Source organism: Chelatococcus sp. KU-N122, from assembly GCF_055391085.1.
Genome location: NZ_AP043981.1, coordinates 8,362,955 through 8,420,299, shown reverse-complemented (window position 1 = coordinate 8,420,299; position 57,345 = coordinate 8,362,955). Strand labels below are relative to the sequence as shown.

46 protein-coding genes and 1 tRNA gene (1 of these 47 running past the window's edge) are annotated in these 57,345 nt (G+C 68.5%); 30 read left to right on the top strand and 17 right to left on the bottom strand.

The genetic code is table 11. The features are described from left to right. Both ACZ5PO_RS37940 and arsC read left to right on the top strand, forming a co-directional pair. A protein-coding gene (locus ACZ5PO_RS37940; RefSeq protein WP_464188295.1) for a DsbA family protein crosses the window boundary here: on the top strand, positions 1-649 show its 3' portion. It extends 53 nt beyond the left edge of the window; 649 of the gene's 702 nt are visible here — the last part of the coding sequence; its start codon lies off the left edge, out of view; it ends in the stop codon at positions 647-649. A 50-nt stretch (positions 650-699) separates the two neighbouring features. Next, positions 700-1,125 carry an arsenate reductase (glutaredoxin) gene (gene arsC, locus ACZ5PO_RS37935; RefSeq protein WP_464188293.1) on the top strand — a complete coding sequence of 142 codons (426 nt, stop codon included), beginning with the start codon at positions 700-702 and terminating at the stop codon, positions 1,123-1,125. A gap of 13 nt (positions 1,126-1,138) precedes the next feature. Here the strand turns inward: arsC and ACZ5PO_RS37930 are convergent, their stop codons facing one another. After that, entirely contained in the window at positions 1,139-5,143 is a 4,005-nt protein-coding gene (locus tag ACZ5PO_RS37930) for an AAA family ATPase (protein ID WP_464188291.1), read from the bottom strand. Positions 5,144-5,613: 470 nt separating this feature from the next. On the opposite strand from ACZ5PO_RS37930, the gene ACZ5PO_RS37925 reads away from it, so the two are divergent. Further along, positions 5,614-11,358, top strand: a complete 5,745-nt coding sequence (locus ACZ5PO_RS37925; RefSeq protein ID WP_464197208.1) for an alpha/beta fold hydrolase — start codon at positions 5,614-5,616, stop codon at positions 11,356-11,358. A 90-nt stretch (positions 11,359-11,448) separates the two neighbouring features. Next, positions 11,449-12,726, top strand: coding sequence for a phosphoribosylamine--glycine ligase (purD, locus tag ACZ5PO_RS37920; RefSeq protein ID WP_464188289.1), 1,278 nt, complete (start codon positions 11,449-11,451; stop codon positions 12,724-12,726). 27 nt (positions 12,727-12,753) lie between these two features. On the opposite strand, the gene ACZ5PO_RS37915 is transcribed toward purD, so the two are convergent. The 3 genes from ACZ5PO_RS37915 to ACZ5PO_RS37905 form a co-directional block, all read right to left on the bottom strand. Beyond that, the gene (locus ACZ5PO_RS37915) at positions 12,754-13,638 is read right to left on the bottom strand and encodes a DUF937 domain-containing protein (protein ID WP_464188287.1); all 885 of its coding nucleotides are present in this window, start codon (positions 13,636-13,638) and stop codon (positions 12,754-12,756) included. A gap of 144 nt (positions 13,639-13,782) precedes the next feature. Next, the gene (locus tag ACZ5PO_RS37910; RefSeq protein WP_464188285.1) at positions 13,783-15,153 is read right to left on the bottom strand and encodes an MATE family efflux transporter; all 1,371 of its coding nucleotides are present in this window, start codon (positions 15,151-15,153) and stop codon (positions 13,783-13,785) included. After that, complete coding sequence (locus ACZ5PO_RS37905; RefSeq protein ID WP_464188283.1) at positions 15,150-17,006, bottom strand: monovalent cation:proton antiporter-2 (CPA2) family protein; 1,857 nt, start codon at positions 17,004-17,006, stop codon at positions 15,150-15,152. Before ACZ5PO_RS37905 ends, ACZ5PO_RS37910 begins: the two co-directional genes overlap by 4 nt. A gap of 180 nt (positions 17,007-17,186) precedes the next feature. Between ACZ5PO_RS37905 and ispH the strand changes: the two genes are divergently transcribed. Genes ispH through ACZ5PO_RS37885 form a run of 4 tightly spaced genes read left to right on the top strand, consistent with a single transcriptional unit; the run spans position 17,187 to position 20,289 of the window. Further along, on the top strand, positions 17,187-18,149 hold the full coding sequence (ispH, locus tag ACZ5PO_RS37900) for a 4-hydroxy-3-methylbut-2-enyl diphosphate reductase (protein ID WP_464188281.1): 963 nt from the start codon (positions 17,187-17,189) through the stop codon (positions 18,147-18,149). Between the two features lie 2 nt (positions 18,150-18,151). After that, positions 18,152-19,117: a homoserine kinase gene (locus tag ACZ5PO_RS37895; protein WP_464188279.1), complete on the top strand. Its 966-nt coding sequence runs from the start codon at positions 18,152-18,154 to the stop codon at positions 19,115-19,117. Continuing rightward, entirely contained in the window at positions 19,114-19,572 is a 459-nt protein-coding gene (gene rnhA / locus ACZ5PO_RS37890) for a ribonuclease HI (protein ID WP_464188277.1), read from the top strand. Before ACZ5PO_RS37895 ends, rnhA begins: the two co-directional genes overlap by 4 nt. A gap of 9 nt (positions 19,573-19,581) precedes the next feature. After that, positions 19,582-20,289, top strand: a complete 708-nt coding sequence (locus ACZ5PO_RS37885; RefSeq protein WP_464197206.1) for a class I SAM-dependent methyltransferase — start codon at positions 19,582-19,584, stop codon at positions 20,287-20,289. A gap of 34 nt (positions 20,290-20,323) precedes the next feature. Here the strand turns inward: ACZ5PO_RS37885 and ACZ5PO_RS37880 are convergent, their stop codons facing one another. Beyond that, entirely contained in the window at positions 20,324-20,836 is a 513-nt protein-coding gene (locus ACZ5PO_RS37880) for a hypothetical protein (protein ID WP_464188275.1), read from the bottom strand. Between the two features lie 159 nt (positions 20,837-20,995). Here ACZ5PO_RS37880 and ACZ5PO_RS37875 point away from each other — a divergent pair, with 159 nt between their 5' ends. Next, positions 20,996-21,466 carry a hypothetical protein gene (locus ACZ5PO_RS37875; protein ID WP_464188273.1) on the top strand — a complete coding sequence of 157 codons (471 nt, stop codon included), beginning with the start codon at positions 20,996-20,998 and terminating at the stop codon, positions 21,464-21,466. Between the two features lie 188 nt (positions 21,467-21,654). Continuing rightward, positions 21,655-22,455, top strand: a complete 801-nt coding sequence (locus ACZ5PO_RS37870) for an aldolase (protein ID WP_464188271.1) — start codon at positions 21,655-21,657, stop codon at positions 22,453-22,455. Between the two features lie 98 nt (positions 22,456-22,553). Here the strand turns inward: ACZ5PO_RS37870 and serB are convergent, their stop codons facing one another. Continuing rightward, positions 22,554-23,459 (bottom strand): phosphoserine phosphatase SerB, encoded by a 906-nt coding sequence (serB, locus tag ACZ5PO_RS37865; protein WP_464188269.1) that lies wholly within the window; start codon positions 23,457-23,459, stop codon positions 22,554-22,556. Between serB and miaA the strand changes: the two genes are divergently transcribed. Then, positions 23,447-24,436, top strand: coding sequence for a tRNA (adenosine(37)-N6)-dimethylallyltransferase MiaA (gene miaA / locus ACZ5PO_RS37860; protein WP_464188267.1), 990 nt, complete (start codon positions 23,447-23,449; stop codon positions 24,434-24,436). The genes serB and miaA overlap by 13 nt on opposite strands. A gap of 38 nt (positions 24,437-24,474) precedes the next feature. Here the strand turns inward: miaA and ACZ5PO_RS37855 are convergent, their stop codons facing one another. Together ACZ5PO_RS37855 and ACZ5PO_RS37850 are read right to left on the bottom strand one after the other, a co-directional pair. After that, positions 24,475-24,927, bottom strand: coding sequence for a PaaI family thioesterase (locus ACZ5PO_RS37855; protein ID WP_464188265.1), 453 nt, complete (start codon positions 24,925-24,927; stop codon positions 24,475-24,477). Further along, positions 24,924-25,724 carry an RMD1 family protein gene (locus ACZ5PO_RS37850; RefSeq protein ID WP_464188263.1) on the bottom strand — a complete coding sequence of 267 codons (801 nt, stop codon included), beginning with the start codon at positions 25,722-25,724 and terminating at the stop codon, positions 24,924-24,926. Before ACZ5PO_RS37850 ends, ACZ5PO_RS37855 begins: the two co-directional genes overlap by 4 nt. 421 nt (positions 25,725-26,145) lie before the next feature. Between ACZ5PO_RS37850 and ACZ5PO_RS37845 the strand changes: the two genes are divergently transcribed. From ACZ5PO_RS37845 to ACZ5PO_RS37825, 5 genes are all read left to right on the top strand, one after another. Continuing rightward, entirely contained in the window at positions 26,146-27,912 is a 1,767-nt protein-coding gene (locus tag ACZ5PO_RS37845) for an acetolactate synthase 3 large subunit (RefSeq protein ID WP_464188261.1), read from the top strand. Positions 27,913-27,966: 54 nt separating this feature from the next. Next, complete coding sequence (locus tag ACZ5PO_RS37840) at positions 27,967-28,431, top strand: hypothetical protein (protein WP_464188259.1); 465 nt, start codon at positions 27,967-27,969, stop codon at positions 28,429-28,431. Positions 28,432-28,434: 3 nt separating this feature from the next. Next, positions 28,435-29,127, top strand: a complete 693-nt coding sequence (locus ACZ5PO_RS37835; protein ID WP_464188257.1) for a glutathione S-transferase family protein — start codon at positions 28,435-28,437, stop codon at positions 29,125-29,127. Between the two features lie 111 nt (positions 29,128-29,238). Further along, positions 29,239-29,772, top strand: a complete 534-nt coding sequence (gene ilvN, locus ACZ5PO_RS37830) for an acetolactate synthase small subunit (protein WP_464188255.1) — start codon at positions 29,239-29,241, stop codon at positions 29,770-29,772. Between the two features lie 2 nt (positions 29,773-29,774). Next, on the top strand, positions 29,775-30,377 hold the full coding sequence (locus ACZ5PO_RS37825) for a LysE family translocator (protein ID WP_464197204.1): 603 nt from the start codon (positions 29,775-29,777) through the stop codon (positions 30,375-30,377). A 31-nt stretch (positions 30,378-30,408) separates the two neighbouring features. Here the strand turns inward: ACZ5PO_RS37825 and ACZ5PO_RS37820 are convergent, their stop codons facing one another. Both ACZ5PO_RS37820 and ACZ5PO_RS37815 read right to left on the bottom strand, forming a co-directional pair. After that, positions 30,409-30,969, bottom strand: a complete 561-nt coding sequence (locus ACZ5PO_RS37820; RefSeq protein WP_464188253.1) for a DUF924 family protein — start codon at positions 30,967-30,969, stop codon at positions 30,409-30,411. A 72-nt stretch (positions 30,970-31,041) separates the two neighbouring features. Then, positions 31,042-32,754 carry a mechanosensitive ion channel family protein gene (locus ACZ5PO_RS37815; protein WP_464188251.1) on the bottom strand — a complete coding sequence of 571 codons (1,713 nt, stop codon included), beginning with the start codon at positions 32,752-32,754 and terminating at the stop codon, positions 31,042-31,044. Positions 32,755-33,311: 557 nt separating this feature from the next. Between ACZ5PO_RS37815 and ilvC the strand changes: the two genes are divergently transcribed. After that, positions 33,312-34,331: a ketol-acid reductoisomerase gene (gene ilvC / locus ACZ5PO_RS37810; RefSeq protein WP_464188249.1), complete on the top strand. Its 1,020-nt coding sequence runs from the start codon at positions 33,312-33,314 to the stop codon at positions 34,329-34,331. A 262-nt stretch (positions 34,332-34,593) separates the two neighbouring features. Here ilvC and ACZ5PO_RS37805 read toward each other — a convergent pair whose 3' ends face one another. Continuing rightward, positions 34,594-34,884: a hypothetical protein gene (locus tag ACZ5PO_RS37805; RefSeq protein WP_464188247.1), complete on the bottom strand. Its 291-nt coding sequence runs from the start codon at positions 34,882-34,884 to the stop codon at positions 34,594-34,596. Positions 34,885-34,965: 81 nt separating this feature from the next. Then, positions 34,966-35,622, bottom strand: a complete 657-nt coding sequence (locus ACZ5PO_RS37800) for a DedA family protein (protein WP_464188245.1) — start codon at positions 35,620-35,622, stop codon at positions 34,966-34,968. Between the two features lie 72 nt (positions 35,623-35,694). Here ACZ5PO_RS37800 and pdxY point away from each other — a divergent pair, with 72 nt between their 5' ends. Together pdxY and ACZ5PO_RS37790 are read left to right on the top strand one after the other, a co-directional pair. Then, positions 35,695-36,543, top strand: coding sequence for a pyridoxal kinase PdxY (gene pdxY / locus ACZ5PO_RS37795; RefSeq protein ID WP_464188242.1), 849 nt, complete (start codon positions 35,695-35,697; stop codon positions 36,541-36,543). Continuing rightward, on the top strand, positions 36,540-37,268 hold the full coding sequence (locus ACZ5PO_RS37790) for an NUDIX hydrolase (protein ID WP_464188240.1): 729 nt from the start codon (positions 36,540-36,542) through the stop codon (positions 37,266-37,268). The genes pdxY and ACZ5PO_RS37790 overlap by 4 nt, the downstream gene beginning before the upstream one ends. A 12-nt stretch (positions 37,269-37,280) precedes the next feature. Here the strand turns inward: ACZ5PO_RS37790 and ACZ5PO_RS37785 are convergent, their stop codons facing one another. Beyond that, complete coding sequence (locus ACZ5PO_RS37785; protein WP_464188237.1) at positions 37,281-37,607, bottom strand: hypothetical protein; 327 nt, start codon at positions 37,605-37,607, stop codon at positions 37,281-37,283. Positions 37,608-38,114: 507 nt separating this feature from the next. Here ACZ5PO_RS37785 and ACZ5PO_RS37780 point away from each other — a divergent pair. Then, a complete protein-coding gene (locus tag ACZ5PO_RS37780; protein ID WP_464188235.1) occupies positions 38,115-39,659 on the top strand; it encodes a 2-isopropylmalate synthase in 1,545 nt (514 codons plus the stop codon). A gap of 36 nt (positions 39,660-39,695) precedes the next feature. Here ACZ5PO_RS37780 and ACZ5PO_RS37775 read toward each other — a convergent pair whose 3' ends face one another. Together ACZ5PO_RS37775 and ACZ5PO_RS37770 are read right to left on the bottom strand one after the other, a co-directional pair. Further along, entirely contained in the window at positions 39,696-39,923 is a 228-nt protein-coding gene (locus ACZ5PO_RS37775) for a hypothetical protein (RefSeq protein WP_464188233.1), read from the bottom strand. 170 nt (positions 39,924-40,093) lie between these two features. Then, the gene (locus ACZ5PO_RS37770; protein WP_464188230.1) at positions 40,094-41,140 is read right to left on the bottom strand and encodes a cation diffusion facilitator family transporter; all 1,047 of its coding nucleotides are present in this window, start codon (positions 41,138-41,140) and stop codon (positions 40,094-40,096) included. Between the two features lie 241 nt (positions 41,141-41,381). On the opposite strand from ACZ5PO_RS37770, the gene ACZ5PO_RS37765 reads away from it, so the two are divergent. Further along, positions 41,382-41,457 (top strand) — tRNA-Lys (locus tag ACZ5PO_RS37765). 232 nt (positions 41,458-41,689) lie between these two features. Here the strand turns inward: ACZ5PO_RS37765 and ACZ5PO_RS37760 are convergent. Next, the gene (locus ACZ5PO_RS37760; protein WP_464188228.1) at positions 41,690-42,640 is read right to left on the bottom strand and encodes a helix-turn-helix domain-containing protein; all 951 of its coding nucleotides are present in this window, start codon (positions 42,638-42,640) and stop codon (positions 41,690-41,692) included. A 340-nt stretch (positions 42,641-42,980) separates the two neighbouring features. Between ACZ5PO_RS37760 and ACZ5PO_RS37755 the strand changes: the two genes are divergently transcribed. The 6 genes from ACZ5PO_RS37755 to ACZ5PO_RS37730 all read left to right on the top strand — a co-directional run bounded on the left by ACZ5PO_RS37755 (position 42,981) and on the right by ACZ5PO_RS37730 (position 50,920). Then, positions 42,981-43,385 carry a GFA family protein gene (locus ACZ5PO_RS37755; protein WP_464188226.1) on the top strand — a complete coding sequence of 135 codons (405 nt, stop codon included), beginning with the start codon at positions 42,981-42,983 and terminating at the stop codon, positions 43,383-43,385. 349 nt (positions 43,386-43,734) lie between these two features. Then, the gene (locus ACZ5PO_RS37750) at positions 43,735-44,883 is read left to right on the top strand and encodes a helix-turn-helix transcriptional regulator (RefSeq protein ID WP_464188224.1); all 1,149 of its coding nucleotides are present in this window, start codon (positions 43,735-43,737) and stop codon (positions 44,881-44,883) included. Between the two features lie 309 nt (positions 44,884-45,192). Continuing rightward, positions 45,193-46,173, top strand: coding sequence for a glutathione S-transferase family protein (locus ACZ5PO_RS37745; protein ID WP_464188222.1), 981 nt, complete (start codon positions 45,193-45,195; stop codon positions 46,171-46,173). A 203-nt stretch (positions 46,174-46,376) separates the two neighbouring features. After that, complete coding sequence (locus ACZ5PO_RS37740) at positions 46,377-47,474, top strand: hypothetical protein (RefSeq protein WP_464188220.1); 1,098 nt, start codon at positions 46,377-46,379, stop codon at positions 47,472-47,474. 379 nt (positions 47,475-47,853) lie between these two features. Further along, positions 47,854-50,136, top strand: a complete 2,283-nt coding sequence (locus tag ACZ5PO_RS37735) for a penicillin acylase family protein (RefSeq protein WP_464188217.1) — start codon at positions 47,854-47,856, stop codon at positions 50,134-50,136. Between the two features lies 1 nt (position 50,137). Next, the gene (locus ACZ5PO_RS37730; protein WP_464188215.1) at positions 50,138-50,920 is read left to right on the top strand and encodes a GntR family transcriptional regulator; all 783 of its coding nucleotides are present in this window, start codon (positions 50,138-50,140) and stop codon (positions 50,918-50,920) included. 117 nt (positions 50,921-51,037) lie between these two features. Here the strand turns inward: ACZ5PO_RS37730 and ACZ5PO_RS37725 are convergent, their stop codons facing one another. Continuing rightward, a complete protein-coding gene (locus tag ACZ5PO_RS37725; RefSeq protein ID WP_464188213.1) occupies positions 51,038-51,997 on the bottom strand; it encodes an NAD(P)H-dependent flavin oxidoreductase in 960 nt (319 codons plus the stop codon). A 583-nt stretch (positions 51,998-52,580) separates the two neighbouring features. Between ACZ5PO_RS37725 and ACZ5PO_RS37720 the strand changes: the two genes are divergently transcribed. From ACZ5PO_RS37720 to ACZ5PO_RS37710, 3 genes are all read left to right on the top strand, one after another. Continuing rightward, positions 52,581-53,510 carry a LysR family transcriptional regulator gene (locus tag ACZ5PO_RS37720; RefSeq protein WP_464188211.1) on the top strand — a complete coding sequence of 310 codons (930 nt, stop codon included), beginning with the start codon at positions 52,581-52,583 and terminating at the stop codon, positions 53,508-53,510. A gap of 997 nt (positions 53,511-54,507) precedes the next feature. Continuing rightward, complete coding sequence (locus tag ACZ5PO_RS37715) at positions 54,508-56,016, top strand: class I adenylate-forming enzyme family protein (protein ID WP_464188209.1); 1,509 nt, start codon at positions 54,508-54,510, stop codon at positions 56,014-56,016. A 78-nt stretch (positions 56,017-56,094) separates the two neighbouring features. Beyond that, positions 56,095-57,333: an ABC transporter substrate-binding protein gene (locus tag ACZ5PO_RS37710; RefSeq protein WP_464188206.1), complete on the top strand. Its 1,239-nt coding sequence runs from the start codon at positions 56,095-56,097 to the stop codon at positions 57,331-57,333. Positions 57,334-57,345 lie beyond the last annotated feature (12 nt).

Here is a 57,345-nt window from a genome sequence, read left to right as displayed (position 1 = left end):
GGGCGCCGTGCTGCCCGTCACGCGCGGACGGGCTCAGGATTCCGGCCAATGGCTGCCGCTGACCTCGGACGACGGTGCGGCGATACCGAACCTGCGGCTGCCGGTGGAACTCACTTCGCAGCTGGACGAGCTCGTGGGCGTTGTTTGGGTCGGCGCAGCCACGCCCGACGTCACCCTCGTCGAGGCCTACGACTACAACTGCCCCTGGTGCCACAAGGCGGCCGACGACGTCGAGGCGCTGCTGAAGGCCAATCCTGAGCTCAGGATCGGGCTGGTCAACAACCCGATCCTGTCGCCGCAATCGGCGCAGGCGGCCAAGGTGGAGCTCGCCGTGCTGAAGCTGAAGGGGCGGGCGACGGCCTATGCGCTGCACCGGGCCCTGTTCGCCCGCCGCGGGCTCATCGACGGGCAGGCTGCGCTGGAGGCGGCTGCGGCACTGGGCATTCCCCGCGCCACCGTCGAGAAGACGGCGGACAGTGCCCAGGTGCGGGCGGCGCTCGCCGCGCAGATGAAGCTCGTGGCGTCCATGGGGCTCTCGGCGACGCCCTCGTTCGTGCTCGCCGGCATGGGCGTGCTGGGCTATCCCGGCAGCAAATCGCTGGCCCGTATGGTGTCTTCGGTCAGCGCGTGCGATGCCTTAAGCTGCTGACGGGCCGCGCGCGGCCGATCAAGGTTCGCTCATCCCGGCGGGAGGCCGACATGGACGTGATCATCTACCACAACCCCGCCTGCGCCACCTCGCGCAACGTGCTCGCCATGATCCGCAACGCCGGCGTCGAGCCGCACGTGATCGAATACCTGAAGACGCCACCGAGCCGCTTCATGCTGCGCCAGCTGATCGACCGGATGGGCCTCGACGTCCGCACCGTGATCCGCGCCAAGGATTCCGCCTACGCCGACCTCGGCCTCGACAATCCGGCCCTCAGCGACGCAGACCTGATCGACGCCATGGTCGAGAACCCGGTCCTCATCAACCGGCCGATCGTGGTGAGCCCCAAGGGCGTACGGCTGTGCCGGCCCTCCGAGCTGGTGCTCGACCTCCTGCCGGCGTCGCAGGGCGAGTTCGTCAAGGAAGACGGCGAACGGGTGATCGACGAGCACGGCCGGCGCGTCGCCACGGGCTGACGCTGGGGCGGAACTACAGGGCCGCATCCCGATCCAGCCGGCGTCGCATCTCGGCTGCGATGAGCGACTCATCCTTCCGCAGAGCCAACCGGTGAGCGGCGGCGAGCGCCTGCTCCCAGTGCGAGACCGCCTCGTCCCTGCGGCCATCGAGCCAGCGGGAAACGCCTGTCCATAGACCCAGCTGCGCCAGGCCGACCGGGAACACCTTGCAGTAGCGCTTGAGCTCATGCAGCGCCTGCGTCTCCCAGCGGCTCCACAGCTCGTAGTCTTGCGAGAGGCCAGCCTCCCGCCCGCGCAGGAGGACTTCCAGCGCCCCGGCGATGCCGACGATGATGCTGTGCGACGACGGGCGCGGCATGTCCCGGAGCAGGCGCAGTGTCTCGGCCACCGCCTCGACGCTCTCGGCCGGGCGGCCGATCCGGGCGAGCGCGAGGGCGAGCGCCCCGACGGCCGAGATCTGCGCGGCAAAATCGACCGTATGGGGCGCAGCCGATCTGATGAGGCGCAGGAGCTCCACGGCCTCGCGCGGACGATCGGTGTGCAGCAGGCACAAGGCCTTGCAGCGGAGCGCCCAGATCTCCTGCTGGATATTTCCGGTGTTCTGCGCGCGCTCGAGCAGTGCGACGGTGGTCGGCTCCCAGGCCCCCTGATCACCGCGATAGTATTGAGTCCAGAAGCGCATCCCCTGCGCATTGCACCAGCGCAGCTGGTCACCCGCCCTGAGCGACAAGGCCTGGGCCTGATCGATGCGGCGATCGACCATCGGCCACTCGCCCCGCCCCAGCTGCCAGAGCGCATCCAGGGTGCAGACGTGCGCATGCAAGGCGGGATCGCCGATGGTGGTTGCCGCCGCCTCGGCCCGCGCCATGAAATGGGCGCAGGCCTGCCGCCAGCCGAGCATGCCGAGGCCGCAGCCGAGCTGCGACGCTGCCACGGCGGTATCCGCGGAGAGGCCCGTCCGTTCCGCATGCACGGCGGCGCCGATCAGGTTGCACATGCCGCGCGAGAAGCGCAGCTCGAAATAATCCACCATGGCAGCCTGGTTCAGGCAGCGGGCGAGCTCTTCCTCCCAGCGCAGCCGATTGTCGTCGCGAGCCGGATCCGGCCGTGGCGGAAAGGCCTGCTGGAACGTGAGCTGTGCCGCGCGTGCGATGAGGCGCAGGTAGGTGGAGGTGGCCGTAGCGGGAACGGGCCTTCCGACCATGTTGAGGGCGTGCCTGGCGGCGACGGCCTGGGCGCCGATGTCACCGCGATAGTAGTGCGCCTCGGCCAGCTGCCGCCGCCAGCGCACCGACTTGAGCTTCTGCTCGTCGCTCCAAAGCTGACGCTTCGGCTCGTGCTCCAGGCAGATGCCGATGAACGATTCGACCTCACGGAAGGCACCGATCTGCAGTGCATGGGTGGCCGCCACCTCTGCGTATTTGACGGCCTTCTCGTTGTTGCCCGCAGCTTCAAAGTGCTGGACAAGCACTGCCGTCTCGGTACCGAGCACGTCTGCGGGGCTCGCCTCGAGCCAGCGCGCGAGGGCTTCGTGCAAGCGCTTCCGCAGGTCGCTGGGGACCGATCCGTAGATCACGTCCCGGATCTGGTCGTGGCGGAACTCGTACAGCCCGGGCGTTGCGGCGCGCCGGATCAGCTGGGCTTCGATCAACGTTTCGATCGGCGTGTTGATCGGGCTGTCATGGATCGCCTCGACGGCCGCCCCGGAGAAGGACCGTCCGACCACGGCCATCGCCCGGATGACGTCCCGCGTCGCCGCATCAAGACGGTCGACGCGCTCGCGGATAACCCGTTCGACCCCGTCGAAGTGCCGAAGCCCGTCGAGCGGCTGGATCGACCGCCAATGCCCGTCGCGCTCGGTGATCAGTCCTTCGCTCTTCAGGGTCAAGGCGATCTCTTCGGCGAAGAAGGGGTTGCCGCCGGCCAGCTCCGCGACCCGTCCGGCGATATCCTGCTGGGGTGGAGGCCCGCCGAGGGTGCGGGCTATGAGCTCCTGGATCGAGGGCTCACCGAGCTCGCCGAGCTCGACGATGCGCAGGTAGCGCGCCGCGCCGTCCGGCTCGGCGTCGGTCCGCGTCGTGCTGGCCTTCAGCCGCAGGCTTCTCAGCTCCTCGGGAACCTCTTCCGAGCGGACGCAGAGCACGAGCAGCAGCGACGGCAGCGAGCAGAGCACCCACTCGATAAGCCGCCAGGAGGCGGAGTCGAGCCATTGACTGTCTTCGAGGATCAAAGTCAGCGGGCGTGGCGCCAAAGCGCCGATGATCGCCCCCACCAGGCGCATGGTCGCGTCCGCTCGGTGGGCGCTTTCGAGGTGCCGCGTCCCTTCGGTCTGCGGTGTGTCGATAGCAAGCACATCCCCCAGCAGCGGCAGCCGCTCGGCGATGGCCGGAATGTGCCGGACCTGCTGACCGATGTGCGCGAGCGCCTCGTGGCCGGCCGTGTCCGCCGGCAGGCCGGCGAGGGATTTCAGCACGCGCCGCCAGGCGAGCAGGGAGGTGCGCCGATCGTCGCGCTCGGCCCCCGACATGCACACCATCGTGCCGGCCGCCCGCAACTCGGCAGCGAAGGCGTTGACGAGGGTGGTCTTGCCGATGCCGGGCTCGCCGAGCACGACGGCGAGCCGGTTTTCCCCCGCGCGCACGTCGGCAAAAGCGTCTCGCAGGAAATCCAGCTCCGCCTGCCGGCCGATCAAGCGGGTCGGCGCGGGCGGTGGGGGGCGGGCCGCAATCGGGCGAAACACCGGCGCCATGTCGCCCAGCCCGTCGAGCTGAAGCGTGCCCTGCCGCTCGAACGCGAACGTCGCGCGCGCCGCCCGTTCCGTCGGGGCGTCGCACAAGACTCCCTCTCTGGTCGACGTCATCAGCCGCGCCGCTCGATTCATCGATTGGCCGAGGACCATGAACTGTCGGCGCCGGGTGCTGCCCACGACGCGGAAGAGGGCTTCGCCGGTGGCCACGCCGATCGAAAGGTTGAGGCCGATCTGCCGAACGGCGATGCTCACGGCGCGGGCGCTCGCTATGGCGCGCCGGGGATCGTCACGATGGAAGGTGCCGCGGGCGCCGAACGCGGCGACGAAGATCAGTCCCTTGTCGTCGAACAGCAGCTCACCCGGCGGCCCGCCGTGATCGCGCAGGATCTGCTGAAGTGACAGGCACAGGCTCTGGTGGCGTGCCAGCGCATCGGGCGAGGCACAGTCCAGTCCGTCGATGCGAGCCAACAGCGCGGATATGGGGCCAATTTCCGCGAGCGCGTCCAGGCGCGCGCTCACCAGGGCTTCCCGGCCCGCGACGGCCGTGATGTCGCTTGTTCCGTGATCCGCGCGCCGCCCCGCGGCCAGCAGCGCATCCCGCAACTGAGGCGCGAGGAAATCCGCCAGCCACTCGACCGGCGGATCCTCCGGAATGTACGTCTGCGGACACGGGGCCTCGTCCGTCGTCGGGCTTGCCCCGGCGCCTGCGGCGGCCTTGGACTGCACGCATTCCCAACTGCGCGCCCGTGCGACGGCGGCGGCCGCGTCCGCCGCCGCGTCGCCGCCGATCACGAGATTCCAGATCGGCTCCCCTCCGACGGCCGCGGCCCACAGCGTGCCCGCGCCGATGCCGAAGTGCAGGGCAGGCTCGGCCTCCCCCTCCACCAGTTGCGGTCGCGCATAGTGATCATGGCAGATCGCTTGCGCGCATTGCACGGCGCTGCGCGTGGCACGGGGCAGGTCGCCATCGTCGGCCGCCCAATAGGCGAGGAGGGCGTCGCCGGCGAAGTAGGCAACCTCGCCCGAGCAGGCACCGACATGCTCCGCGCACCGCGCATAGGACAGGCTGAGCAGCTTGGGGATCTGCTCCAGGCCGCCTGGGCCGCGGCGGGCCAACTGCTCGACCAGGGCCGTGAAGCGCGAGACGTCGACGAACAGCACCGCTGCCGGAAACTGCACCGCGGCGGGGCGCTCACCTTGCGCGCCGTGGAGACGGCCGAGCAGTCGAAAAGGCAGAAAGCTCTCCAGCAAGTGACTTGTCTGGTCCATGAGCCTTGCCCTGCAGTGACGATTTGGCTTCGCCCGCAACCAGCGCGCGAGCTAAGTTGAGGATAGGCCTACTGCTCCTTGTGCCGGCCAATTCGGCTGGCTGCACTTCGCTCTTCTATACAAGCATTTCGGGCGCCCGTGCCGCTCGCCAGTCTAGCATTCACGACGCATTTGCCCAGCCTTCGGCCGAATATTCCGTAGCGTTTCGACGGCTCATCGCAAGTCCTCGACCGACCCACCGGTAGCATGCCACGAAAGAAATGTTGCCGAAGCTCGCATCGGCGAATCAGCTATACAATGCGGCCGGAAAGAGTATGGTGAAGCTGTCGGTCGCTTTATGCGATGCGGAATAAGGGGATGCGCCATGGCGACGGGCGTGTTCGCGAAGGGGGGCTTTGTGTCGGAAATTCCGACAGCCCGCGCTCTCTTCTGGCGAAATACTTGCAGATTCGGCGGATGGCGGCGTGAAGATGGGCGCCGACCTCGATAATTCCCGGACCGCGTGGGTTTCGCAAGGTTTCGAACGCCTTGTCGACCGCGTGCGCAGCGCGCCGGACACGACGCATGTCGATGTCCTGATCATCGGCAGCGGCTATGGCGGCGCGATCGCCGCAGCGACCTTCGCCGGGCGCCATCAGGGCGGCGCTCCGATCACCGTGGCCGTGTTGGAGCGGGGCAAGGAGTATCTGCCCGGCGCGTTCCCGACCGGCCTCGGCGAGCTGCCGGGTCATATCCGGCAAGACAATCAGAAAGACGGTCTGTTCGACGTCAGGCTGGGCGCCGAGGTCGCGACCGTCGTGGCCAACGGGGTCGGTGGCGGCTCGCTGATCAATGCGGGGGTGATGGAGGTGCCCCTGCCGTCCGTCTTCGCGCAGGGGTGGCCGAGCCAGCTCGCCGACCTGTCCATCCTGCAACCGTTCTTCGACCGCGCCGCCGACATGCTGGGGGCGCGGCGCGCCGGCGCCCCCAACACGATTGCCGACCACCCCGACGGCCTGCCGCAGAAATTCAAGTCCATCAGGGACCTGGCTCCCGCCGGCCACTTCCGGGCAGCGGCGATCACGGTGGCCATGACGCAGTCGACCAGCGCCGGCAACGTCCAGCTCAACAAGTGCGTCCGCTGCGGCGACTGTGCAACGGGCTGCAACTTCGGCGCCAAGCATTCGCTCGACGTCGGCCTGCTGGTGCGCGCCCAACAGAACGGAGCCGAGATCTTCAGCGGCGCGACGGTGCTGAGCATCGAACAGGACCAGGCGACGGCCGGCTGGATCGTCAATGCCGTCTACACCGACGCCAAGTTGCGCAAGCGCGACGGAAAGCCGCTGAGGATTCGAGCCCGCAAGGTCGTGCTCGCGGCCGGCACCCTGGGGTCGAACGAGATCCTGCTGCGGTCGCAGGCCGCCGGGCTGAAGCTGTCGAGGACGCAACTCGGCAGGCGTTGCTCCACCAATGGCGACATGCTGGTCGCCGACTATGCCACCGCTGCGACCGTCAACGCCGTCGCCGACGCCGCGACGCAGCCCTCGCAGCGGGCCATAGGCCCGACGATTACCGGCATCATCGACTTGCGCCAGGCGGCGGGCGTGCTGATCGAGGAACTGGCGGTGCCGGCCGGGCTCCGGCTTGCCTTCACCGAGCTGTTCGCAGCGGTCAACACGCTGCACAGCCTGGACGAATTCGACTGGTCGAGCCACCAGCGCGGCTTTCCGAACGATGACATCTATGCCGCTCCGACCAGCCGCATCGGGCATTCGGCGGTCTATGCGGTCATGGCGGACGATGGGGCCGCCGGCGTGATCACGCTCGACGGCGCGGTGAGCGACGACAACGACGGCATTGCGCGGATGCACTTCGCCGGGCTGCCGCAGCAGCCCGTCTTCGACGGAGAGATCGCCGCCCTTGCCGGTCTCGCCCAGGACACGGGCGGCCGCGTGATCGCCAATCCGCTCTGGAAGCTGCTGCCGTCGGAGCTCACCTGGCTGCTCGCCGACAAGCGCGGCCCGCTGACGACGGTGCATCCGCTCGGTGGCTGCGCCATGGCCGATAGCGGCGCGGCCGGGGTCGTCGATCACCTCGGCCGTGTCTTCTCGACCGGCAGCTCCGATGCGGTCTACGACGGCCTCGTGGTGCTGGACGGGGCGATCATCCCCACCGCGCTCGGGACCAACCCGGCCCTGACCATTGCCGCGGTCGCGCTGCGGGCGACAGAAGCGCTGGCCGCAACTTGGGGGTATGAGGCCGGCCCGCTGGTCGCCCCGGGGGCAACGCTTGTCCGTCCGGTGTTTCGCGCGACGGACCTGGCCGTGCCGCCTCCGCGCACGGAGGTGGAGGTTGTCGAGCGGCTCGTCGGTCCGGTGCGCCTCAGTCCCAAGTACAGGCCGGCGCAGGACTATGTCGTCGAGCTGACGCTGCGCTTCAGCCCCAAGCCGCTCGCCGACCTCGTCCCCGGCCAGGGCGGCGACGCGACGCTCCAGGTGGCGACGGACCAGTCGGACGGGCTGGCGCGCAGCGCGATCCGCATCTTTCCGCGGGCCGACTGGGACGCGCTCGAGCTGACCTGGGATCCGCCCGGGCTGCGGGAGCAGAAGCTCGACGCTATGGCGGTTTTCCGGGCGCCGCTCGCCGGGAGCCTGACGGTGTTCGAGCGCCAGGCCACCTCGGCCTGGGAGCGGATCTGGGCAGCCGGCAGGGCGTGGCTGCTGAACCGCGGGATGCGCGACGTCTATCAGGCCGCGGCCGACGGCGACGACGGCCCGGATCCGCTGAGCCGTGCCAAGTCGGGTCTCGCCCTCGCCAGCCGCGCCGGCGAGGTGCGCGCCTTCGTCTACGATCTGAGCGTCGGCACGCCCGATGCCGGCGCCAGCCTGGCACTCGACGGCGACCGGATCGTCGGCGCCAAGACCTTCACCTACAACCGGCGCGCCAATCCGTGGCGCCAGCTCATGGAGGTGACGCTCGACCAGTTCCCGGGCCTCGATATGGATGCCGCGCCGCTGCTGACGCTCGATGTCGGCTATCTCGCGCGCATCGGCGTGCCGCTGATCCAGCTGACGCGGCAGACCGACGGCGTGAGCGCCTTGGGCGAGCTTGCGGGCTTCCTCGGCTATGCGCTGCGGCTGCTGCTGGGCCTCCACCTCTGGAGCTTCCGATCGCCGGACAAGGACGTGGATCCCGGCAACGACGTCATCGTCTTCCGCCCGCCGCTGCATCTGGCGCTGCCGGGCGGCGACTCGGTGGCGGCCGAGATCATCACCATTCCCCTCGGCAACGAGATGCCGGATCTCGGCACGCACGAGGTGCCGGGGGAGGTGCTCATCACCCGCTATCCGCGGCCGGGCACGTCGAAGCGGCCGGTGGTGATGCTGCACGGCTATAGCGCCGGCGGCACCACCTTCGCCCACCACGCGGTGACTCCCAATCTCGCCAGCCACCTGTGGGCGACCGGACGCGACATCTGGGTGGCCGATCTCAGGACCAGCCCGGCGCACCCGACGGCCAAGGCAGCGTGGAGCTTCGACCAGATCGGCGCGACGGATGTCCGCAGGGTGATCGAGCGGGCCGCGGCCGCCTCGATCGACGGCCAGGTGGACGTGGTGGCCCACTGCATGGGCACGATCGTCTTCAGCATGGCGGTGCTGGGCGGCAAGATCGACGGCCTGGTCGCCCGCGCCGCCTTCACGCAGGTCGGTCCCCTCGTCGTCTTCACGCCGGCCAACATCTTCCGTGCCTTCGTCGTGCGCTATCTGTTGGAGTTCCTGCCGGACGCCTACGAGTTCCATCCGGCCAATCCGACGCTCGCCGACGATCTCTTCGACCGGGTTCTGTCGACCTTGCCCTACAGCGAGGCGGAGTACGACATCGAGAACCCGCTCTGGCCGACGGCGCGCACGCCGTGGACGCGCACGCGCCACCGCATGGATGTCCTCTACGGCCGGGACTTCAACGTCGAGAACATGGAAGCCGAGATGCTGCGGTTCATCGACGAGCACTTCGGGCCGCTCAGCCTGAAGACCGTCGCGACGGCCGTTCATTTCGCGCGCAATGCCCTGATGACCGACTACGAAGGCCAGAACGAGCTGGTTTCGCGCCTTCTGTTCCGGGCGGATTGGCCCTTCCCGACATTCAGCGTGCACGGACAGGCGAACGGCCTGTCGCATGTGTCGACGGTCGACCGGATGAGTAAGATTCTCGACGATTCCGGGCGCGTCTACCTGACGCCGTTCATCAATCCCGGTGCCGGCCATCAGGATGCGCTGATCGGCACCACCCGCTTCGCCACCTTCCAGCAGATCCAGTGGTTTCTCGACGCCGATCTCTACAACCAGCCGAACGTCGGCAACACGACGAAGACGGCCTATCCGCCCTGGATCGGGCCGATCATCACGCTGGACGACGGCGACGCGCCCCTCGTCGCGCGGGTCGGATCGTTGCCCTCGCACCGGCAGGCCGAGGCGGCGGCGATGCTGCGCATCCAGCTCTCCGGCGACGATATCCTGCGTCCCGATGATCCCGGCCAACCCTGGGACTTGCCCTACGTTCTCGCCCACCTGGCCATCTACCCGCTGCCGTCCCCGGCGGGCGATCCGACGCCGGCATCGGGTGGTGGTTCAGGGCCGGCAGGTGGCGGCTGGTACGCCTTCAGGGTGCCGCTGCCGACGGCGATGCCGGGGTACGATCCCGCCCACCCCGGCAACGCGCTGCTGATCCTGCTCATCTATGACGAGGCGGATGCCCTGCTGGCGAGGACCGAAGGCTATTTCCGGGCCGATGCGGGCACCAAGCGAGTGCACTGGTTCGCTCCCGCGGGCGGCGGCGATAAGCCGGGCGATGAGTTTGGCTTCGACCGCTTCGAGCTGATGGCAAATGCGGTCCACCATGCACTGGCGATCCCCGCGCTCCGTCCGGGCGCCGGAGATGGCAGCAAGGCCGGCTCACCCAGGCTCGTCTATCGTGGCCCGCGGCGAATGGAAGGTCGCAGGCTCGAGCTTGCGCCTGGGGGAAGGGTGGTCGGGGCCACCACGACGAGCCTCGCGTTCGACCTGCCGGCCGGCAACGGCGTGCTGGCCAGCCTCGCCGAGATGGATCGGGATCTGCTGGACGGCGTCGTTCCGTATGATCCACCGACGGTGTCTCCGACGGTGCCCGAGGCGGGCGGCACGCGGTTTTCGTTGGCCTCCTGCCAGTATCCCGCAGGTTTCGTCGACGGGCCGGTCGCCTACCGCTCCTATGAGCGCATCGTCGAGCGGCTCCGCGGCGATCCGGGCGTCGCCCCGCGCTTCACGCTGTTCGTCGGCGACCAGGTCTACGTCGACCCCACGGCAGGCCTGTACGATCCGACCGCCAAGGACGGCCGCTACCGGCTGCCCTACGAGGCCTGGCTGCGCCAGGCCAGCGTGCGCAGCGCACTGCGCCGCGTGCCATCCTTCATGCTGCTCGACGATCACGAGATCGACGACAATTGGGAGCCCATCGCAGACCCGGACGATGCGGCCAACAAAGCGATGAAGGACAGCGGCTTCGCCGCCTTCCAGAAGTATCAGCGTGGCCTCAAGGCAGACCTCGAGACCTTTACGTATGACGGGTTTCCCTTCTTCATGCTCGATACGCGCACGCAGCGGACGCATCGCAAGGTCGGGACGCTGGCGAACGCAGCGCTGTTCAGCGCCGACAGAATGACCTGTTTGAAGCGGTGGCTGACGGGCTCGCCGGGGCCCAAGTTCGTCCTGTCGCCCTCCATGCTGTTGCCTCGGCACCGGCGAGCGGTGCAGCGCGACACGCGCCTCGACCCGGCCAACCTGAGCGCGCTGCACTCGGACGGATGGGACGGCTATCCGGGCACGTTGCGCGAGGTGCTCGCCCATATCGCGGCGAACCAGATCCAGCACGTCGTCTTCCTCTCCGGGGACGAGCACCGCAGCTGCGTGGCGACGATCGAGCTCCGCGACGGCGGCGGCAATTTGCTCGCCCGCGTCCACTCGGTGCACACGGCGGCGCTCTATGCCCCGTTTCCCTTCGCCAACAGCCTCGACGAGGACATCGTGCCCAGTGAGACGATCGACTTCGTGCACGGCACCGAAAGCTACAGCTGCGTGGTCACCGCCACGCGGCCGCCCGCGGGCGACGCGGCCACGTTCTTGTTCGTTCGCAAGGTGGCATCGGACTGGCTGCTGGACTGCGAGTTTGCCAACGGCGCCGTCACGACGCTCGCACTTTAAGCTTCATGACCGGCGGCTCGTCCGCGCTGTGACCACGCGCCGTCACACGGCCGTATCCACCTGCGCCGATCGTGCTTATAAGCCGCCGCCATGAACATTCTTCTGATCGGGTCGGGCGGGCGCGAGCATGCGCTGGCCTGGAAACTGGCGGCGAGCCCGCGCTGCGAGCGGCTGTTCATCGCGCCCGGCAATCCGGGCACTGCCGCCATCGGCGAGAACGTGAGGCTCGACGTGGCCGACCACGGCGCCGTCGCGGCCTTCTGCCGCGCCGAGGCCATCGGGCTCGTGTTCGTCGGCCCGGAGGCGCCGCTGGTGGCCGGTCTGGTCGACGATCTCGCGGCTCAGGGCATCAAGGCCTTCGGCCCGACGCGCGCAGCGGCGCAGCTCGAGGGCTCGAAGGCGTTCACCAAGGAGCTCTGCGCCGAGTTCGGCATTCCCACCGCCGGCTTCGCCCGCTTCGACGGGCTGGAGCCGGCCCTCGCCTACGTCCGCGCCCGCGGCGCGCCGATCGTGGTCAAGGCGGACGGGCTCGCCGCCGGCAAGGGGGTCGTCGTCGCCGAGACGGTGGCGCAGGCCGAGGAGGCGCTGGCCATGATGTTCGGCGGCGGCCTCGGCGCCGCCGGCGCCGAGGTGGTGATCGAGGACTGCCTGGTCGGCGAGGAGGCCAGCTTTTTCGCCATCTCGGACGGGACGACGGCCATCCCGTTCGGCACGGCGCAGGACCACAAGCGCGCCTTCGATGGCGACCGCGGCCCCAACACCGGCGGCATGGGCGCCTATTCGCCGGCGCCCGTCGTCACCCCCGAGCTGGAACGGCGCGTCATGGCCGAGATCATCGCGCCGACCGTGGCGGGCCTCGCCCAGCGCGGCACGCCCTACGTCGGCGTGCTCTACGCCGGGCTGATGCTCACCGCCACCGGCCCCCAGCTCATCGAATACAACGTACGCTTCGGCGACCCGGAGTGCCAGGTGCTGATGCCGCGCTTCCAGGGCGACCTCGTCGACGTGGCATTGGCGGCGATCGGCGGCGGCTTGCGCGACGTCGCTGTCGGCTGGTCCACGGAGGTCGCCCTGACGGTGGTCATGGCCACGCAAGGCTATCCGGGCCCGGTGACGACCGGCTCGGAGATCGGCGGCATCGATGCGGCGGAGGCGGCGGATCCGGGGCTGATGGTGTTCCAGGCGGGCACCCGGCGCGAGGGCGAGAGGCTCCTTGCAGCCGGCGGCCGGGTGCTGGCGGTCACGGCGACGGGGGGCACGGTGACCGAGGCGCAGCGGCGCGCCTACGCCGGAGTCGATCGTATCGATTGGCCCGAGGGCTTCTGCCGCCGCGACATCGGCTACCGGGCCATCGCCCGGGAGGGCTGAGGCGTCGGCCGCCTCGGCGCGGCGGCGCTACTCGGAGCCCGTCGGCTTCTCAGCTCCGTTCTTCGGCGCCGGTGCGAAGCTGTCGAAAATGGCGCGCATGGCGGCCAGGTGCTGGTCCTGCACCGTGCGCCCGGTCTCGAACATGCGGTTGAGATGCTCGAAGCCGGCCTTGGCGGCATCGAACGGCTCGTCGCCGACCTCCGGGGGCGCGTCGGGCGGCGGGGCCGTCGCGGCAGCGGCTGCGGGAGGCGGTGGAGGCGCGCTCCCACGCGGCGGCGCCGAGGCGGGCTGCGACGGCGGCGCATCCGGCTTCGACGACGCCGGGAAGACGCTGAACATGGCCTTGAGCGAATTGGCGACCATCTTGCCCACCATGTCGGCGGCGCTGTCGGTCGCGCTCGGCGGCGGCTGAGGCGGCTGTGCCGCCGCGGTGCCGCCGCCGGCCCGCTGCATGAACTCGGCCGACTGGGCGAGCAACTGGCCCATCCCCTGTTCCATGGCGACCTTGAACAGGCCGCCCATGATCATGGAGCCGATCAGCGGCAGCATGCGCAGCAGCACCTCCGGGCTGACGCCGGAGAGCACGGCGGCGTGGGCCGCCACCTGCCGGGTCACCTCGGGCGAGCCGAACACCGTCTCGACGACGCTCGCCCCTTGGGCCGGCGCGTTCGGCGTCCGCGTCGCCGCGGCCTGCTCGAAGAAGGGCGTGAACTGGCCGCTGCCCATCAGCCCCATGGTGTTCAGGAGCCCCTGCTGGCTCTGGGTCGCCCGCTGCAGCCCCAGCGAGAAGGCCGGCAGCATGGCTTCGATCGCCTTGCGGCTCTGTTCGACGGAGAGGCCGAACTGGTTGGCGATGTTGGCGGCGGCCTGTCCCTGCTGGGCCGCCTGCATGATGTCGTAAAGATTGTACATCGGCCCACTCCCCCGCCGTTTCGTCCGGTCGGAAAAGCCGTGGACCAAACCTGCGCAGCGTGTCGATTGCAGGTTAAAGCGCTTTGCGTCGAGATGGAAATCGTCGTCGCAAAAGAAAACGCGTCGACGCCGGCGCCGACGCCGTCAGCGCGCGCTCTGGTTGCCGAGCCGGTCGATCGCCCAATAGGCGAGGACGACGCTGGCGATGCCGAAGGCGATGGCGCCGATGCCCTGCCCGATGAGGGCGCCGGCCGCGCCGCCCATGTGGGCGCCGAGGAGCCCGAACGGAATGGTGCCCAGCGTCGCCTTGCCCCAGTTCAGCACCGTGGTCAGCAGCGGATAGCCGAGGTTGTTGAATGCCGAGTTGGCGAGGAACAAGGCGCCGTGGAAGATCCAGCTGCCGGCCAGGATCGCGCAGAACAGCCGCAGCAGGTCGGCGGTCTCGCCGTGCGCGGCGAAGGCGGCGACGACGAGGTTCTGCGCCAGCGCCAGCACGAGCCAGGCCGCGACGATGTAGAGCGTGCCGCAGATGAGCGCGTCGCTGAAGGTGCGCCTGACGCGCGGCAGCAGGCCGGCGCCGAAGTTCTGGCCGAGGATCGGGCCGATGGCGCCCGACATGGCGAACAGCAGGCCGAAGGCGACCGGCACCAGGCGGGAGATGATGGCGTTGGCGGCGACCGCCTCCTGGCCGTAGCGGGCGAGGATGGAGGTCATGAAGCCGGCGGCGACCGGCGTCGCCACGTTGGCGGCCATGGCCGGGAGGGCGATGGCCAGCATCGGCCTGGCGTCGAGGCCGAGGCCGTGCCAGCTCGGCCGCGCCACCATGCGATGGACGATCGCGGCGCCGTGGAGGCCGACGGCGGCCACCACGATGCGGCTGATCAGCGTGACGATGGCGGCGCCGTCCACCCCGAGGCCGAGCACGAAGATCAGCAGTGGATCGCACACCGCCGTGGTGACGGCGCCGGCCAGCGTCACGTACATGGATCGGCGTGCGTCGCCGACGGCGCGCAGCACCGCGGACAGAGACATGCCGAGCCCCATGAACACGGTGCCGGGCAGGGAGATCAGCAGGAAGCGGTAGGCCGTATCGAGCACCTCGCCGGTGGCACCGAGCACCACCAGCAGAGGATGGGCGGCGATCAGCGTCGCGACGCCGAGCGCGCCCGAGATCGCCGTCGCCATCGTCACCGTGCTGCCGGCGATGCGCCGGGCCGCCAGCACGTCGCGGGCGCCCAGCGAGCGCGAGACCAGCGCGCTGACGGCGATCAGCAGGCCGATCGAGGCCGACACGGTGATGAAGATCAGGATGCCGGCAAAGCCCACCGCCGCCGTCAGGGACGTGTCGCCGAGCCATGACACGTAGAGCAGCGTCAGCAGGTCCACCGCAAAGACCGCCATCAGCCCGACGGCCCCGGTCGACGCCATCACCAGCACGTGCCGCATGGTCGAGCCGGTCGTGAAGACGGCCTCCTGCCGGAGCGGCGGGCCCCGGCGGACCTCGACCTGGTTCAATTGCCGTCTCCATCCATGGCGATCAGATCGCGCGTCTCCGCGGTGAGTGCCTTGGACTTGAACTTGGGGGCGGTGAGCGGCTCGGGCGTGACGGTGGAGCCGTGCAGCAGGTCGGCGCCGTCGAGAAGGCCGCCTTCTCCCTGCAGCACGAGGCGGGCAACGTCGCGCTTGCGCACGTCCTCCTCGACTTCCAGCGCTCGCTCGGCCTCGACGCCCAGCGCCTCGAGCGTGGCGCGGCCGAAGGCCAGCGCCGAGCGGAACGTCTCGCGCAGCTGATAGTCCACCTGCATGTGCATCAGGTCGATCGCGTGGACTCGATCGTAGGCCCGCACGTAGGTCTGCACGCGCGGAAATTCCGCATGCAGCAGCTCGACGATGCGGGTCGCCGTCTCGGCATGGTCGACGCAGACGCAGACGACCTTGGCCCGGCCGGTGCCGGCGGCGTGCAGCACGTCGAGCCGGGTGCCGTCGCCATAATAGACCTGGAAGCCGAAGCGTGTCGCCTGGCGGATGCGGTCGACGTCGAGGTCGATGACCGTGACGTTGACGGCTTCCGCCAGCAGCACCTGGTTGACCACCTGGCCGAAGCGGCCGAAGCCGATGACGATGACGCTCGACTCGTCGCCCGCCGTGCGGCCGCCCTCCACGTCTTCCTCGAGCAGCGGCTGAACGGCGCCACGGCGCATCAGGATGGTGTCCAGCACCTTGGCCGCCAAAGGCGCGACCAGCATCGACAGGGCGGCGACGGCGGTGAACAGCTGGGTATGCTCGGTCGACAGCAGGTGCAGGCTGCCGGCCAGCGGCAGCAGCACGAAAGCGAACTCGCCGGCGGTGGCGAGCAGGGCGCCGGCGCGCAGGGCGTCGGTCCACGAGGAGCCGGAGATGCGGGCCAGCACCGAGACCACGGCGATCTTGCCGAGCACCAGGGCGGCCGTCGCCAGCGCCAGCACCACCGCCTGGTTCAGCACCAGGCGCAGATCGAGCGACATGCCGACGCTCATGAAGAAGAGCCCCAGCAGCAGGCCGCGGAACGGCTCGATGTCCGCCTCCAGCTGGTGGCGGAAGTTCGATTCGGCCAGCAACACGCCGGCGACGAAGGCGCCCATGGCCATGGAGAAGCCCGCCTCCTCCATGAGCAGGGCTGCGCCCAGCACCACCAGCAGGGCTGCCGCCGTCAGCACCTCGCGAGCGCCGCTGCTCGCCAGCACGCGGAAGAACGGGTTCAGCAGGTAGCGGCCGATCAGCACCAGCGCCACGATGCAGCCGATGGCTTCGCCGGCATGGGCGAGCCGTTCGCCCGCTCCGCCCGGCGCCGCCGACACCACGTTGGCCATGAGGGGCACCGCGGCCAGGATCGGCACGATGGACAGGTCCTGGAACAGCAGCACGGCGAACGACCGCTGGCCATACGCGGTCTGCAGCTCGCCGCGCTCGTTCAGGATCTGCAGCGCGATGGCGGTGGCCGACAGCCCGAGCGCCGCACCGGCGACGGCGGCGCCCTTGGCCGGGACGCCCACCGCGATGGCGACGGCCGTTACCAGGATGCCGGTGACCAGGAGTTGCGCCAGCCCCAGGCCGAAGATGTCGCGCCGCATCGACCATAGATGCGACAGCTTGAGCTCCAGGCCGACGATGAACAGGAGCAGCACCACGCCGATCTCGGCCACGCCGGTGATGGTTTCCGGCGTGGAGAACAGCCCGAGCGCATAGGGGCCGATGGCGACGCCGGCGACGAGGTAGCCGATGATGGCGCCGAGGCCGAGCCGCCGGAACAGCGGCACGGCGACCGCGGCCGCACCGCAGAACACGAGCACCGGCTGGATGAAGCTGGATTGTCCGCTGGGGTCTGACATGCGGGTTCTCCATACTCCCTCGCCGAAGCTGGCGCGAGAGCATGCAGCCCATTCGGATCATCCATCGGAGGTCTGTGTCGGAGAGAACGCGCCGAAAGGGGATGGTCGTGGCACAAACGGCGTCCTTGACACGTCCATGCCGCAACAGCCACATCAGCGCGACGCCACCACACCTTGCCGATGACCGAAAAGCCCCCGCTCGATATCCTCCTTTGCGCTCCGCGCGGCTTCTGCGCCGGGGTCGTGCGCGCCATCGATGCGGTGGAGAAGGCCCTCGCGGCGTACGGGGCGCCGGTCTACGTGCGTCACGAGATCGTGCACAACAAATACGTCGTGGAGAGCCTGCGCCGGAAGGGCGCCATCTTCGTCGACGAGCTGTCGGAAATCCCCGCCACCGATGCCCCGGTGATCTTCTCGGCGCACGGCGTGCCGCGCGCCGTGCCGGAGGAGGCGGCGGGCCGGCGCCTGTTCGCCATCGACGCAACCTGCCCGCTGGTCACCAAGGTGCACCGGGAGGCGGAGGTGCACCGCAGGCGCGGGCGCCACGTCGTCCTGGTCGGCCACGCCGGCCATCCCGAGGTGATAGGCACCATAGGGCAATTGCCACCCGGCGCCATCACGCTGGTGGAAACGGTGGAGGACGTCGGCCGTATCGCGCCGGCCGATCCGGCCAGCCTCGCCTACGTCACTCAGACGACGCTGTCGGTCGACGACGCGCGGCAGATCGTCGAGGCGCTGCAGGCGCGCTTTCCGGCCATCGTCGGCCCGCAGCGCGAGGACATCTGCTACGCCACCACCAACCGCCAGGAGGCCGTGAAGCGGGTGGCGCCGCACGTCGACGCCATGATCGTGGTGGGATCTCCCAACTCCTCCAACTCGCAGCGCCTGCGCGAGGTGGCCGAGCGCGCCGGCTGCGCCACGGCCAGGCTCGTGCAGTGTGCCGCCGACATCGAGTGGTCCGCCTTCACCCGGATCCGGCGACTGGGCCTGACCGCCGGCGCCTCGGCTCCGGAGGTCCTGGTGGAAGAGATCGTCGACGCTTTCGCCGAGCGGTATGCCGTGACGGTGGAGACGGTGTCGACGGCCGACGAGAACATGTTCTTCCCGTTGCCGCGGGAGTTGCGCGGCGAAGCGGCCGAATAGCCGTGGCGGTCTACACCGAGGTTCCCGACGAGGAGCTTGCCGCCTTCGTCCAGAGCTACGCCATCGGCCGCGTACTGGCGGTCAAGGGCATCGCCGAGGGCGTCGAGAACTCCAACTTCCTGCTGCACACCGATTCGGGCTTCTTCCTGTTGACGCTCTACGAGAAGCGGGTGGCCGAGGCCGACCTGCCGTTCTTCCTGGGGCTGATGGAGCATGTGGCGGCTCGCGGCATCACCTGTCCGCTGCCGGTGAAGACGGCGAGCGGCGAGATGCTGGGCCGGCTGGCCGCGCGGCCGGCGGCGATCGTGACCTTTCTCGACGGCGTATCCGTGCGCCGGCCCACGGCCGGCCACTGCGGCGAGGTCGGCCGGGCGCTGGCGGCGTTGCACCGCGCCGGCGCGGACTTTCCGCTCCGACGTCCCAACGCGCTGTCGATCGCGGCCTGGCGGCCGCTGCTGGAGGCGGCCCAGGGCCGCGCCGACGAGGTTTCGCGCGGGCTGGCAGAGCGGGCCAGCCGGGCGCTGGCCGACGTCGAGCAGCACTGGCCGGGCGACCTGCCGCAGGGCGTCATCCACGCCGATCTGTTTCCCGACAACGTCTTCTTCCTCGGTGACCGGCTGTCGGGGCTGATCGACTTCTACTTCGCCTGCAACGACGCGCTCGCCTACGACGTCGCCATCTGCCTCAATGCCTGGTGCTTCGAGCCGGACGGCTCGTTCAACGTGACCAAGGGCAGGGCGCTGCTGGCAGGTTACGAGGCGGTCCGTCCGCTGGCGCCGGGGGAGGTCGATGCGCTGCCGGTGCTCTGCCGCGGCGCCGCCCTGCGCTTCATGCTCACCCGCCTGATCGACTGGCTGAACGTGCCGGCCGGGGCGCTGGTGAAGCCGAAAGACCCACTCGAGTACGACCGCAAGCTGGCGTTCCACATGGGGGCGGCCTGCGCGAGCGATTACGGATTGGCGCGATGAGCGAGCGGGTGACGATCTTCACGGACGGGGCCTGCAGCGGCAACCCCGGCCCGGGCGGCTGGGGCGCTATCCTGGCCTTTCGCGGGCAGGAGCGGGAACTCTCCGGCGGCGAGGCGCACACCACCAACAACCGCATGGAACTGATGGCCGCCATCATGGCCCTGGAGACGCTGAAGCGCCCGTGCGCGGTGGAAGTGTGGACCGATTCCGAATATGTGCGCAACGGCATCAGCCAGTGGCTGAAGGGCTGGAAGGCGCGCGGCTGGAAGACCGCCGACAGGAAGCCGGTCAAGAACGAGGATCTGTGGCGCCGGCTCGACGCCGCCCAGGCGAGCCACGACATCTCCTGGCATTGGGTTAAGGGACACGCCGGCCATGCCGAGAACGAGCGCGTCGATGCGCTCGCGCGCGCCGGGATGGCGCCGTTCAAGGCGAAGCGGTCCGTTTCGGGCTAGAGTTTCCCGATCGATCATCTGGAGCGCTTCTCTCCGATCGGGTGGTTCCACCGGACCGGGACGCGCTCCAGAGGATGTTGTGGGGATCGATGCGCCGCGCAGGGGAGGCTGTCGCTGACGTCCGCAGCCGACAGGATCGTAGGCCTCTACCGTCGCCACGCCCGCGCTTGGGCGCGTGAGCGGGGCACCCGCCTGTGCGAGCAGGCGTGGCTCGATCGCTTCCTCGCCCTGCTGCCGGCGCGCGCCGCGGTTCTCGACATCGGCTGCGGCAGCGGCGAGCCGATTGCCCGTTATCTGGCTGCGCAAGGCTGCGCCGTCACCGGGGTCGACTCGTCGCCGGAGATGATCGCGCTCGCCAAGGAGCGCTGTCCCGACGGGGATTGGCGCATCGCCGACATGCGCTCGCTGTCGCTGGGCCGCCCCTTTGACGGCTTGCTCGCCTGGGACAGCTTCTTCCACCTGGGCTACGACGACCAGCGCCGGATGTTCGCCGTCTTTCGCCGCCACGCGGGCCCCGGGGCGGCGTTGATGTTCACCAGCGGCCCTTCATGTGGCGAGGCGATCGGGCGCCTTCAGGGCGAGTCTCTCTATCACGCCAGCCTCGACAGCACGGAATACCGCGCTCTGCTCGACGCGCACGGATTTGCCCTCGTGGCGCATGTGGTCGAGGATCCCGAATGCGGCCGCCACACGATCTGGCTGGCGCAACTGAGATAGCTGCGGCGACGGCCTCCGCCGGCGGTCGCGCCTGTCACGAGCAGGCTTCGGGATAATCCAGAGCCCGCCCGCGGCCGGCCCAGAGCGACGCCACCTTGCCGTTGACCAGCTCCGCCCGGATACCGCCGCCGGGCGAGCGCTCCAGCAGGGCCCAGGAGGCGTGCCCGGCCAGGGGATGCGGTGCGAAGGCGACGCCCGGCCCGTAGCGGCGGACGACATCGTCGCGCGTCGAGCCGATGCCGATGCCGGCCCGCGTCCGGATCGCCCCGACCCCGAAGATATCGATGCGCACGACGCGCCCGCCTTCGACCATGTAGCCGACCCCGGGGCCTCCGTTGTCGGTGCGACGCCCGATCCAGCACGGCTCCGAACGGCTGCCGTCGAGCGGTGTGAGCCGCGTCCCCAGCGCCCGTTCGGCGGCTACGACGGTCATGCCCAGGCGGACCCGGCCGAGGCCGCCGGTCTCCAGCACCGTGGCGGCGGCATGCGCCGCCGGCACCGACAGGACGGCCGCCACGGCGAGCATGGTGCAAAACGCGCCCTTCATCACCATCATGATCTCCACGGATCAGCTGCCTTGCGGGCGTTCGCGGCCACGGTAGCTCCATGGAGCTGTCGCGTTTCATCGATCTCCGCGATGCGCCAGCGCACCGACGATCCCGTTCGCGCATGATCGCCTCCGACGATGATCGGCAGGTTCGCAGCCATGACCAGCTTGGCCCTCGCGTTGGGGCTTGCCCTGGTGCTCGTCGACGGCGCACCCGGTGCGATGCAGTCCCGCGATACACCCGACGGCCTGATCCGGGCGGTCTACCGCACCTACACCGACGACACGAACCGGCCAGGCTTCGCCGGCATCTACAGCCGCCGGCTGCAAGGCCTGATCGACGCTGACGCGCAGAACACGCCCGAGGGGGAGGTGGGGCAGCTCGACTGGGACGTGTTCGTCGACGGCAACAATTGGCAGATCACCGATCTGACGGTTGCGCTGGTGTCCACCGGAGCCGAGCACGCCGTGGTCGACGCGCGCTTCGACAACTTCAAGCAGCCACGGCGTGTGCGCTTCGATCTGGTGCACGAGGCGGGCGGCTGGGCCGTCGACGAGGTCCGCTCCTACAAGCCCGCCGAAGCCCAGGCGCCGGCGTGGACCATGTCGGCGGTGCTGGCAGGCCGCTAGAGCATGATCCCAAAAAGTGGACACCGGTTTTTGGACAAGATCATGCTCAAAACAAAGACTTGAGACCCAATCGGACGATCTGATCGGGAGATGCCGGCCGCTTCGGCATATGTCTTGCTGCCGCGGTTGCACTCGGCTATGCGGCCGACCGCTCCTGCACGCCGGACAACGGAGATCGGAACGACCCGATGGCTCATGCCCTCAATCGCGAGACGGCCCCGCCGACGGCGGCCCCCGGCCCAAACCGCCCCGCCTTGGATGGGGAAGAGGTGTGGAATGCACGCGTCGAGCTCGCGGCCTGCTTTCGCTTCGCCGCCCGGCTCGGCATGCACGAGGGCATCTGCAATCATTTCTCCGCCGTGGTGCCAGGATACGACGACCTGTTCCTGGTGAACCCCTACGGCTACGCCTTCAGCGAGATCAGGGCCTCCGACCTCCTCGTCTGCGACTTTCACGGCAACGTACTGGCGGGCGAGGGCGCGCCGGAGGCGACGGCGTTCTTCATCCACGCCCGCATGCACCTCAAGGTGCCGCGCGCCCGCGTCGCCTTCCACACGCACATGCCTTACGCCACCGCGCTGACCATGACCGAAGGCGAGCCGTTGCTCTTCGCCGGGCAGACGTCGCTGAAGTTCTACGGCCGCACCCTGGTCGACCACGACTACAACGGCCTTGCGCTGGACAGCGGCGAAGGCGACCGTATCGCCGCCGCGGTGGGCGACGCGGACATCGTCTTCATGAAGCACCACGGCGTCATGGTGCTCGGCCGTAGCATCGCCGAGGCGTGGGATGATCTCTACTACCTCGAGCGTGCCTGCGAGGTGCAGTGCCTGGCCATGTCCACCGGCCGTACGCTGGTGCCGGTGAAGCCCGACATCGCGGCTGCCGCCGCCCGGCAGATGCGGGAAGGCGACGCCGAATCGGCGCGCCTCCACCTGGCGAGCATCAAGCGGATCCTCGATGCCGAGGAGCCCTCCTACCGCAGCTGACGCGCGGCGCGCATTCGACATGCGAGGGCTCGAGACATGTCGAATGCGCCCCGATCAGATGAGCCAATCTGGTCGGGCATGCCGAGGAAGAGCACCATTCAGGCCGCCCACTCGTCCTCGCCGTAGCCCTGCGCGAACAACAGCGCCGTGAGGTCGCCGTGGTCGATGCGCGCGTGGGCGGCCGCCGCCACCGCCGGCTTGGCGTGGAAGGCCACGCCGAGGCCCGCCTCCTGAAGCATGGCGAGGTCGTTGGCGCCGTCGCCCACGGCCATCGTATCAGCCCGGCCCAGGCCGAAGCGGCTGCGCAGCTCGACGAGGGTGGCGAGCTTGGCTTCGCGGCCGAGAATCGGTTCCGCCACCGCGCCGGCCAGGCGCTCGCCGTCGAGGAGCAGCGTGTTGGACCGGTGCTCGTCGAAGCCGATCTTGCCGCCGACCGGGCCGGTGAACACGGTGAAGCCGCCGGAGACCAGGCAGGCATAGGCGCCGTGGCGGCGCATGGTCATGACCAGAGTCCGGCCGCCGGGCGTCAGGGTCAGCCGCTCGGCGATGATGGTGTCGACCACCGAGAGAGGCAGGCCCTTGAGCAGGCTGACGCGCTCGCGCAGCGCCGGCTCGAAGGCGAGCTCGCCGCGCATGGCGCGCTCGGTGATGGCGGAGACCTCGGCCTTCAGCCCGACGAAATCGGCGAGCTCATCGATGCACTCCTGGCCGATCATGGTGGAATCCATGTCGGCGAGGAACAGCCGCTTGCGCCGCCCGGCGACGGGCTGGACGATGACGTCGACCGGGCTTGCGGCCGCAGCCAGCATGGCGCGGATCCCGTCGGCGGTCGTGACCGGCGGCTCGCTGCTGACGAATGGCAGATCGACGGCGCGCTCGGGGGCCAGCACCACCGGCGCACCGGCTCCGATGGCGGCTGTGATATCGGCGATCAGCGAAGCCGGGAGGGTTGCAGCTGGACTTGCCACCAGCGTCGCGACAGAAGGCGTGGATGTCTGGGTCATCGAAGGCAGGTTTCGTGGCGACAGCAGCCGGCGGCGCGGAAGAGGCAGGGCAGGGGAGCACCGCTCGGCGCCCGGATGCCATCCTCATCGCAGGCCCGACCGCGTCGGGCAAGTCGGCGCTGGCGCTCGACCTCGCCCGCCGGGTTGGCGGCGCCGTCATCAACGCCGACTCCATGCAGGTCTATCGCGACCTCAGGGTGCTCACGGCCCGGCCCACGCCGGTGGAAGAGGAGGCGGTGCCGCATCGGCTTTACGGCTTCGTCGATGCGGCCGAGAATTTCTCCGTGGGCCGCTACGTGGAAGCGTTCCGCGCCGCGCTGGCCGAGGTCAGAGGAGCCGGCCTCATCCCCATCGTCACCGGCGGCACCGGGCTTTACTTCCGGGCGCTGACGGAGGGGCTGTCGGACATTCCGCCGGTGTCGGAGGCGGTCAGGAACGCCGTCCGCGCCGCGGCGGAGGGCCGGCCGACGCCACTGCTCCACGCCGACCTCGGCGTGCGCGATCCGGCTGCGGCGGCGGTGCTGCGGCCGACCGACCGCCAGCGCATCCTGCGCGCGCTCGAGGTCAAGACCGAGACCGGCCGTTCGCTGCTCACCTTCCAGGCCCAGCGCGTGCCGGGGCCGCTGACGGGGGCGACGCTGATCCGTCTGTTCCTGGCGCCGGAGCGCGAGGAGCTGGTCCGCCGCATCGACCGTCGCTTCGCCGCCATGCTGGAGGCCGGCGCCGTCGACGAGGTGGCGCGGCTCGGCGCCCGCGGGCTCGATCCGGCCCTGCCGGCCATGCGCGCGCACGGCGTGCCGGGGCTGCTGCGCCATCTCGCAGGCGAGATCAGCCTCGACGAGGCGAGCCTCAAGGCGCGGCTCGACACGCGCCACTACGCCAAGCGCCAGTTTACCTGGTTTCGCCACCAGATGCCCGGCTGGACCTGGGTCGGGCCGGAAGCCGCCGCGGCTTGGCTGGAGCAGGCGGTCGGCTGATTGCGCAGCGCGTCGCTCGCCGGCGCCGATACAATAATCTACCGCCGCGGGCGGATGCGCAGGGTGGCGGTGGCGCGGGCGAGGATTTCGCCGTCGGGACCGAGGATCTCGCCCACCGATTGCGCCTCCCGCTCACGTCTCTCCAGCACCCGGGCACGCACGTCGAGAGGACCGAGCGGCGCGGGCCGCAGGAAGGTCGTGTCGAGGCGCATGGTCACCGCGGTGAGGCCCGCCGGCAGCTGAGCGCCCAGGGCGAGCGCCGTGGCCGAGTCCAGCATGGCCGAGAGCAGGCCGCCCTGCACGGTGCCGTGGCGGTTGGCGAAGGCGGCTTCAGCCACATAGCGCATATGCACGGCGCCGACCTCGCGGTTCACGCCGACGAAGCTGCGCCCGAGCAGAGTCGAAGCGGGCGTCGGCGTCAGCAGCGGATCGCCCTCGGCGAGCGGCGTGAAGGCGATGGCGCCGAAGTCGGCCTGATCGGAGGCGGTCAATGGCCGGCTCCCCGGGCCAGGTTGTAGATCGTCACCAGCACTTCGAAGGCGATCAGCAGGACGATGATGATCTCCAGCCGGAGCGAGCGCTCGGCGTCCTTGAGGTCGGTCAGCGCCGTTGCCGTCTCGCCGATGACCGCGAGCTTGCGGTTCAGCGCCTCGGCGCGCTCGACCAGCTCGTACTCGTCCTCCAGGCGCGCGTAGAGCCGCGTCAGATCGGGCCGGTCCCACAAGGCGTCGGGCTTCTCGGCGACGGCCACGCGCCCGGTGACGCGCAGGCGCACCTCGAGCGCCCGACCGATGTGGCGCATGGTCGGGCGGCCGCCCACTGCCTCGCCGCGCTCGGCGAGGCTATGGGCGAACGGCTCCAGCACGTCGATGACCGAATCGACGGCGCGCTCGTCGCGGGCGAGCACGGCGCTCTTGGCCAGCACGTCGGCGATGATCAGCAGCCGTTCCGGCGACAGGGTGCGCACGAAGATGGGGCCGCCCGGCGGGACCTGCTCGTCGCGGTCGGCCGACATCTCGATGATCGCGGTCTCCTCCTCCGGCTGGGCCAGGGCCTCGGCCAGGCGAGGTTTGAGGCCGCGCACGATCTCGTCCTCCTCGACCGGCGTCAGGCCGATGAGCACCACCACGCCGTAGCGGAAGATCGCGGCGAAGCCGTTGGCGCCGACGCGGAAGGCCAGCGGCGTCGTCGACAGCACGTCCTCCCGCTCCAGGCCCGCCGTATCGATGCGCTCGCCGATGAGCAGCGCGCGGGCGGTGATGCGGGACTTGGCGGCGGGTTCGACCATGAGGGAGGGTCCGGAGTGCACGGGAGGCGGGACGCGGTTTGCTCCAGTGTCTTACATGGCTGTTGCAACACGCCCAAAACGCGCGCCGATCCGCCGGCGGCACCGTATTCGCATATTGACCGGTGCTACGGGCTCGGCTAACGTCCGCGCCGGTTCATTGGGAGTGGGAGCGCCATGCGCGCGATCCTTATCGTATCGGAGGCGCCATCGACGGAGCGGGTCTAGCCCGCAGGTCCGGCTGATGGCGCATGCAGGGTCCTTCTCAGGGCCCTTTTTTATTGCCCGAAACGGACCGACCGCCTCCACCAGCATCATCGAGCAAGCCACTGCCGGGCTGCTCGCCACCATCGCACCCGCATGGGCGGGGCAAGAAACAAGCGCCGGGCCATTGCCGGGTGAACAGGACACGGGAGTTGAGGCCATGAACGAGACGATGACCGGCGCCGACATGGTGGTGCGCGCGCTGCAGGATCAGGGGATCGAGCACATCTTCGGCTATCCCGGCGGCGCCGTCCTGCCCATCTACGATGCGCTCTTCCACCAGGAGAAGGTCCGGCACGTGCTCGTTCGCCACGAACAGGGCGCCGTGCACGCCGCCGAAGGCTATGCGCGCTCGTCCGGCAAGGTCGGCTGCGTGCTGGTGACATCCGGCCCAGGCGCCACCAACGCCGTCACCGGTCTGACCGATGCGCTGATGGACTCGATCCCGCTGGTGTGCATCACCGGCCAGGTGCCCACGCACCTCATCGGCTCCGACGCCTTCCAGGAGTGCGATACGGTCGGCATTACGCGCCACTGCACCAAGCACAACTACCTGGTGAAGCGCATCGAGGACCTGCCGCGGGTGCTGCACGAAGCCTTCTACGTGGCGACCCACGGCCGCCCCGGCCCGGTGGTGATCGACATCCCGAAGGATATCCAGTTCGCGTCCGGCACTTACGAGCGTCCGCGCGACAACCAGCACAAGACCTATCGGCCCAAGGTCAAGGGTGACCTGGAGGCCATCCGCGCTGCGGTGAAGCTGATGGGCGAGGCCAAGCGCCCGGTGTTCTACACCGGCGGCGGTGTCATCAACTCGGGGCCGGAGGCCTCGATCCTGCTGCGCGAGCTGGTCAGGCTCACGGGCTTTCCCATCACCTCGACGCTGATGGGCCTGGGTGCCTATCCGGCCTCGGACAAGCAGTTCCTGGGCATGCTGGGCATGCACGGCACCTACGAGGCCAACCTCGCCATGAACGAGTGCGACGTGATGATCTGCGTCGGCGCCCGCTTCGACGATCGCATCACCGGCCGCCTCGATGCCTTCGCACCCCATTCGCTCAAGATTCACATCGATATCGATCCGTCGTCGATCAACAAGAACGTCAAGGTCGACGTGCCGATCATCGGCGATTGCGGCCATGTGCTGGAGGACATGGTGCGCCTGTGGCGGACCTCGGCGCCGCCGGTCGATACCGCGGCGCTGGCCGAGTGGTGGACGCGCGTCGACGGCTGGCGCGGGCGCAACTGCCTCGCCTACCGGAATTCGCAGGAGATCATCAAGCCGCAATATGCGCTGCAGCGGCTCTACGAATTGACCAAGGACCGGGACGTCTATGTCACCACCGAGGTCGGCCAGCATCAGATGTGGGCGGCGCAGTTCCTCAAGTTCGAGGAGCCGAACCGGTGGATGACCTCCGGCGGCCTCGGCACCATGGGCTACGGCCTGCCTGCCGCCATCGGCGTGCAGATGGCGCACCCCAAGGCGCTGGTCATCGACGTCGCCGGCGAGGCTTCGATCCTGATGAACATGCAGGAGATGTCGACGGCGATGCAGTACCGCCTGCCGATCAAGATCTTCATCCTCAACAACCAGTATATGGGAATGGTGCGTCAGTGGCAGGAGCTGCTGCACGGCGGGCGTTACTCGGAAAGCTACTCGGAAGCGCTGCCCGACTTCGTCAAGCTGGCGGAAGCCTACGGCGGCGTCGGCATCCGTTGCGAGCGGCCGGAGGAGCTGGACGCCAAGATCAAGGAGATGATCTCCATCGACCGGCCGGTGATCTTCGACTGCCGCGTCGATCCGGCGGAGAACTGCTTCCCGATGATCCCGTCGGGCAAGGCGCACAACGAGATGCTGCTCGGCGATGCGGAGGCGGACGTCGACATCGGCGCGGTCATCGACGAGGCGGGCAAGATGCTCGTGTGAGCCAAGATTCGCGCGTGAACGTGCCGGCCTCGCTCCGGAGCTGGATGCAAGCCCGTGTGGATAGCCATCGCCGCTTCGCTTCTGTCCCTCGCAGCCGCAGTCGCGCAATCGCTTGGCTATCTGGGGAGTTGCACGCAGAACGATACCGGCCCCTTCCTGGTCGGTACCGTTCTGAGCTTGCCGATGCTGGCACTCGCCATCGCCGGGGCCCTCCATGTCCGGAGCCGGCAGCGGGCGCTCGCCTGGGCGGGACGGACTGCGGCCGCGCTCAGCTTCGCGCCCGTCGCGCTGCTGTCGCTCATCTGGCTCGTGCTGAGCCGCGACGTCTGGGTCGAGACGCTCATCCGGTCGGGTTCGCCGTGCGGACCGGACTACTTCGAGCGCGGGTCGAGGCTCGAGGCTGAGCACATCGTCATTGGCATCGTCTACGGGCCGATGCATCTCATCCTGGGGCTCCTGGCCGCTGCAATCGCATGGTCGGGGGCACGATCGCTCCTGCGCCATGAACGGACGGACTGACCTATGAAGCTGATCATCGCCAGCAAGTGCTATTCGTCCTGGTCGCTGCGGCCGTGGCTCCTGATGAAGGCCTTCGCCATGCCGTTTGCGGAGGTCGTCATCCCCCTGCGGACGCCGGCCACGGCCAAGGCGATCGCCGAATACTCCCCGTCGGGCCGCGTGCCGACCCTCACGGAGGGCGGAACGACCGTCTGGGATTCGCTGGCCATCCTGGAGTACCTGGCCGAGCGGCGGCCCGACCTTCCGGTCTGGCCGCGCGATCCCGGCCAGCGCGCCGTCGCCCGCTCGATCAGCGCCGAGATGCATTCCGGCTTCCAGGCGCTGCGCTCGACCTGCCCGATGAACCTGGCCTTTCGCTTCGCCGCGCGGGATCGGGGCGAGGCGGTGGCGGCCGATGCCGCCCGCATCACCGCCGTCTGGCGTGAGATGCGCCAACGCTACGGCGAGACGGCCGGGCACGATGCCGGGCCGTTCCTGTTCGGCGCCTTTGGCGCCGCCGATGCCATGTTCGCGCCGGTGGTGACGCGGCTCGACACCTACTCCATCGCCGTCGACCCGGTTTCGCGGGCCTACATGGATGCGGTGCTCGCCATGGCGCCGTTCAAGGAGTGGCTCACGGCGGCGCTGACCGAGCCCGCCATCGCCGACTACGACGATATCGCCGAGACGCCGATCGAACGCTTCCGTTCCGCTTAGATGCGCGGTGTCTCGCGGGCTGCGATCGAAAGCCCGCGGGACGCCTCGCCCAAACCTGCTGAGACGAGATCGCCCATGTTGCACGTGCCCCAACCGCGCGGAGAGCGCCCCATGAAATCCCACTATTCCGATGCGCCCCAGGCCCAGCCCGTGGCACGCCACACCTTGGCGGTTCTCGTCGACAACGAGCCGGGGGTTCTCGCCCGCATCTCCGGCATGTTCTCCGGCCGCGGCTACAACATCGAGAGCCTGACGGTCTCGGAGACCGAGCACGAGCAGCACCGCTCGCGCATCACCATCGTCACGTCGGGAACCGCCGGCGTCATCGAGCAGATCAAGGCGCAGCTCGAGCGGCTCGTGCCGGTGCACCGGGTCGACGACCTCACCACCCATGGCGAGGCGCTGGAGCGTGAGCTGGCGCTGGTCAAGGTCGTCGGCCGCGGCGACCACCGGGTCGAGGCCCTGCGTCTCGCCCAGGCGTTCGGCGCGCGCACGCTGGATGCGACGCTGAACTCCTTCGTCTTTGAATACACGGGGACCATCGACGAGGTGGAGCGCTTCATCAAGGTGATGGCCGAGGCCGGGCTGGTCGAAGTCGCGCGCACCGGCATCGCCGCGCTGATCAGGGGTGTCGAGGGGCTCTGATGCTGCCCCTCGACACCGTTCTGGCGCTGGTGTCGTTTGCTTTCGTCAGCTCGATCACGCCCGGTCCCAACAACCTGATGCTGGCGACCTCAGGCGTGAACTTCGGGTTCCTTCGGACGATCCCGCATATGCTGGGCGTCGGCATCGGCTTCGGCATCCTCCTGCTCGCCATCGGCTTCGGCGTGGGCGGCCTCGTGCTCACGGTGCCGCAGCTGCGCTGGGCGCTGAAGGGCGTCGGCGCCGCCTATCTGCTGTGGCTCGCCTGGAAGATGGCGACGGCGCGGCCGGCGGCGAAAGCCGACGACGGCGGAGCGGGGCAGCCGATGAGCTTCATCGGCGCCTGTGCCTTTCAATGGGTCAATGTCAAGGCCTGGATCATGGCGCTCGGCGCCATGGCCGTCTACGTCCGCACCGACCATCCGATCGTCGACGTGCTCACCGTCACCGCCGTCTTCGTCCTCGTGAACGTGCCCTGCATCTCCGCCTGGGCCGGGTTCGGCCACGCGCTCGGCTCCAGTCTGGCCGATCCGGTGCGGCTGCGCCTGTTCAACGTCACCATGGCGGTGCTCCTGGTGGCGAGCATCGTGCCCATGGTGGTGGACTGAGATGGCGGCCGCGCAACCACCGCTCCGGCCCTCACCCGGCGAAGCCGCCGTCGGCCAGGAACGCCTCCTCCTCCAGGGTCGTGTCGCGCTCGAGGATGGCGTTGCGATGGGGAAAGCGGCCGAAGCGGGCGATGATGTCGCGATGATCGCGGGCCCAGCGCAGCTCGTCTTCGGTGCCGTGCGCCTCGTACAGCTTCACGCAGTGCTCCTGGTCGTCGAGCCCCTCCGAATGCATGAACGGCAGGTAGAAGAACGAGCGCAGCTCGGCGTCGACCTCGCCATCGAAGCCGCGGGCGAGGGCACGGCGGCTCACCGCCCTGGCCGCCGCGTCGGTGGCGAACGCCCGCGCCGTGCCGCGGAACATGTTGCGCGGGAACTGGTCGAGCACCAGCACGAGCGCCAACGCGCCCTGCGGGGTCTCTTCCCAGCTCGCCAGGCGCCCATGCGCGGCCGCCTCCTGGACGTCCGAGAAACGCTGGCGCAGCATCGCGTCGAACGCATCGTCCCGGGCGAACCAGCGCTCGCGCCCGGCCTCGTGCCAGGCGGTGAGGACGGCCTCGATGGACGTGGCGGGCGGGTCGGCTGGCGGCATACAGCGAGCTTATCCGCATCACCCGCCGTCTTGGAAGCGGCCGCCGCGCGGCCGCGCGGGCGTGGGATTGGATCAGGCCGGCGTCGTCACCACGTCGGTCGTGGGGTCCTGCACCGTGCCGGTGGTGTGATTGACGATGACGCCGCCCCAGATCGTGTTGTTGGGCACGATCTTGGTGGTGCCGTCCTCGGTACGGATGATCGTGCTGAAGATCGACACCGAGGTGACGTAGCCCTTGATGTCGCCGCCGACCTCCACCTTGTCGCCGACGTCGAAGGGCTTGTTGACCATGATCAGGAGCCCGCTGGCGAAATTGCTGAGGGTGCCCTGCAGCGCGAAGGCGACGACGAAGCCGGCGGCGCCGATAACGGCCAGCAGCGGTGCCAGATTGACCTCGAGCGCCGACAGGCCGAGCAGCACGCCCACCACGACGATGGCGCGGCCCGACATGGTGATCAGGAACTCGCGCAGCAATTGCGACGAGACATTGGAGGAGCCGATGGTGGCGCGCAGAACCGCGCGCACGATCCCGGCGAGCACGATCGAGCCCACGACGTAGCCCAGGAAGATCCCCAGGTTGCGCAGCCAGCGCAGGCCCCCCTCGTCCGCGACAAGCCACGATTTGACGCGCGCCCAGGTGGCCGTGCTGTCGGAGACGTCGATCTTCACGCCGCCGATGGACGCCACGTAGAGCCGGTAGTCCTTGGGCTCGCCGCCCTTCGCCTCCCATTTGTCGAGCACGAGCTTCAGCCGGTCGGTGAGGGCCGTGCGCTCGCTGGCGAGCTGGGTGCTGTAGTCGATGAGCTGGACCTTGACGTCGCTCTTGGCGGCGGTCGCCTCCTCGACCTTGGTGGCCAGGGTTTCGGCCTTCGTGGTGGTCTCGTTGACCGCGGCCTTGGCGGCGTGATCGCCGTCGGCGGCGGTCTGGACGGCTGCCAACGCCACCGCCGGGGCCGCCGCCTGCAGGGACTTCACGTCGCTCACGACGGACGCTTCCTTTTCGGCGACCGCGGCCACCTTCTCGACGGCCGCTCCGTCGCCGGTCTTCTCGGATTTCTTCTGGGCCGTTTCGGCGGCCTTCTGCAGGACCTGCTCATCGCTGGCGGGCGCGGCGACGGTGCCGGCCGCCGGCGCGGCCGATGGATCCACGGCGGCCGGCTTGGCGGCACCGTCCGGCTGGCCGGCCGCGGGCGCGGCCGCCGCGGCCATCTGGGCCTGGTTGTCCTTTTCGGTCACCTCGGCTTTCTTGGCCGTCTCGATCGACTTCGCCAGCGCCTGGGTGGAGGCCGCGAGCTTGTCGGCCGCTTCGGCCGCCTTCTCGATGGGGGCGCCGCTCTCCTGCTTGTCCTTGACCTCGGCCGTCGCCTTGGCCACCTCCTGGGCGGCCGCCTTGACCTTCTCCAGCTGCGCGATCTCGCGATTCTTGCGCCGCACGGCGAGCTCGGCGCTGCTGATCTCCTGGACCTTGGCCTTGAGCAGGGCGAACCACCCGTCGGCTTCGGTCTTGAGCTCGGCCTTGGTCATCGGCTCGAGCAGGAGGTCGAGATCGGAGAGGTCGACGCCCGGATCCTTGGTGGTGATCGGTGTGGGCGCGGCCGCCACTGCGGCCGGCTTGTCGTCCGCATGGGCGGGCCGCACCGCAGGGGCCGCCATGAGCGTCGCCAGCGCCAGGACGGGAAGCAGGCCTCGCCCAGGGCGCCGCGCCAGCCGGCGCGGGCCGATCACGATCCCATCGGGTGCGCAGGCGGTCGTCGCCGCGGCGGCGCTCACGGTGTCAATTTGCACGAGGCCCCCATCACCTTTGCGCATCGGACCGCGAGCCGACTCCGGCGCCCGCACGGCCGTTCGCTATCAAGCTGGAGCATGGCAGGGCGGTTTGTCGCTTGTATGAACCCGGGCGTCGAGGGCGCCTCCTTGAGCTGGGAGGCGCATATGTCGATCGCATAGCGGCGCCCCGCGCCGGCGCCGATGCCGGGGCATTGCGCCCGCATCTCGCCTTTCTTTGATCCACGGGAGCGTCTGGCAATCCGATGAGCTCATCCGATTGCAAGCATTCTCCCACTCTTCGAATCTGGAGCGTTTCTCGGCGGCCGACGGATTCCGGCCGACCGCAAAGCGCTCAAGGCGGAAAAGCGGCGTCGACCTCTTGACCCGCAGGCTGGCACAAGCTTTACCGCCTTCGTCTTTTCGTCATCTTGCCTGCGCGGCGGCAGCGGCCTCCGTTGCCGGGGCGGGCGAGAGGTCAAGCCAATCGTTGAGGCGACGGTGGCTCGGCTGGACGGCCGGCTGGCCCGGGCTCGATTCTCGAGACGGTGCCGGCGAAATCGCCAGAGGATACTTCGATGCGTGTGTATTACGATCGCGACGCCGATCTGAACCTGATCAAGGGCAAGAAGGTCGTCATCGTCGGCTACGGCAGCCAGGGCCACGCCCATGCGCTGAACCTGCGGGATTCCGGCGTCAAGGAGGTGGCGGTGGCGCTGCGTCCGGGCTCGGCCACGGCCAAGAAGGCCGAAGCCGAGGGCTTCAAGGTGATGAGCCCGGCCGAGGCCGCCGCCTGGGCCGATGTGGTGATGATGCTCACCCCGGACGAGCTGCAGGCGGACATCTATCGCGAGAGCCTGCACGACAACCTGAAGGAAGGCGCGGCGCTGCTGTTCGCCCATGGCCTCAACGTGCACTTCAACCTGATCGAGCCGCGCGCCGACCTCGACGTGCTGATGGTGGCGCCGAAGGGGCCGGGCCACACGGTCCGCTCCGAATACCTGCGCGGCGGCGGCGTGCCGTGCCTCATTGCCATCGCCCGCGACGCCTCGGGTAACGCCCACGATCTCGGCCTGTCCTATGCCTCCGCCATCGGCGGCGGTCGGGCCGGCATCATCGAGACCACCTTCCGCGAGGAGTGCGAGACCGACCTGTTCGGCGAGCAGGTGGTGCTGTGCGGCGGCCTGGTCGAGCTGATCAAGGGCGGCTTCGAGACCCTGGTCGAGGCCGGCTACGCGCCCGAGATGGCCTATTTCGAGTGCCTGCACGAGGTGAAGCTGATCGTCGACCTCATCTACGAGGGCGGCATCGCCAACATGAACTACTCGATCTCGAACACGGCCGAGTACGGCGAGTACGTCACCGGCCCGCGCATCGTCACGTCCGAGACCAAGGCCGAGATGAAGCGGGTGCTCAACGACATCCAGAGCGGCATCTTCACCCGCAACTGGATGCTGGAGAACAAGGTCAACCAGACCTCGTTCAAGGCGACGCGCGCGCGGCTGGCCCAGCATCCGATCGAAGAGGTGGGCGCACGCCTGCGCGACATGATGCCCTGGATCAAGGCCAAGGCGCTGGTCGACAAGAGCAAGAACTGAGCACGACACGCGCCAGATAGGGGGTGTTGCGACCGGATGAGCTCATCCGGTCGCAAGGCGAGCAAAAAGGGGAGCCCATGGCTCCCCTTTATTCTTGGCCCTGATGGCCACGCGCCGACGACGTCGATTCAAACTCATTTCGAAACGCTCGTCATCGGCCGCAGATGTCTCGTTGCCGGTGGGGCTACGGCCCCGCATCGGCGTGCGTTGCCTCGCTTGCGTCCTCGCTCCGGGTGCGGCAGGGGCGAGGATACCACCTGGATCAGGCCGGGCGGATCTTCTTCATGACGAGGCCGACGACCGCGGTGACGATGGCGCCGGTGACGCCGCCGCCCACCAGGTTGCCAGCGATCGAGGCGATGTCCACGCCGCCCGTGCCCTGGAGCGCCGGCAGAAGGCCCTGCAGCACTTGACCCAGAACGCCGCCGCCGACTGCGCCGGCGATCGTGTTGCCGAGCGGGCCGAGATTGATATTTTTCAAGGCCGAGCCGATAGCGTTGCCACCGGCTGCGCCGCCGATAAGCTGCATGATGATCGGAAGAAGCTGTTCCATCTATAGACCCCCTACTTCGACCAACTCGATCGGTCGCTTAGCCTAGCTCAGAACAACGACAGCTATACATCGGCTGCTGGGTCAATGTAAGTGGCTGAAAAGCCCCACTGCTTGCCCAGGTGCGAGGAGCGCGAAGCTCCAGATGGCGGCCGACGAAATGTTGGCGGCCTGGAAGCGCACCCGCGACACGCAGAACACGCCCGCGGCCAGCGGCACGAAGGCGCGAAGCGGGCCGGAGAAACGGCCGATGAAGACGCCCCAGGCGCCCCAGCGCTGCATGAAGGTTTCCGCGCGGGCCATGAACTCGGGGTAGCGCGCGAACGGCCAGCGTTCGTGGAGAGAGTCCTTGAAGTAGTGCCCGACCACGTAAGACAGCCAGTCGCCCAGGACGGCGCCGCCGGCCGCCGCTGCCCACATCGGCAGCAGGGCGATCTCGCCCACCGCGGCGAGGGCGCCGATGGCGAGCAGGAGGCCGGTGGCCGGCACGAAGAAGGAGATGATCGCCAGCGATTCGCAGAAGGCGAGAACACCGGCGAACAGCGGCGCCCAGGCGGCGTGGGCGCGGATGAACAACTCGAGATCGGCATAACCGGTCGTGACGGCATTATGGATGTCAGCAAGGCTCATGCGCCGGAAATGCCCCTCTGGACGTGTTTTTTGTGGGTGCGCTCGAACGCGCGCCGCTACGTTAGTGAACATTAACGCCTTTTTTCGGTCGCGATGCCGATTGCCGTTCATCGGGCGGCTTGGGCGCACGAACCCCTTCACAGCGTGCCGCGGTGCAGCGTAAAAGGCCGCCAAAGGCACCCGATGAACATTCTCTCGATTCAGTCGCACGTCGCCTACGGCCACGTCGGCAATGCGTCGGCCACGTTTCCCATGCAGCGCCTGGGCGTCGAGGTGTGGCCCATCCACACCGTCCAGTTCTCCAATCACACCGGCTACGGCCAATGGACGGGCCGCGTCTTCGACGGGCCGATGATCGAGGAGCTGGTCGACGGCGTCGCCGCCCGGGGCGTGCTGCCCAGCTGCGACGGCGTGCTCTCGGGCTACATGGGCTCGGCCGACATCGGCACCGCCATCGTCGCCGCGGCGAAGCGGGTCAAGGACGCCAATCCCGACGCGCTCTACTGTTGCGATCCGGTGATCGGCGATGTCGGCCGCGGCGTCTTCGTCCGCCCGGGCGTGGCGGAGTTCATGCGCGACCACGCAGTGCCGGCCGCCGACGTGATCACGCCCAACCAGTTCGAGCTCGATCTCCTGTCGGGGATGTCGTCCGCGACCCTGGCCGAGGCGCGCCGGGCGATCGCGGCCGTCCATGCGCTAGGCCCCAAGGTCATCCTGGTCACCTCGTTCGAGACGGATGAGACCCCGGACGGATCGATCGACATGATCGCGTCCGATGGCGCCGGCCTCTGGCGCGTGCGCACGCCGCGGCTCGCGCTCAGCATCAATGGCGCGGGCGATGCCATCGCCGCCCTGTTCTTCGTGCACTACCTGCGCAGCGGGGCGGCCGACGAGGCGTTGTCGCGTGCGGCGTCGTCGATCTGGGGCTTGCTGGCCTTCACGGCCCAAGCGGGGGCACGGGAGTTGCAATTGGTGGCGGCGCAGGACGAATTCGTGCGGCCCGGCCGCATCTTCATGGCGGATGCACTGTGAGCGTATCGGCAGTGGAGGATGCGGCGGTGGTCGCCATCGACAGGCTCGACGTGCGTGTAGAGCCGCAGCGCTGGGCGTGGGCGGACGAGAACCGCAGCGCCATCGACGCCCACTGGGCGGGGCTGGTACGCCAACGGCCGCGCCTGTTCAACGGCCAGGTGCTGATCGCCCAGCGGCCGGTCATTGCCGACGGCCTTTACCGGACGATCTATTTTCCGGTCGACTACGCGAGCTTCGTCAGCTGGCGCGACTTCGGCTGGCCGGACCGCGGCGTCGTCAACGGCTTCGCCATGGCGGCGTTGCGCGGGGCCGACGGCGCCTACGTCGCGGGCATCATGGGCGCGCATACGGCCAATGCCGGCGCCATCTATTTCGCCGCCGGCACGCCGGATCTGGATGACGTGCTGCCCGACGGGCGTCTCGACCTGCCGGGGAGCGTGGTGCGCGAGCTCGAGGAGGAGACCGGCGTTGCCGAAGGCGAGGTGACGCTGGCGTCATCCTGGCATGTGGTGATCGACGGCTGCCGCATGGCGCTGATGCGGGAGGCGGTGTCGCCGCTTCCGGCCGAGGAGCTGGCAGCGCGCATCGACGCCTTCATCGCCGCCGATCCCGCCGCCGAGCTCGCCGGTACCCGTATCATCCGGTCCCCGGCCGACATCGACGAGGCGCGCATGCCGGCCTTCATGGGCCTCTACCTGCGCGCCGTCTTCGACGGCCGGCGGTAGGGCGTCGCACCGCTAACGGTAGCCGTGCTGCTTCTTGGCGGTGGCGAGCAGGCGCTGCGCTTCGGCGTCCTTGCCGGCGCGGCAGGCCTCGGCGGCGCGCTCGACCTTGGGGGTGACGGCGGCGAGCACGTCCTTGCCCAGGAAGCCCATCTTGAGATCCTGCTGGAGCACCCGGCGGAACGTGGTGATCTGCTCGCCGCAGACGCCCGGGCCGGGATCGCTGTCCACCTCGGCCGCTGCGGCTTCCGGCTTGAGTGCAGACCCATCGCCGCCCGTCGTGCAGCCACCCGCGATCGCGAGGAGGGCAAGAGCGGCAACGGCGAGAGGGCTGGTCTTCATGTCCTGAACTCCGTGGCTGCGCTTGCACGCGTGGGGCCCGTGGCGCGAGGATCGCGGGTGGGCGAGAGCATGAGCGGCGACGTGTATGCCGGCGTTGTGGGGAGTGCGTGCAAGAAGATTGAGAGCGGGTGGGCGATGGCGGCGGCAGCGCCACGTCTATAGGCGCCTCGACGCCGCCCGTCGAGCCGACGCCGGCATGCCGACGGTCGGCCCTCTTGCCTGGGCGGGTGGTGTCGCGTAAGAGGAGGCCTGCCTTGCGCATCCGCGCAAGCCGTCGCGCATGTGCGCCATTGTCGAGGGACCTGAGCCCGTGACCATCACCGGCTCCATTGCGGCAAGAACCGGCGCGGCCTTCGCGGCCCCGGCCTCGCGCGCGCCCTCGCTCCTTATCGGCCTGCTTCTTAGTCGCCCCTGAGGGCCGGCTGGGCGCATGCCTGGGCTCTCAGGGGATCGTCCGACCCTTGCTGAACCCATTGTTGCGCGCGCGGCGCGCCCGAGGACCCACCGATGACTTCTTCCACCGACCGCGTCGTCATCTTCGACACGACCCTGCGCGACGGCGAGCAATGCCCCGGCGCCACCATGACCTTCGAGGAGAAGCTGGAGGTTGCCGCCCTGCTCGACGCAATGGGTGTCGACGTGATCGAGGCGGGCTTTCCCATTGCCTCCGACGGTGACTTCGAATCCGTCCAGGAGATCGCCCGCCGCACCAAGAATTCCGTGGTCTGCGGCCTGTCGCGCACGGCGCTGATCGATATCGACCGTTGCGGCGAGGCGATCCGGCCGGCGCCGCGCAAGCGCATCCACACCTTCATCTCCACCTCGCCGCTGCACATGAGCGCCAAGCTCAACATGACGCCGGAGGAGGTGCTGGAGGCCTCGATCGCCGCGGTGACGCGGGCGCGCCAGTACACCGACGACGTGGAGTGGTCGTCGGAGGACGGCACCCGTACCGAGATCGATTTCCTGTGCCGCTGCGTCGAGGCGGTGATCAAGGCGGGCGCCACCACCGTCAACATCCCGGACACGGTGGGCTACACCACGCCGCAGGAATACCGCGGCCTGTTCGAGACGGTGCGGGCGCGCGTGCCGAACTCCGACAAGGCGGTGTTCTCCGTCCACTGCCACAACGACCTCGGCATGGCGGTGGCCAATTCGCTGGCCGGCGTGCAGGGCGGCGCCCGCCAGATCGAATGCACCATCAACGGCATCGGCGAGCGCGCCGGCAATGCGGCGCTGGAAGAGATCGTCATGGCGATCAGGACGCGCGCCGACGCGCTGCCCTACGCCACCGGCATCGACACCACCATGCTGACGCGGGCCTCCAAGCTGGTGTCCGCGGTCACCTCGTTCCCGGTGCAGTACAACAAGGCGATCGTCGGCCGGAACGCCTTCGCGCACGAGAGCGGCATCCACCAGCACGGCATGCTGAAGAACCCGGCGACCTACGAGATCATGCTGCCGGAGACGGTTGGCCTGACCAAGAGCTCGCTGGTCATGGGCAAGCATTCGGGCCGCCACGCCTTCAAGGACAAGCTCAAGGCCATGGGCTACGAGCTGGGCGACAACGCGCTGGAAGACGCCTTCCGCCGCATGAAGGACCTGGCCGACCGCAAGAAGCATGTCTACGACGAGGACATCGAGGCGATCGTCGACGAGGAGATCCTGACCGCCCATGACCGGGTCAAGCTGGTGGGCATGCAGGTCGTGGCCGGCACGCGCGGTCCCCAGAGCGCTACCATGGAGCTCGACGTCGACGGCGAGACCGTGAGCGGCGAAGCCGTGGGCAACGGCCCGGTCGACGCCACCTTCAATGCCATCAAGGCGCTGGTGCCGCACCAGGCGGAGCTGGAGCTCTACCAGGTCAACGCCGTGACCGAGGGCACCGATGCCCAGGCCGAGGTCTCGGTGCGGCTCACCGCCAACGGCAATTCGGTCACCGGCCGCGGCGCCGATCCCGATACGCTGGTCGCCTCGGCGCGTGCCTATCTCTCGGCCATGAACAAGCTGATCGCGCGCGGCGTACGCCTGCACGCGACGGCGGCCGAATAGGCGGGCGGCCGGAGGGGCTGCCTGCCGAGGACGGACTCAGTCGCGGCGTTGAGCGCCGCGGCTGGAGGCTGCGCTGCCGCGCTCGTAGCTGCGGATGGTGAGCAGCGCTGCGTCGAAATAGCTCGCTTCGGTGGCGAGGCCGCGCCGACGCAGGTCCTCGGCCCAGAACGTCAGGCACTCCGTCATCGACTTGTCGGCCAGATTGACGTCGGCCGCAGCCACCTGTGCGGCGCGCTTGCTCGGAAATGGCAGGACTTGACCCATTGTCTCGGTTCCCAAGAGCGCTTCGCGATTGGGTGGCCTCACCCAATCGCGAAGCGCTCCAGATTCAAAAGGTTACGAGCATTTCTCCGCCATTGGATGATCCCATCCAGTGGCGAAATGCTCTAGCGGCCGTAGCCGGCCGCCGGGAATCGAAGCAAGAAACCTGCCGCTCAGACGGCGCTGGAGGGCGCCATGGGGCAGGGGTGCGCCGGGTCGCCGGCCTCGAGCTGCAAGGTGGCGTGCTGGACGCGAAAGCGCTGGGCCAGGGCCTTCTGCACGCCGACCAGAAAGCCGTCGTCCAGGCCGGCACCGGGGCGGACGAGGTGGGCGGTGAGCGCCGTCTCGGTGGTCGACATGGCCCAGACGTGCAGGTCGTGCACCTCGGTGACGCCGGGCAAGGTCGACAGGTAGCCCTGGATGCCCGGATAGTCGATGCCGGCCGGCACCGCATCCATCGCCATGCCGAGCGAATCCCTGGCGAGCTGCCAGGTGGTGATGACGATGACGACGGCGATGGCCATACCGATCAGCGGATCGAGCACATGCCAGCCCGTGAGCATGATCAGCAGGCCGGCGATGACCACGCCGACGGAGACGGCCGCGTCCGAGGCCATGTGCAGGAAGGCGCCGCGCACGTTGAGGTCGTCCTTGCGGCCGCGCATGAACATCAGAGCGGTGGCGCCGTTCACCAGGATGCCGATCGCCGCCACGATCATCACCGTGGTGCCGCCCACCTCTTCCGGCGCGCCGATGCGCTGGACCGCCTCCCACAGGATGCCGCCGGTGGCGATCAGCAGCAGCGCGGCATTGGCGAGCGCGGCCAGGATCGAGGCGCGGCGGTAGCCGTAGGTGTGGCTCTCGGTCGGCTGCCGGCGGGCGAGCCAGGCGCCGCCCCAGGCGAGCAGCAGGCCGATCACGTCGGAGAAATTGTGAAACCCGTCGGCGATGAGCGCGACGGAGTTCGACAGGAAGCCGAAGATCAGCTCGGCGGCCACCATGGCGAGGTTGAGCGCCGTGCCGATGGCGAAGGCGCGATTGTTGTCGGGCAGGGCGTGGGCATGGCTGTGCCCGCCGTGGTCATGCCCGCCGTGATCGTGGGCGCCGTGATCATTATCATGATCATGATGATCGTGGCCGCCGTCGGCTGCGGGCGGCTGCCCGCCGGCGCCGGCACGGCGGTCGCGAGCGATATCGGCCTGCGGGTCTGTGCCAGTCATGGGCGGCCTCGTTGCGGGCGTGCGGCGCACGCGCGGGATCGTCGCTCTCGATTGCGCAGCACCATGTGGTCCGCAATCGGCGACTTCAATCATTTTCCCGCGATCGCCGTGTGACGGCGCCGTCGTGCATGCACCTCCTCGCCAAGCAAAAAAACACGCGGTGCCGGGGCCGTATGGGGTGGACAGGACGGGCCGGCTTTGTTAATGACGCCCCCTCCCGGCGGTCCTTCGCCGGAGCGATGGGCGCTTAGCTCAGTTGGTAGAGCAGCTGACTCTTAATCAGCGGGTCGTAGGTTCGAGCCCTACAGCGCCCACCATCGCAGCCTAGAAATCGTCGACTAGTCTCCGCCAGAGACTGCTGAGCAGCGCTCAGACCTGCGTCACGGTTTCCATTCTCAATTCATGAACTGTCCGTCCGCCGCCTGGGTGCGTCCGTAATCTCGCGTGTCGCGGCGTTGTACTTGCTTGCTGTCCTTCGCGGCTCGGCAGTCGCACCAAGCTCACGGCTTCTGCGCTTGCGCTGGGGCGCCGCACGCGGCGCGGACGCGCCTATATGCCCCGCCCTACGGCCTCCCGTGGGGAATAGCCGAATCGCCGCTTGAAGGCGCGGGAAAACGTCGAATGGTCTTCGAAGCCGAGATCCAATGCAAAGGTCCCGATCTTCGACCCGGGAGGCGCCGTGGACAGGCGCCTATGCGCCTCGTCCAGCCGTTCCTGAAGAATGAAGGAGGCGACCCCGCCGTACGGCTCGAAGGCCCGGTAGAGCGCCGAACGCGACGTGCCGAGGCGCCGCGCCAGCTTGTTGGGGCCGAGGTCCGGCGCACGGAGATCCTGGCGGATCAACTTGCGGGCCCTCGCAACCATGATTTGGGAGATGGTGCTTCTGGCTCTTTCCAGGTTGGTCGAGAGCGGCGCGATGCAGGCGGCAAGCAGCGATCGCGTCGCGTCCGCGGCCCCCGCCAGCTCCCGCTCGGACAGCAAGAGCAGCTTGTCTTCCAGCGACAGCAGGTAGTCGACGATGAGCGACGCCATCCCCGCATGGGGGATCTGGGTCGGGGCTCGGTCGAAGGCTGCTGCTTCCTCGCGGAACTGGTCGCGGGGCAGGAAGAGCGTGATCACTTCGCCGTCCTGGCCGTAGCTCTCGAAGGGCCGCGGCAACGAACGAAACCCGACGTTTCGCGTCGTCGCGGCCGCGTCGGCAAGGGCGATGGGCGCAAAGGCCAGGATCCAGTCATCGATCTCCGGGCGCGGCCAATGTCGCCAATGCCGCATCACATTGGGCGGCATGGACGCGCGGGTCAGAGTGAGCCCGTGAAACGTCCATGACGTATGCCGCGCGGGATAGCTGGCGGCCGGGCCGTTGGCGAGGTCGAGATCGAACACCTTGCGATAATGCTCGTGCCAGGCGTCGAATTGCTGGGCAGCCGGTTGGTCACGGGTGTCGAAGCGAGCGGGGGTCAACGGGTGTGTAAGCATCTGCCCGCGCAAGCTGCCGTCCATGCCTCAGCATACCGCAAAGCTCGAGGTATGGCGAACGTGTCCGCCGCGGCGCCAGAGCTTGCCTTCACGGTGCGGCGGCGCCCCCTTGTACCGGGTGCAACGACAGCTCGGCCGTTCCGGGGCGCCCTCGCAAGCCGAGCGCCGCGCCGGCCGGCCTCGACACCGCACCTTCCGGCCGAGCCGCCGGCCGGCTTGCGGCCAATGGCGCGCCGCCCTGTTGACAACCCGGGCGCCGGCGGGTGTCGTCCTACGCGCGTCGTTCGTGCCGGTTGCTCTGTCGCCTTGCGGGACCTGCATGACGGCGCATGGACAAGACACATAATCACGAAGGGATGGACCGATGCGACTCGAGGGTGGGTGCTATTGCGGCGGCGTGCGCTACGTCGCCGAGGGCGAGCCGATGATGAAGGCGCAATGCCATTGCCGCGAGTGCCAGTATATCACCGGCGGCTCGCCCAACGTGTTCATCGCGATGCCGGCCGCCCAATTCAGCTACAGCAAGGGGGCGCCCAAGCCGTTCACGCGCTCGGACATCGAGCGGGCGGTCACGCGCGAGTTTTGCCCCGAATGCGGCACGCATCTGACGACGCGCCCGCCAGCTTTCCCGCTCGTCGTCGTCAAGGTGGGCACGCTGGACGACCCTGCGCTGTTCCAGCCCGACATGGCCATCTACACGGTCGACAAGCAGCCCTTTCACGAGATCGCCGAGGGGCTCAAGACGTTCGAGCGGATGCCGGGCATGTAGGTGGAGAGCGGAGGCGCCTCCAGTCCCAATGGACCGCGCCGATCGCTGCAAGGCCGCGATCGGCGTGGCTATCGTCGAGGCTACACAGGAACAGCTCGCACGGCTCTTCCTGCTCGGCCGTCGAGGTAGAGATGATTGTTGCCTTCGTTAACCGGCGCAAGAAGAAGCTCAATGCTGCGGCGTAACCTTCGGCTGCATGCTCCAACACAAACGTGATCGGGCGCCTGCCGCTCCTCTGCTTGGCTCTTCCGCCGTCATCAGCGTATTCTGCCATAATATCCACCATTCGGTGGAGAGCGGAGAAGGGCGCGATCGGGGCCCTGCGCTCGCGGAGAGGTAGAGGCTGGCGATGCACCGGCAGATGTCGGCCGAGCGGCTTTCGGGCCTCATCGGCGCCATCTATGATTGCACGATCGCGCCGGAGCGGTGGGGCGCGGTCATCGACGACATCCGCCTCCAGTTCGGCTTCGTCAACGCCATGATGAGCGTCAGCACGCTGTCGACGCAGCGTGCCGTCTTCCGGGCCGCGGCGGGGGTCGACTCGGCGGACTTGGCGCGGGCCGCCGCGTACGGCCCCGAGATCCTGGCGCTCTGGGGCGGGCAGGCGCGCATGCACGGCTTTCCCCTCGGCGAGCCCGTCATCCTGTCGCAGACGAACGACAGCGCCGTCTGGCGCCGGAACCGCTACTTTCGCGAATGGGCCGAGCCGCAGGGGTTGCTCGACGCGGTGACCCTGCCGGTCGCCCGCGATGCGACCAAGGTCGGGCGCGTCTCGTTTGCGCGGCATCGTTCGGCCGGCCATATCGAGAGGGATGACATCGCCGGGCTGCGCCTGCTTGCTCCGCACATCTGCCGGGCCGTCGCGATCGGCAACCTGCTCGAGATGAAAGCGGTCGAAGCGTCCACCTTCGCGTCGGCCATCGATGCCGTCGCGATCGGCGTGGTGCTGATCGACCGGCACGCCACGATCATCCATGCCAATGCCGCGGCCGGCGACATGCTGTGCCGGGAGGATCCGATCCTCGCGCGGCAGAAGCGGCTCCGCCTGCGCGACCCCGCTGCGCAGGCCGCCTTCGACACTGCGCTGCTGGAGGCCGGGCAGGGCGAGACGGGCGTGGGACAACGGGCGGCCGCCGTCCCGGCGCGGCAGGAGGGCGGCACGCCTTGCGTGGTCTACGTGCTGCCGCTCGGGCGGGGGAGCATTCGTTCGGAGCTGATGCAGCGGGCGGAAGCGGCGGTCTTCATTGCGCCTGCCGCGCTGCTGCCGCGGCTATCGATCGATGCCCTGGCCGCGCTCTATGACCTGACCCCGGCCGAGGCCCGCGTCTTCGAGCTGATCTGCGAGGGCCGGGTGCCGGCGGAGATCGCTCCCACGCTCGGGATCGCCCTGAGCACGGCGAAGACGCACCTGACCCACATCTTCGGCAAGACCGGATGTCGGCGGCAGGCCGACCTCGTCCAGCTCGCGGCCTCGGTCTCCCTGCCGCTCTCGGCCTGAACCCGGGTCTGCAGGCAGGCCGGCTCCCTCCACGATCCCGCGCGCTGCACGGCGGCGGTCGTTGCCGTAGTCCGGCCGTCAAATAACAATGGCGGCTTCGGCTATTCTCAGCTTGCGCGATATTTCATCAGGCGTCTCTTTGACAGAGATGGCCTTCGAGGGGGCCGTCGCCGCCAGATCACGGCTGCCTCCTTCGATCTCCGGTCGCATTCTCAAGTAGAATGCAGAAAAAGCCCGGGGTCGGAAAGCCGATTGCGCCGTCGGCACAGCGCTCTACAAAGGGCGCAACACTGCACGGGAGGACAGAGCATGGCCGCATCGTATCGTCTCTTCGGATCGGAGCTGTCGCCTTATTCGGTGAAGGTTCGCTCCTACCTGCGCTACAAGGGCATCGCTCACGAGTGGCTGGTCCGGGGCCAGGACACGGCCGCCGAGTTCGACGCGCTCGCCAAGCTCCCGCTGATCCCGCTCCTGGTCACGCCGGACGGGAGAGGCCTGCAGGACTCGACGCCGATCATCGAGGCGCTCGAACGCGATCACCCCGAGCCGGCGATTTATCTCGACGAGCCCATCGCCAATTTCGCCTCCACCGTGATCGAGGAGTACGGCGACGAGTGGGTCAACAAGCCGATGTTCCACTACCGCTGGTCCTACGACGCCGATGCACGATCGGCGGCGGCGCGCATCGTCGCGGCGTCGATGCCGGCGCTGTCCGCGGCCGAGGCTGCGCGAGCCGCCGAAGCGATCAGGACCAGGATGGTGGGGCGGCTGGCATTGGTCGGCTCGTCGGCCGCAACGGCGCCGATCATCGAGGCCAGCCTGCGGCGCCTGCTCGACATCCTCGATCCGCACCTGCAGGGCCGCCCCTACCTGTTCGGCGGCCGGCCAGCGCTGGCGGACTTCGGCCTGTTCGCGCAGCTCTACGAATGCGCGACCGATCCCACCGCCGGCACGCTGGTTCGCGCCGCGCCGGCGGTCTCGGCCTGGATCGAGCGCATGCTCGACCCCGTGGCGGAGGGCGCTTTCGCGCGCTGGCGCGACCTCGAGCCCACGCTCGGTCGCTTGCTCGACGACGAAGTGGCGGCCGTGTTCCTGCCCTGGAGCCATGCCAACGCACGCGCCCTCCAGGCGGCGGACGCGACGATGACGGTCGAGCTGCCGGGCGGCACGTTCAGCCAGGCGCCGCAGAAGTACCACGCCCGCTCGCTCGCCGAGCTCGGCCGCAAGTACGACGCCTTGGCAGACAAGGGACAGCTCGATGCGCGCCTGCGCGCTGCCCTCGATGGCTGAGTTTTGAGACGGATCTAGCTGATCGCGGGCGTCAGCACCGGGACCAGGACCAGCGCGGTGGTGACGGTGGTGACGACGGCGTAGAAGGCGGTTTTGACGGTCATGATTTCGGCCCCCGAGTTGATGTTTACCGGAGTAAAGCCGCGGCCGGCGGGCGGCTGTGCGTGCGCGCACACGGCTGCGGCGGATGGCGGGAGGGAGCGATGATGGTGGACGAAGCGGAAGGTGCCTCGGCAGCGCGGACCGAGCCGGACGGCCCGGCGTTCGCCGCCGTCGAATTCCTCTACCATTCCTACCTGACCGGGCTCATCCTGATGCTGGTGTCACGGGCCGGCACGGCGCGGGCGGCCGAGGTGGTCTTCCGCACTTTCCGCCGCCAGCAGCTCGCGCGCTTTCTCCCGGGGCTGCGCAAGCTGGGGCTCGCCGATCTGCCGCATGCGGTGGCCTGCGCCCAGTATCACTACCTGTCGAACCAGGTCGGCGGCGTGAAAGTCGAGTACGTCTACGAGAGCGACCGCAAGGCCTGGGTGCGCTATCCGCCGCCGCGCTGGATCTGGTCGGGCACTGCCATCTGCGGCATCCCCTCCGAGGTGTCCCGCGCCATGCTGCGCGGTTGGCACGCCAACAACGGCGTCGTGCTGAACAACCCGCGGCTCGGCTTCGTCTGCACCGGCCAGACCGTCGACGGGCAGCCGGGCCTCGAAGGCTACTACAAGGAATGGGACCACGAGCTGGCGCCGGAGGAGCGCCTGCAGTTCTCGCCCGGCGAGCGCTGCCCGCCCTTCGATGCCGCCGCGGCGCCGCGCCTGTCGGACGCGAACTGGCCGCAGGAGCGGCTACAGAAGGTGCTGCGCAACTACGCCATGGAATACATCACCTCGATCGTGCCCGAGACGGTCGCCGTCCTCGGCCCGGAGGAGGGCGGCCATCTCGCGGGCGCGGCCGCCCGGCTCGTCGGCATGCATTGTCTCGACACGGTGGCGGACATGCTCGGTGGCATCGCGCCGGGGCCCGACGGATTTGCAGCGGCGCTCCTGCGCCTGGCGCGAGGGCAAGGCGACGATGCCGTCTTGGACGAGGCGGCGGGCTGTCCCGTCGTTCGTCAGACCACCTGGCGCCTGATGGAGGAGCGCACTGCGCTCGCGCCGGCCGTATTCGATGCCTGGAACCAGCTGTGGGTGGGGGCCGCGCTCGGGCACGACCGCTTCCTCACCGTCGACGTCAGTCGGCACCGCGACCGCGGCGATCCCTGCTGGGAATGGCGGATCGGATCGGCCCGGCCGGCGCGCTCCGAACCTTAGCCGCAGGAACAGCGCTGCTCTTTTACCGACGCGGCGTAGACCGCGCCGCGCAGGCCTTACTGAAGGGAACGAACCGAACTCGCCGCCTTCATTAGCTGATCGCGGGCGTCAGCATCGGCACCAGGACCAGGGCGGTGGTGATGGTGGTGACGACGGCGTAAAAGGCGGTCTTGACGGTCATGTTCGGCCCCCCGAGTTGATGAATTGAGGGATAGAGGCGCAATCGCCCCGCCGATGTGCGCCGACGCACCCCGCTGACCGTCGCGGTGGCGCTGGCCGAGGCCGCCATCCTTAGGCGCCCGGATGTCCCATCGACACACTCGCCCGCTTGCGAGCATATGATATATCCTTAGCCGATCGAGCGGCGAGGAGCGTTTCCATGGGTGCAGACGCAGCGGGCGCGACGGCGGGGGTCGATATCTGGCGCGATGCCTGGGGCATCCCGCACATCAGGACGCGCACCATGTCCGACGCCTTCACGGCGCTCGGCTTCGCCCACGCGCAGGACCGGCTCTGGCAGATGGAGGCGCTGTTGCGCCGGGGCACGGGGCACTACGCCGAATGGCTCGGCAAGGGCGCCGTCAAAGCCGACATCCTGGCGCGGCAGCTCGATACCGCGGCTGCATCGCAGCGCGACTTTGCGGCTCTCGGCGGCGAGGCGCAGGCGATGCTCGTGGCCTACGCCAGGGGCGTCAATGCCTTCGTGGCCACGGGCTACCGGCCGGTCGAGTATCGCCTGCTCGGCGCCGAGCCGGTGGACTGGCAGCCCTGGCACTCCATCGCGGTGATGCGCCAGATCGGCTTCCTCATGGGCTCGGTGTGGTGGAAGCTGTGGCGTGCGGCGGCGCTACCGATCGTCGGCGCCGAGGGCGTCGTCCGGTTGCGCTACGAGGACGGCGGCAACGAGCTCCTGTGCCTGCCGCCGGGCGGCGAGACGGGCCCGTTCCTGGCGGCCATGGCCGACCTCGAGCCGGGTCTCGCAGCACTGCTGGCGCAGGCGCCGGGCGACGTGACCGGCGGCAGCAACAATTGGGCCCTCGCGCCGGAACGCACCGCCACCGGCCGTCCGCTCGTCGCCGGCGATCCCCACCGGGTGCTGGAGATGCCCAACATGTATGCGCAGGTGCATCTCGCCTGCGACGACTTCGACGTGATCGGCCTGACCGTTCCGGGCGTGCCCGGCTTCCCGCACTTCGGCCACAACGCGGCGGTGGCCTGGTGCGTCACTCACGCCTTCGTCGATATCCACGACCTCTACGTCGAGCGCTTTTCCGCGGACGCGCAGACATGCCTGTTCCAGGAGCGCTGGGAGCCTGTGCGCCGCCGCCGCGAGCGCATTGCCGTGCGCGGCGAGGCGGACGTGGAGGTGGACGTGGTCGAAACGCGGCACGGACCGGTCGTCGCCGGCGATCCTGCCTCCGGCACGGCGCTCGCGCTGCGCTCGATGCAGTTCGCCGAAACCGATCGTTCCTTCGATTGCATGATCCCGATGCTGCGCGCGGGCAGCGTCGAGGCGCTCTACGAGGCTACGCGGCCGTGGGGCATGATGGATCACAATCTGGTGGCGGGCGATACCGGTGGGCGCATCGGCTACCGGGTGCGCGCCAAGGTGCCGAAGCGGCCGCGCGCCAACGGCTGGCTGCCGGTGCCGGGTTGGACCGGCGCGCACGAGTGGGACGGCATGGTGCCGTTCGAGCGCATGCCCGCCGCGATCGATCCGGCCGGCGGTGCCATCGTCACCGCCAACAACCGGGTCGCGGCCGAGGGGGCGGACTACCTTTCGACCGACTGCATGCCGCCCCACCGGGCGCGGCGCATCTGGCAGCGTCTGGCCGGGCTGGGGCTGGCTACGGTCGACGATATGACGGCGATGCATCGCGACATCGAGACCATCCCCGGCCGCGAACTGCGGGAGCGGCTGCGTCCGCTGTCGCTGGAAGCGCCCGCTGCGGCCGCCCTCCAGCGCCGTATCCTCGATTGGGACGGGCGCATGGCGCCGGACTCGGAAGGCGCCAACGCCTACGTCGCCGTTCGCCTGGCGCTGACGCGGCTGGTCACGCAGCGCAGCGGCCTCGCTGCGGTGGCCGCGAGCCCCTATGCCCAGGTGCCGCCGGGCACGGTGGCGGAGAACCAGCTGTGGTGGGCGGTGCCGGGACTGCTGCGCGCCGGCGACGAGACGCTGCTCGGCGGCGCCTCCTGGGACGAGCTGCTGCGGCAGGCGCTGGACGAGGCTGCGGCCTTGGAGCCGCAGGCCTGGGGGGCGGTGCATCGGCCGCGCTTCACCCATCCGCTGTCGGCGGTGTTTCCGGACCAGGCGGCGGCGCTCGACCGGCTGTCGGAGCCGGTGGGCGGCGACAACGATACGATCTTCGCCACCGGTTGCGTCGCCACCATCGGGCCACGGGCGGTCTATGCGTCGCTGGCGCGCTACGTCTTCGACGTGGGAGCCTGGGAGAACTCGCGCTGGATCGTCTTCCACGGCGCCTCGGGCGAACCCGGCAGCCCCTGGCACCTCAACCAGAATGCCGCGTGGGCGGCGGGCGAGATGGTGCCTATGCTCTACGACTGGGCGGCGATCGCCGCCGGCGCTGTCGACCATCGGCGCCTATCCATCGGCGACGGCGGTGTCTCTGCGTCGGATGTCGAAGCAACGGAGCCATGAGATGCTCGACGGACTGGCCGTCAGCCGCGAAAACCTGACCACGCGCGTCCACGGCCAGCTCCGGGAAGCCCTGATGGCCGGCCGCTTCTGGCCGGGGCAGCGGCTGCGCATCCAGGAGCTTGCGCTCGCCATGGGCGTGAGCCAGACGCCGGTGCGCGAGGCGATCATGCAGCTGGTGCGCGAGGGCGGGCTCGAGATGCGGTCGAGCCAGGCCATCACCGTCACCCGGCTGTCGGTCTCCCGCTACAAGGAGTTGCGCGAGGTGAGGCTCCTGCTCGAGGGGCTCGCCACCGAGAAGGCAACGTCGCTGCTGACCTCGAACGACCTGGCGCGCCTCGACGAACTGCACCGGCAACTGGTGGCGGCGGAGACGAGCGCCGACTACGAGGCCGCCACCCTCACCAACTTCCACTTCCATTTCCTGGTTTATCGGGCCTCGCACATGAGCGACCTGGTCTCGATCCTCGAAGGCATCTGGCTGCGCAACGGCCCCCTGCTGAAGTTCCTCTATCCGCACGCCCCGCCCACCTATCCCGGCACGCACCAGCACATCGTCCTGATGGAGGCGCTGCGCCGGCGCGACGCCGCCGCCGCCCGCCAGGCGATCCAGGACGACATCCTGGAGGGCGGCGCCCGGCTGGTCGAGCTGATGGAGAAGATCGAGGCCGGCGGCGCGGTCATCGTCGATGCGCCCGACGGCGGCATCCAGCTGGATTTTCCGGCGCCGAGCCGGCGCAAGCGCAGCCCGGTGCGGCAAGGAGCGGGGCGAGCCGCTGATTCTTAGCGCCTGCGAGACACGGTTTGCTCGAGCGTTTGGCCGACCCCTCTCGCTGACCACATCAATGCCGGAGTTGCTGTTCGCCGGGCGGTCGCGCCGTTGCGTCCGATCGTGCGGACCGAGCTAGCGCAAGTTCGAAAGCTGCGTCACGGCCTCCCAGAACTCGCTCACCGTCTGACGCACGATGTCGCCAGCGGGCTTGACCTTGTCGATCAACACCGCGCTTTCGCCGCAACCGACCAAGGCCTGGCCCGTTTCCCCTTCATAGAAGAGCCGCTTGGTGTCTCCTGCATAAGGATTCTTCTTGTGGCCCGCCTCGCCGCGGGCGACGGCTTCGGCGAAGGGCGTGCGGGCGGCACGCATCCTGGGAATGATGGGCAAGCCCATGTCGATGTCCAAGACGTCTTCGGCGTCGACGATGGCCTGCTTGTAGGCGTCGTGCCAGGGGCACTCCGTCGAGGTGATGAAGCGGGTGCCCATCCACACGCCCTCCGCGCCCAAGGCAAACGCCGCAGCCATGCCGTAGCCGTCGACGATACCGCCGGTCGCTACGATCGGTATGGTGAGGCGCCGACGCGCCTTCTGCAGGAGGGCGAACGTGTGCAGACCGTTGGAGCTGTGACCGCCCCCCTTCTCTGCGCCGCCCAGCACGACGCCGTCCACGCCCACATCTTGTGCGCGCAAGGCTTCGTCGAGCGAGTCCGTCAGGTGATAGGTCGTGACCCCTGCGTCCTTGATCCGCTTGATGTGGCGGGCCGGGTCACCGTAGCCGGTCGTGATGAAACTCGTCCTGCCATCCAGCGCCCAGTCGAGAACCGCCGCTTCACGGTCGGGTTTCGCGGCCAGGATCGGGATCATCAGGTGCAGGCCAAAAGGCCGATTGGAGCGCGCGCGCACCAGGTCGAATTCCGCTTGCATCTCCGCCATGGGCATGTGGGCGGTTTCCATCAGGCCGACGCCACCCGCGGCCGAAACGGCGCCCACGAGCGCTCCCCGCGAGATCAACCCGATGGGCGCCTGGAAGATCGGGAACTCTGTTCCCGTATGCTTGGTAACGCGATTGCCTTCAAACGAATGAGCCATGGCTCCTCCTATTGGACCAATCATCGACGGGCAGCATCGTCTTATAGTTATGCTTTGCGTGCGTGCCTTGAATATTGCTGGGGCGACACTTGATAGCGTCCGTCATACGTTCAACGTTGAGAAGATCGATCATACGGGTCCACATGCGCGACTCCGCTTGCTCACCCGCGCGTTCGGTGCGCTCACTGAATCGAAATAGAGCAAGAACTCCTCTCTTATTCGTAACATAAGATATGTTATTGAATCTTGATGTTGTCCAGCGCGATCGACGCCGCGTCGGCGAGAGGAGCTGACTTTTAATCAGCGGGTCGTAGGTTCGAGCCCGGCAGCGGTCGTCATTGCGAGCCGGCCCGTCGGCGCAATATATTACCAAGCGGTCGTATAATATCTTGAAAGTCGTTTGGCCGTTCACGGGCTCACACCGACATGCAGGGCGTTGTCCTGGGAGTGCGAAGGATCGTGATCATCCAGCCAGGCGGGGGGGCCGAAGCGCCGTTCTCATAGCCCTGGCGCACACGGGGAGTAGCCGCGGAATGACCTGCCTTGCCAATCATGCTCCTCTCCTAGCTCGATCGGACGTGCCGTGCTGGACCGTCGTTTAGTCCATGTCGTCGCTGCCGCCCGCGAGGGCTCCTTCTCGCTTGCGGCCGAACGCGTCGGCGTGACTCAGTCTGCGATAACCAAGAGCATTGCCGATCTCGAGCGCAGCTCGGGTTTTCTGATTTTCAACCGGACCGCACGCGGCGCCGTATTGACCGAAGACGGGCGCGTGTTCGTGGAGCGCGCCGCACGCCTGCTCGAAGACGCCACCGACCTTTTGCGTGGCGGGTCCATGGGCCAGGATCGCTATGCCGATATCCTGCGTATCGGCGTGTGCCCTGCATCCATCGAATGGCGACTGCTCGACCCGCTGACGCTGCTTCTCGCGCGCCACCCGACCATTCGCCTGGAGGTGAGCGGATCGAGCTTCGACCGCGTGGTTCAGCAGCTTCGGACGGGCGGCGTGGATGTCGCGCTCGGCTTCGACGCAGCGTTCAGCGAGCAGCCCGACCTTCGGCCCGAGGCTCTCCCGCCGCTTCGGACAACACTGTTTGCGCGCCGAGGCCACCCCATTCTGCAACGCGACCCCGTGACGATCGCCGATGTCGCCGCTTATGACTTTGTCTCGCCATCCGCTTCACGGCCCTATGGCTCCCGGATCCGGGAGTGGTTTGAAAGCCAGGGCTTCAACGCTCACCAGAAAATTCACGTCATTGATTATTTTCCTATCGCGAGCCGCATTGTCGCCACGACCGATGCGATTGGCGTGATCGCGGTGCAGTTCACGCGGTCGGATGCGTTCAGGCGCCGCTTCGCGCGGGTCCCCTTCCTGGAATCGCTCCCTCTGGAGCCTCTCTGCTGCGCCGTGCGGGCGCGATGGGAGCCCCGCCCGGCGGTGCGGGCCTTCATCAAGGCCTGTCGCGAATCGCTGCTTCAGCCGGAAGCAGACGATCTTTCGCAGGTGCGAGACTAAGCAACGGCATCGTGGCGGTCCCACCTCGACCGTCCACGCCCAGCTGTCCTGAGCCTGCCGCCGCAGGAGGCTTTCGGGTTGGCAGCACCGGGAGAGCCATTCCTTTGAGGAATAACTCTGCGCCTTAAGGAAATTGACCGAAGGGCCCGCATCGCGAGAATCGAACGGATGCGGCCACGTCGGCAGGACTCGATCGGCCGAGATTCGCGATCACGAACCCTGGAGCTCCATCACCGCCGGACGGACAGAAGCGATCGGCGAAGCTTTGGCGCTGTCGGCAGAGCGACCGATGCGTGGGCAAGGCGCTGCGTCGTGCGACACAAGAATACCGGGAATCATTGGGAGGAAGAGATTGGGGTACCTTCAGATTACGCGCGAAATGCTTGCCGTAGTGGCCGTTCATAAAATGACTCAGGAAGAGAACGAAGCGGCACGGGCGCGATGCGGAAAAATGGCGCAGAACGGGGTGTTTCGCCCGATGCCGTGGGCCAGATGGTTCTCCGGGCGATCCAGGACGATCAGCTCTACATCCTGACAGACCGCTACATGGCAACACTGATCGAAACGAGAACAAAGGCGCTGCTCAGAGCCCTGCCTCCGGAGTAATCCTGGCCGCGTTGTCGGCTCGTCTTGGGGTCGAGGGCTTTGCGCGTCGGGTTGGTTTGCCTTGATGCGAGGCGCCGCACGCCAGTAGCCATCCGACCTCCGGCCGCAACAGTCCGCGCCCGCATGACGGCGCTGGCTGATCTTGCGTTCAGCCCGACCGCAACGGATCGCCGGTCAGCGCGTCGGGCTTCGCACGACCAGCAGGCACCAACGAGATCCTGAAGCCCATCGTCGCAAAGGACGTGCTTTGACTGTCTCAGGCGCGCCGACACGACCGATGACAAACGAAAACGGGGATGGAACGATGAGAGTAGGTGACTCACGCGACGAGCAGAGGGAAGCGTCCTCCGAGCCGCGGCGTGCCTTGGGACGGATGGTCGTCGGGAGCATCATGACCTCCGCGGCCCTGAACTTTCGCGACCGCGAGGCCTTCCTGTGCGCGGGAACGGGGCGGCGCATCACGTTCCGCCAAGCGAACGAGCGCTGCAATCGCCTGGCGAACGGCCTGACCCACGCCGGCCTTCGCAAGCCCGATGTCGTGGCGTTCCTCTGCAACAATCGCTCCGAGCTCCCCGAGATCTACTTCGCGCTCGCCAAGCTCGGGCTCGTCGGCATACCGCTCAACTATCGCCTGGCACCGGCGGAGATCATTGCGCTGGTCAAGGAGATGGACGCCAAGACCCTGGTCTTTGCGACCCGCTTCCTCGCGGCAGTGCAGCAGGTCAAGGAGGCGGCGCCGGGCATCGAGCACTTCGTGGCGATCGGAGATGATCCGCCACCATGGGCACAACCCTACGAACAGCTGCTGTCCTCCGTGACTGCGGACGAGCCGCATGCGGACGTGCAGGAGGCGGACGCCTTCTACTTCAATCTCACCTCCGGCACCACGGGCCTGCCGAAGGCCTATACCCTCACGCACTACAACAACGCGACCATCGGCCCGATGTTCGCCTCGTACGATGCAACGTCGCGCGACACGTTCATGACGATCTTCCCCGCGTTCGGCCGCGTCGGCTACGCCTGGATTGCGGCCGGGCTGATGTTCGGCGCCCGCAACATTCTGATGGATTTCGATGCGGCCGAGGCGCTCCGCCTCATCCAGGACGAGCGGGTCACCCTGTTCAACGCCGTGCCAACCATGGGCGCCATGCTTCTTGGCGAGCCGAGCCGACCGTCGCGCGATCTGAGCAGCCTGCGCGGCGTCGTCTTCGCCGGCTCCGCGTTCCCTGCGCAGCTCCGCGAGCGCATCACGCGCGAGCTCTGCCCGCACATCTACGAGTACTATGGCATGCAGGAGAGCGGCGCGCTGACGGTGAGCACGCCGGCGCACCGCGAGCTCCATCCGAGCTCCGTCGGCGTTCCGATCAGCTTCGCGGAGGTGCGGATCGAACGGAGCGACGGCTCGCTGGCGGCACCCGACGAGCCCGGCGAGATCGTCGGGCGGTCGCCCGGATCGGTCACGCAATACTTTCGCAATCCCGAAAAGTCGGCCGAGACGTTTCGCGACGGGTGGGTGCATACGGGCGATATCGGCTCCATGACCGAGGACGGGTTTCTGTATGTGAGAGGGCGCCTCAAGGACATGATCATCACCGGTGGACAGAACGTCCACGCAGCGGAGGTGGAAGAGGCGATCCTCAGCATGGACAACGTGGCCGATTGCGCGGTGTTCGCGCTGCCGGACGAGTTCTGGGGCGAGCGCGTGGCGGCGTTGATCGTTCCGTCTTCACCGTCGGGCGCGGCGCCGAGCGCCGAAGACGTGGAGCAGTTCTGCCGCCAGAAGCTGGCCGGCTTCAAGATTCCACGCGCGATCTACTTCGACGACGCGCCTCTGCCGCGTACGCCGACAGGAAAGGTGCAGAAATTCCTGCTGGTGGAACGCTTCGGGCGCACGGGCTGACGCTGCGCCCCGTCGCGGCCAAAACGTGCCGCCGGCCCAAGCGCGCCGCCGGCTCAAGAAACAAGGGAGGAGATCGACATGTTCTTCATTTGCCGGACGCTGCGGCGCCGCATCGAGCTGACCGGTGCGGCGCTGGTCGGCGCCCTCTTGCTTTCGGCGTCGGCCTTCAGCCAGTCGGCCAGTGCCAGCAAAGGTGAGATCAAAGTCGGAAACTTCGCGCCGTACAGCGGTCCGGCCTCCGCCTACAGCGCGATCGCGAAATCGGAGGCCGCCTACTTTCGCATGCTGAACGCGAAGGGCGGGGTCAACGGCCGCAGCATCAACTTCATTTCCTATGACGACGCCTATTCCCCACCGAAGGCGGTCGAGCAGGCTCGCAAGCTCGTGGAAAGTGATGGCGTGCTCTTCATCTTCAGCGGTGTGGGCACCCCGAGCAACACCGCCATCATGAAATACATGAACGCGATGAAGGTGCCGCAGCTGCTGTCCTCGACCGCGGCGAGCAAGTTTGCCGACCCGAAGAACTTCCCATGGACCATGGGTTGGGGAGCCGCGCCCTACAACATCGAGGCCGCGCTCTACGCCAAGTACATCCTCGACACCAAGCCGGACGCGAAGATCGCGCTTCTCTATCCCAACGACGATTTCGGACGCGACATGGCGGTGGGCTTCAAGAGCGCGCTGGGCGACAAGGCCTCGAAGCTCATCGTCGTCGAGGCGACGCATGAGACGGCAGATGCCTCGATCGATACGCATATCCTCAAATTGAGAGCTTCAGGCGCCGATGTTCTGGCCAATTTTACCACGCCTCGATTCGCCGCGCTGACAATCCGCAAGGTCGCCGAGCTTGGCTGGAAGCCGATGCATATCCTCGGGGCCGTGAGCAACTCGATCACCGCCGTTCTCAAGCCGGCCGGTCTTGAGAACGCCACGGGCGTCATCAGCATGCAGTTCTTCAAGGAGCCGCTCGATGCGCGTTGGAAGGACGACCCGGGCGTGCGGGAATATCTGGAGTTCATGGACACCTGGTATAAGGAGGGTGACCGTGGACTGAGCATAAATGCGTTCGGCTACGCTGCCGCGCAACTTCTCCAAGAAATCCTCAGGCGCAGCGGCGACGATCTGTCTCGCGACAACATCATGCGGCAGGCGACAAGCCTGGAGAATGTCACGCTCGGGCTGCTCCTCCCGGCCATTACGATCAATACCAGTCCCAGCAACTATGCCGCGCTCACGCAAGGCCAGATGGTGAGCTTCAACGGGGAGAGTTGGGAACCCATGGGACCGGTCGTCGGCGTCGATCCGGCCCAAAGGTAAGCTCGCGCGCGA

What these genes read in the sequence shown, in the direction of transcription:
- arsC (WP_464188293.1), top strand. Translation starts at nt 700, where the DNA reads ATGGACGTGATCATCTACCACAACCCCGCCTGCGCCACCTCGCGCAAC.
- ACZ5PO_RS37930 (WP_464188291.1), bottom strand. Translation starts at nt 5,143, where the DNA reads ATGGACCAGACAAGTCACTTGCTGGAGAGCTTTCTGCCTTTTCGACTG.
- ACZ5PO_RS37925 (WP_464197208.1), top strand. Translation starts at nt 5,614, where the DNA reads ATGGGCGCCGACCTCGATAATTCCCGGACCGCGTGGGTTTCGCAAGGT.
- purD (WP_464188289.1), top strand. Translation starts at nt 11,449, where the DNA reads ATGAACATTCTTCTGATCGGGTCGGGCGGGCGCGAGCATGCGCTGGCC.
- ACZ5PO_RS37915 (WP_464188287.1), bottom strand. Translation starts at nt 13,638, where the DNA reads ATGTACAATCTTTACGACATCATGCAGGCGGCCCAGCAGGGACAGGCC.
- ACZ5PO_RS37905 (WP_464188283.1), bottom strand. Translation starts at nt 17,006, where the DNA reads ATGTCAGACCCCAGCGGACAATCCAGCTTCATCCAGCCGGTGCTCGTG.
- ispH (WP_464188281.1), top strand. Translation starts at nt 17,187, where the DNA reads ATGACCGAAAAGCCCCCGCTCGATATCCTCCTTTGCGCTCCGCGCGGC.
- rnhA (WP_464188277.1), top strand. Translation starts at nt 19,114, where the DNA reads ATGAGCGAGCGGGTGACGATCTTCACGGACGGGGCCTGCAGCGGCAAC.
- ACZ5PO_RS37880 (WP_464188275.1), bottom strand. Translation starts at nt 20,836, where the DNA reads ATGAAGGGCGCGTTTTGCACCATGCTCGCCGTGGCGGCCGTCCTGTCG.
- ACZ5PO_RS37875 (WP_464188273.1), top strand. Translation starts at nt 20,996, where the DNA reads ATGACCAGCTTGGCCCTCGCGTTGGGGCTTGCCCTGGTGCTCGTCGAC.
- ACZ5PO_RS37870 (WP_464188271.1), top strand. Translation starts at nt 21,655, where the DNA reads ATGGCTCATGCCCTCAATCGCGAGACGGCCCCGCCGACGGCGGCCCCC.
- miaA (WP_464188267.1), top strand. Translation starts at nt 23,447, where the DNA reads ATGTCTGGGTCATCGAAGGCAGGTTTCGTGGCGACAGCAGCCGGCGGC.
- serB (WP_464188269.1), bottom strand. Translation starts at nt 23,459, where the DNA reads ATGACCCAGACATCCACGCCTTCTGTCGCGACGCTGGTGGCAAGTCCA.
- ACZ5PO_RS37850 (WP_464188263.1), bottom strand. Translation starts at nt 25,724, where the DNA reads ATGGTCGAACCCGCCGCCAAGTCCCGCATCACCGCCCGCGCGCTGCTC.
- ACZ5PO_RS37845 (WP_464188261.1), top strand. Translation starts at nt 26,146, where the DNA reads ATGAACGAGACGATGACCGGCGCCGACATGGTGGTGCGCGCGCTGCAG.
- ACZ5PO_RS37835 (WP_464188257.1), top strand. Translation starts at nt 28,435, where the DNA reads ATGAAGCTGATCATCGCCAGCAAGTGCTATTCGTCCTGGTCGCTGCGG.
- ilvN (WP_464188255.1), top strand. Translation starts at nt 29,239, where the DNA reads ATGAAATCCCACTATTCCGATGCGCCCCAGGCCCAGCCCGTGGCACGC.
- ACZ5PO_RS37820 (WP_464188253.1), bottom strand. Translation starts at nt 30,969, where the DNA reads ATGCCGCCAGCCGACCCGCCCGCCACGTCCATCGAGGCCGTCCTCACC.
- ilvC (WP_464188249.1), top strand. Translation starts at nt 33,312, where the DNA reads ATGCGTGTGTATTACGATCGCGACGCCGATCTGAACCTGATCAAGGGC.
- ACZ5PO_RS37805 (WP_464188247.1), bottom strand. Translation starts at nt 34,884, where the DNA reads ATGGAACAGCTTCTTCCGATCATCATGCAGCTTATCGGCGGCGCAGCC.
- ACZ5PO_RS37800 (WP_464188245.1), bottom strand. Translation starts at nt 35,622, where the DNA reads ATGAACGGCAATCGGCATCGCGACCGAAAAAAGGCGTTAATGTTCACT.
- pdxY (WP_464188242.1), top strand. Translation starts at nt 35,695, where the DNA reads ATGAACATTCTCTCGATTCAGTCGCACGTCGCCTACGGCCACGTCGGC.
- ACZ5PO_RS37785 (WP_464188237.1), bottom strand. Translation starts at nt 37,607, where the DNA reads ATGAAGACCAGCCCTCTCGCCGTTGCCGCTCTTGCCCTCCTCGCGATC.
- ACZ5PO_RS37780 (WP_464188235.1), top strand. Translation starts at nt 38,115, where the DNA reads ATGACTTCTTCCACCGACCGCGTCGTCATCTTCGACACGACCCTGCGC.
- ACZ5PO_RS37775 (WP_464188233.1), bottom strand. Translation starts at nt 39,923, where the DNA reads ATGGGTCAAGTCCTGCCATTTCCGAGCAAGCGCGCCGCACAGGTGGCT.
- ACZ5PO_RS37770 (WP_464188230.1), bottom strand. Translation starts at nt 41,140, where the DNA reads ATGACTGGCACAGACCCGCAGGCCGATATCGCTCGCGACCGCCGTGCC.
- ACZ5PO_RS37760 (WP_464188228.1), bottom strand. Translation starts at nt 42,640, where the DNA reads ATGGACGGCAGCTTGCGCGGGCAGATGCTTACACACCCGTTGACCCCC.
- ACZ5PO_RS37755 (WP_464188226.1), top strand. Translation starts at nt 42,981, where the DNA reads ATGCGACTCGAGGGTGGGTGCTATTGCGGCGGCGTGCGCTACGTCGCC.
- ACZ5PO_RS37750 (WP_464188224.1), top strand. Translation starts at nt 43,735, where the DNA reads ATGCACCGGCAGATGTCGGCCGAGCGGCTTTCGGGCCTCATCGGCGCC.
- ACZ5PO_RS37745 (WP_464188222.1), top strand. Translation starts at nt 45,193, where the DNA reads ATGGCCGCATCGTATCGTCTCTTCGGATCGGAGCTGTCGCCTTATTCG.
- ACZ5PO_RS37740 (WP_464188220.1), top strand. Translation starts at nt 46,377, where the DNA reads ATGATGGTGGACGAAGCGGAAGGTGCCTCGGCAGCGCGGACCGAGCCG.
- ACZ5PO_RS37735 (WP_464188217.1), top strand. Translation starts at nt 47,854, where the DNA reads ATGGGTGCAGACGCAGCGGGCGCGACGGCGGGGGTCGATATCTGGCGC.
- ACZ5PO_RS37730 (WP_464188215.1), top strand. Translation starts at nt 50,138, where the DNA reads ATGCTCGACGGACTGGCCGTCAGCCGCGAAAACCTGACCACGCGCGTC.
- ACZ5PO_RS37725 (WP_464188213.1), bottom strand. Translation starts at nt 51,997, where the DNA reads ATGGCTCATTCGTTTGAAGGCAATCGCGTTACCAAGCATACGGGAACA.
- ACZ5PO_RS37715 (WP_464188209.1), top strand. Translation starts at nt 54,508, where the DNA reads ATGACCTCCGCGGCCCTGAACTTTCGCGACCGCGAGGCCTTCCTGTGC.
- ACZ5PO_RS37710 (WP_464188206.1), top strand. Translation starts at nt 56,095, where the DNA reads ATGTTCTTCATTTGCCGGACGCTGCGGCGCCGCATCGAGCTGACCGGT.